The organism is Actinopolyspora alba (assembly GCF_900112765.1).
Taxonomy (GTDB): domain Bacteria; phylum Actinomycetota; class Actinomycetes; order Mycobacteriales; family Pseudonocardiaceae; genus Actinopolyspora; species Actinopolyspora alba.
In genome coordinates this window covers 1-57,671 of sequence record NZ_FOMZ01000018.1, presented here as the reverse complement: position 1 = coordinate 57,671, position 57,671 = coordinate 1, and the positions used below count along the sequence as shown (strand labels likewise).

Sequence of the window (57,671 nt, the reverse complement as noted above, 5' to 3'; positions counted from 1 at the left end):
TGGATGGCTCTGAGGTCGGAATCCTCCAGGATCCTGGCCTTGCCGTTGACGTGCAGCCCGATCAGCTCGTCGACGAAATCGATCAGCAGGATACCGACGTGCGGGTTCTCGCTGATGTTTCCCAGACTCGCCATGACTCCGTTGCCCCGGTACTCGGGATAGGCCACGTGGCGGTCCCCCAGCACCTCGATGAATCCCTCGGGGCCTGCCCGGAGGCTGGAGTCGCACTCGCCGTGTCCGTCCGCGGTGGCGATGAAGGCCATGCTCATCGAGACGATGAACTCCTTCATCCGCTCGTTGAGGTGATCGAGCACCTGGTCGTTGTAGAACTTGTGGGCACGGCGCTCGGTCTCGTAGGCGCTCTGCAGCAGGTGCTCACCCGCCGAGCCGGGCATGGCGCTCCGCTCGTTCGGCGCGAAGGGATCCTCCGGCCGCCGCGACTCGGCCGTGTAGTCCGAAGTGGACTGAAAGGGGCGAACGGGACGCAGTTGGGGACGCGTCGGGCCGTCGTCGTAGCGGCTCCGCCCACCGGAGGACGACTCGGTGCGCGTCCGATCGGAGACGCTCGGTGACGAATCCGCGAGTTCGAGCTCCAACAGATCCGCCGTCGCCATGCCGGTGGGACGGCGGGATTCGGGGGAAGGTAACCAGTCCGCGATCACGCGCCTCACCGTGTCACGCCGCGATATGGATGCAAGTGGGTAAAAACTGATTGAACACGAGTGTGTGAGCTCTCATGACGATGAGTATTAAACAACCACTCGAAGGTGGCATCAAGGGTCACACAAGCCCAAAAAGGGGTTAGAGTTTCGGACAGTCGGGGGACATGTATACGGACACCAGGTATACGGACACCGTGCCGGACCGACACGGCCGCCTATGTGGAGAGAATCGCCCGAACCATGACAGCCAACGCCGCTTTACACCCCGAGCGCCCCGGCGGTTCAGCTGATCGCGAGCGCCCGACCGACGTGAACGACACGGTTCGGCTGATCCGGGACAGCTGGGCCGTGGTGGAACCGCAAGCCGAGGACGTGTCGCGGTTCTTCTACAGCATGCTGTTCAGCCTGGCTCCCGCCACCCGGGAACTGTTCCCGGTGAACATGGAGGTGCAGCGGAGCAGGCTGCTGCGTGCGCTGGTGCACGTGGTGCAGATGGTGGACCGGCCGGACGAGCTCACCCCGTTCCTGCAGCAGCTCGGCAGGGACCATCGCAAGTTCGGCGTCGTCGCCGAGCACTACGAGGCGGTGGGAACCGCGCTGCTGGCAGCGATCAAGAAGTACGCGGGCGACGCCTGGAACGATGCCGTGGAACGGGCGTGGGGCGAGGCCTACGCGGTGATGGCCACGACCATGACCGACGCGGCCTCCAAGGACGACGGTCCCGCCTGGTACAACGGCGAGGTTGTGCAGCACGAACGGCTGAGCTGGGACGTCGCCATGGTGCGCATCAGACCGGAACACCCCGTGCCGTATCAGCCGGGCCAGTACGTCAGCGTCGAGGTGCCGCAGCGCCCCAGGCTGTGGCGCTACCTGTCACCGGCCAACCCACCCTCCGATGACGGCACGATGGAGTTCCACGTACGTGCCGTGCCGACGGGTTGGGTGAGCCGCGCCATCGTGGGACACGCCCAGCTCGGCGACCAGTGGCGCATGGGCTCCCCGATGGGCAGGCTCGGCGTGGATCGTGACTCCGAGCGCGACGTGGTGATGCTCGCGGGCGGCACCGGGCTGGCACCGATGCGATCGATCATCCAGGACCTGGCGCAGTACGGCAACAACCCCGAGGTCCACCTGTTCTACGGGGGAAGAACCCGGGACGACCTGTACGAGCTGCGCAACCTGCGGCAGGTCACCATGAGCAACCCGTGGCTGAAGGTGATCCCGGTGCTGGAGAACGATCCCTCCGCTCAGGGAGCCGAGCACGGCACGCTCGCGGAGGCCGTGACCCGCTACGGCGCGTGGCAGGATCACGACGTACTGGTCAGCGGCTCGCCGGAAATGATCCGGAACACGGTCTCCGGCATGATGGTGGCGGGCACTCCGCTGGAACGGATCCACTACGATCCGTTCACTCTGGACTGAGCACTCGCGGAGCTCCCGAGAACGCGGCGGCGGATGATCCACCGATCCGTTGTCGGTGGTCGGTGCGAGAGTGCGCGCATGTCCGGAATCGAACAACAACGCGAGCACGTCCGCCACACCCTGACCGAACACGTGGGCACCACCGAGGCCGAACGCATCACGGCCAAGGCCGCCACCTCCGTCGCGCTCGGCACCGACAGCGAAGCGGGAGCACCACTGGGGGTCTCCCGCTTCGGCGGCGACGCACTACTACCACCGAACACCACGTGGCCGGAACACGAATCGAGACCACTCGAACTACTCGCCGTCCTCGACCTCACCGCCATCGCACCACTCAACCCCGAACTACCACTACCACACCACGGAGTGGTCAACCTGTTCTACATCGAGAACCTGCTGTCCGGGGACTCGGTGGCGGCGGGCGAATACGAGAGCTGTCGGGTCGTACTCGCCGACCCGGAAACGGCGGTACGGAGCGCTCCCCCCAGGAGCGTGCTGCGCCACCGCGAACGGGCGCTGTACGGAAAAACCGTCCTCACCATTCCCGATCCGTTCGAGGACGAGCGGGATGGCGGTGAAGTGAGCGAGAAATACGTTGACGCGTACGAGGAGATCCACGGTCCGGACAACCAGCAGGATCATTTGATCGGCGGTTGGCCGAGCCTGGTGCAGGGCTCCGTGTTCTCCCCTTCCGGCGAGGACCTTCTACTGGCCCAGCTGGATACCGACGACCGGATGGACTGGTGTTGGGGGGACATGGGCAGTCTGTACTTCACCATCGGCGAGCAGGAGCTGAAAGCGGGCGAGTTCAGCCGCACCGAGGTGTTCATGCAGTGCTCCTGACGGCCTCGCGGCTCGATGACCGTACCGAGGAGAGCCGCGAAACCGTCAGCCGGGAGGTCGTCGCCGGTCAGCGACGGCGCCGCTCCGGCTTCCAGACCACCAGCGCCGTCTCCTGCCGCACCGGCACCAGGTCACGCCGGTAGGAGGCGTGCACCCGCGCGGCCGCCTGCTCGGCGGCCGCGTAGGCAGCGGCGACCTCCTCGGAGAGTTCCTTGATCTTGTCGCGCAGCGCGTCGACCTGGTTCTCCAGCTCGATGATGCGCTTGATGCCCGCGAGGTTCACGCCCTCCTCCTGGGAGAGTCGCTGCACCTCGCGGAGCACCGCGATGTCACGCGCGGAGTAACGCCGACCACCCGCGGGGGTCCGGCCCGGCGAAACCAGACCGAGCCGGTCGTAGCTGCGCAGGGTCTGGGCGTGCAGCCCGGACAGCTCCGCTGCCACGGAGATCACGAAAACCGGGGTGTCCTCGGACGCACCTGGCGGGAATCCGGCCATGCCGCCGGATTCCGCTGGAGACTCACGCGCGGTCATTCCGCCCTCCGGACCAGCTCGTTCAGCTCGGCTCTGGGATCGTGCTGCTCCGTCGCCTCCGCGTAGGACCGCAACGCCTCGGCGGCCTTGCCGTCCAACTTGTTCGGAACGGCTACCTGCAACGTCACCAGCAGATCCCCGCTGCTGCCGTCCTTCCTGCCGATGCCCTTGCCGCGCACCCGGAGGGTACGGCCACTGTTGGTGCCCGCGGGCACCTTCACGGACACCTTGCTCTCCAGGGTCGGCACGGTCAACGTAGCGCCCAACGCCAGTTCGGGGAAGGTCACCGGCACGGTGATCGTGAGATCGTGTCCCGACCGGCCGAACACCTGGTGCGAATTGACGTGCACGACGACGTAGAGATCGCCCGAGTTGCCACCGTTGCGGCCGGGCTCGCCCTGATGTGCCAACCGGATTCGCTGCCCGTCGGAGACGCCCTGCGGGATCCGCACGGTCAACGTCCTGGTCCGGGTGCTGACACCCTCGCCGCGGCACTCCTGGCAGGGATTGTCGACGACCCTGCCACGACCACGGCAGTCCGGGCACGGCTCGCTGAACGCGAACGCGCCCTGATTGCGGGTGACCGCTCCCTGCCCCGAGCAGGTCGAGCACTTCCGCGGGCTGGTGCCCGGCCGGGCACCGGAACCGTGGCAGGTGGAGCACGTGGTGGGGCTGGAAAGGCGCAACGGAACGGTCGCGCCCTTCACCGCCTCGGTGAAGTCGATGCGGACCTCGGTCTCCACATCGGACCCTCTGCTCGCTCTGCTGGCCGTGCCGGCGCCACCTCTGCGGTTGCCGAACAGACCACCGAACAGATCGCCGATCCCGCCACCGGCCTGGCCACCGGGGCCACCGAACAGGTCACCGACGTCGAAACCGGGGCCACCCGCACCACCGGGCTGGCCACCGAAGCCGCCACCGAAACCGCCGAAGCCACCCTGGCCGCCGCCTCCGGAGGCGAACAGCCTGCGGGCCTCGTCGTACTGTTTGCGCTTCTCCGGATCGGAGAGCACGCCGTAGGCCTCGGAAACGGCCTTGAACTTGTTCTCGGCCTTGGTGTCACCCGGATTGGCGTCGGGATGGTTCTCCCTGGCCAGTTTCCGGTACGCCTTCTTGATGTCGTCGGCCGAAGCGTCGGAGGAGACGCCCAGTTCGGCGTAGAAATCCTTGTCCAGCCATTCCCTGGCACTCACCGGACGCCCCTCCTTCCGTCTCGATCCGTTGACGTGCGCCACGACGGTTCACCGAAAAGCGGTGAACCTCCTCGCGAGAACGCGGGTGCGAGCCCGTAACGGTTACTGAACACGGCGGTTCCTAAGCAGTCTCGTGAATCAGCCTTGTTCGGATGTCTCGCCCTGCGATTCCGGCTCGGCACCGTTCCCGTCGGGCTCGTAGTCGGTGACTCCGACCATCGCCGGGCGCAGCACCCGCTCACCGAAGCGGTAACCACGGCGCAGCACCGTCGTCACCGTGGGCCCGGAGACCTCGGAGGAGGTCTCGTGCTGGACCGCCTCGTGCACGCTCGGGTCGAACTCGTCGCCCTCCTGGCCGAAGCCCTCCAGCCCGGCGTCGGCCAGCGCGGCGTTGAGCTTGTCCGCGACGGCCTTGAACGGGCCGGTGAGATCGCCGTGCGACTCGGCGCGCTCGAGATCGTCCAGCACGGTGAGCAGGGACTCCGCCACGGACGCCTTCGCGTTGTTGATCACCGAGTCCCGGTCGCGCTCGACGCGCTTGCGGTAGTTGGCGTACTCGGCCTGCACACGCTTGACGTCCGCGGTGAGTTCCTCCACCTGCCGACGCAGCTCGGTCTCCGCGTCCGAGGTGGGCGCCTCGGCCTCCGCCGCGGTCTCCACCGCGTCGGCCTCGGCCGCCACCTTGGCCAGCTCGTCGTCCAACGATCCGGACATGCTGTCGGTCACCTCACCGGCATCCGACTGGTTGTCGTCCGAGGACCGGAGATCACCCGTTTCCGGGTCGATCCTGCGCCGGTCCCGCACCACGACGGGCTCCTGCTCGCCTTCGTCCTGTGCGCCGGAGGCCTGCTGCGGCCCCCGGTCCTGTTCTGGCTTGTTCGGAGTCACTTCTTCTTCTCGTCCTCGTCGTCGACGACCTCGGCGTCCACCACGTCCTCAGCGCCGGAGGACTCGGAGGAGCCCGCGGCCTGTCCGGCCTCGTCACCGGCGGCCCCGGCGGCGGCGCTCGCGTCGCCCTCGCTGTAGAGGGCCTGACCCAGCGACTGCGACTCGGTGGCCAGCTTCTCCACCGCCGACTTGATGGCGTCGGAGTCCTCGCCCTTCAGCGCCTCGTTGACCTCGTCGATGGCACCGCGGACCTTCTGCTTGGTCTCGTCGGGCAGCTTCTCGTCGTTGTCGGAGAGGACCTTCTCGGTCTGGTGGACCATCGACTCCGCCTGGTTGCGGGTCTCGGCCTCCTCGCGCTTCTTCTTGTCCTCCTCGGCGTGGGCCTCGGCGTCCTTGACCATCTGGTCGATGTCCTCCTTCGGCAGCGCGGAGCCGCCGGTGATGGTCATCGACTGTTCCTTGCCGGTGCCCTGGTCCTTGGCGTTGACGTGCACGATGCCGTTGGCGTCGATGTCGAAGGTGACCTCGATCTGCGGCACGCCACGCGGCGCGGGCGGCAGGCCGGTCAGCTCGAACATGCCGAGCTTCTTGTTCTCCGCGGCCATCTCGCGCTCGCCCTGGAAGACCTGGATCTGCACCGAGGGCTGGTTGTCATCGGCGGTGGTGAAGGTCTCCGAGCGCTTCGTCGGGATGGTGGTGTTGCGCTCGATCAGCTTGGTCATGATGCCGCCCTTGGTCTCGATGCCCAGGGACAGCGGGGTGACGTCGAGCAGCAGCACGTCCTTGACGTCGCCACGCAGCACACCGGCCTGCAGCCCGGCGCCGACCGCGACGACCTCGTCCGGGTTGACGCCCTTGTTCGGCTCCTGGCCGCCGGTCAGCTCCTTGACCAGGTTGGTGACGGCGGGCATGCGGGTGGAACCACCCACCAGCACCACGTGGTCGATGTCGCCGACCTTGATGCCCGCGTCACGCAGCACGGACTCGAACGGCTTGCGCGTGCGCTCCAGCAGGTCCGAGGTGATCCGCTCGAACTCGGCCCTGGTCAGGGTCTCGTCGAGGAACAGCGGGTTCTTGTCCGCGTCGACGGTGATGTAGGGCAGGTTGATGTTGCTCTGCGCGGAGCTGGACAGCTCGATCTTGGCCTTCTCGGCGGCTTCCTTGATCCGCTGCAGCGCCATCTTGTCCTTGGTCAGGTCGATGCCGTTGGCGCTCTTGAACTTCTCGACCAGCCACTCGACGATGCGCTCGTCCCAGTCGTCACCGCCCAGGTGGTTGTCACCACTGGTGGCGCGGACCTCGACCACGCCCTCGCCGATCTCGAGCAGGGACACGTCGAAGGTGCCGCCACCGAGGTCGAAGACCAGGATGCGCTGTTCCTTCTCGCCCTTGTCCAGACCGTAGGCCAGCGCGGCCGCGGTCGGCTCGTTGACGATGCGGAGCACGTCCAGTCCGGCGATCTGGCCCGCTTCCTTGGTGGCCTGCCGCTGGGCGTCCTCGAAGTACGCCGGAACGGTGATGACCGCCTCGGTGACGTCCTCGCCGAGGTAAGCCTCGGCGTCCCGCTTGAGCTTCATCAGCACACGCGCGCTGATCTCCTGCGGGGTGTACTCCTTGTCATCGATGGTGGTCTTCCAGTCGGTGCCCATGTGACGCTTGACCGACCGGATGGTGCGGTCGACGTTGGTCACCGCCTGGTTCTTGGCGGGCTGCCCCGTGAGCACCTCGCCGTTCTTCGCGAACGCGACGACCGAAGGCGTCGTGCGCGCACCCTCGGAGTTGGCGATGACCGTGGACTCACCGCCCTCCAGGACGGAAACGACGGAGTTTGTCGTCCCGAGGTCGATACCGACCGCTCGCCCCATTGAAGTCTCCTCCAGCGTATTGGTTCTCTGCTTAGGACTTATAACTCCTGAGCCCTACTGACTCAAGTAGTACTCGAACCGAATCCGATCCGTCAAACCGGCTTTGAGTCGTAGCGGCTCAAGGTTCCTGCCCGGACAACGCGTGACCAGCCACGAGTGTTCCCGATGACCCCGTCGCGAAGGGTGTGATTCGTGTCGCCGGGGCGGCTCTCGTGGCGGCCCCGCATCCGGGGCGGCAGGAACACCGGGCGCGCTCCCGCGTTTCCGACGAGTCGACGAGCCGGCGCCGGACGGGCCGACGGGCACTCGCCTGCCCGCGGCGTCGAGGGGACCGCACCGGACCGGCCGCGTCCGGGGAATTCCCGGCTACCGGGGCGGGCAATCGCTTCCCGGGAGCACGCGGTCGGCCCCCGAGAACACGCGGGCGCTCCGGGAAGAACGAGCGCCCCCAGGAAGAAACAGTCCCTCCGGCAAGGAGCGAGTGGGGTTACGGCGAGTCGGCTCGCTCAGGAGCTCTCGACCTCGATGGAGCCGCTGCCCGTGGACAACCGCAGCGAGCGCTCGGCGTCGGCGTCCCGGGGCACCTCGATGTCGGTGGAACCGCTGCCGGTGTCGGCACGGACGCTGTAGCCGTTCGCGGGGACGGTGAGCTCGATGCTCCCGGAGCCGGTGTCGGCACGCACCGAACGCGGATCGGACAGCTCCAGCGAGATCCCGCCCGAGCTGGTCCGCGTCGTGACGTCGGCGGAGTCGATGCCCTCCCCCTCTATCCGGCCGCTGCCGGTCGAGACGTTGAGCGGGCCGCCGATGTCGGTGAGCTCGATACCACCGGAGCCGGTCTCGGCACGCACCTTCCCGTCGATGCCGCGCAGCTCCAGCGCCCCCGAACCCACGCGCACGTCGGTGGCGGACATCCCGGTGACCTCCAGCGAACCGGAACCGAGTCCGCCGGTCACCGGAACGCGTCGGGGCAGCGTCACCTCGTACTCGACGTCACAGCCCCAGCCGCAATCGGTGTCGAGCACGAGCCTGCCGTCCTCGACCCGGTAGTTCGTCTCGGAGCTCCGCCCCCAGCCGCCCCACCAGCCGTCGCGTTCCTCGCGGACCCTCGGTTCGGCACCGGCCTCGTAGCTGATCTCCACCGCGTCCGGGCCCGAACGCAGCTCCACGGCCGACACCCCGGAGGGCGAACCGGTCCGGGTGTCCGAAGGCCCTCCCCAGGCGAGCACGGCTCCACCCAGCAGGACCAGCACGGCGCCACCCACCGCGAGTCCCGTGCGCATCGTCATCACTCCGATCTCGAGAGATTGGATCTCAGGGGGCTTGCCCGGTCACCCGACGAGGTCAAGTTACCGCCGACGGCGGCGGCACGGTATCGGTGATTTACCCGGAACGGTCCCGGAGACTCCGAAAGTGCGAATCCGGGGCACCCACCCGTCCGAGCCCGGAGCGATTCCGGACTCGGACGGACAGCGGAGCCCGTGGGGCGGGGTGCGCCGGAACCCCGTTCGAGAGGCAACCATTAGAATCGTTCCCGGAGGCCATACGCCGTATTGAGGATGCCTGATGTTGCGCGTCGCCGTCCCGAACAAGGGATCGCTGCACGGTCCGACCACCCAGCTACTCGAGGAGGCGGGCTACCGGCTTCATCGCGAGCATCGCGCCCTGTTCGCCGAGGACAGGGGCAACAACGTGCGATTCATCTTCTGGCGGGCCAGCGACATCGCGCGCAACGTGGGCGCCGGGGTGCTCGACGTCGGTATCACCGGGCAGGACCTGCTGGCGGGCGCGGGCACGGCGGAGAGCACCACCGAACTGCTGCGGCTCGGCTTCGGCAGCTCCCGGTTCTACTTCGCGGTCGCCAACGACGGTCCGATCACCTCGGTTCCCGAGCTGGACGGTAAGCGGGTGGCCACCTCGTTCCCGAAACTCGCCGAACAGGCGGCGGCACGGCACGGCATCCGCATCGAGCCGGTCGAACTGGACGGTGCCGTGGAGACCGCCGTGGAGCTCGGGCTGGCCGAGGCGATCGCCGACGTGGTCGAGACGGGCTCCTCGCTGCGCGCTGCGGGGCTGACCACCCTCGGCGAACCGATCCTGCGCTCGCAGGCCGTGCTCGTTCGCGGCGCGGGTGCCTCCCTCGGTGAGGAGCGCGAGCACGCCGTCGAGGTGCTGGGGCAGCGGCTGCGGGGTGTGCTCGACGCCCGTTCCTACGTGGTGATGGACTACAACTGTCCGGATTCGGCACTGGAGACGGCGACGGCGATCACGCCGGGCAAGGAGTCTCCCACCATCTCCAGTCTCACCGAGCCCGGCTGGGTAGCGGTACGGGCGATGGTGCCCAGGGCGGACGTGCAGGACGTGATGGACAAGCTCGCCGAGGTGGGGGCCACCGAGATCCTGGTGACGCGGCTGGAAGCCTGCAGGCTCTGAGCCGACTTCGTCGACTCGGTTCGCGGGGTTTCGCCGCCGTGGCGGGCCTCCTCGGTTCTCATCCAGGGGCGTCCTCCGTTGAGTGGTGACAGTGACCGTCAACGCTCGGAGACCAGGTGGGCCAGCACCGGGCGGAACTCCTCGGGACCGGGCGGTTCCTCGGCGATCAGGGCCTGCATCAGCAGCCCGTCGATGGCGGCGGGCAGCGCGCGTACCGCGCCGGTGTCGCTCGTTCCGGTGTCGTGCACGTATCCGGTGGCCACCTCGATCCAGCGGCGGGCGGCCGGGCGCAGCGCGGGCCTGCGCGCGGCGAGCAGGTAGAGCTCGTACTCGGCCAGTGTCCGGCCGCGCTGCTCCCGGACCATGCGGGAGAGCATCTCGGCGGTGGCGGTGACCCACCCTTCGGGGTCGTCGACCACTTGTTCGGCGAGTTCGCGCAGCTCGGCGATCATCGTCTCGCAGCTCTCCAGCAGGGCCGCGATCAGCACCCCGTCGATGCTCTCGAAGTAGTAGACGACCGAAGCCGGCGGCACGGCCGCCTCCCGCGCGATGTTGCGGTGGCTGACTCCCGCGATGCCGTCCCGTTCGATCACGCGCAGGGTGGCGTCGATGATGGCCCTGCGTCTGCGTTCCCCCTTGGCGCGACGCCCGTCGGAGTGCTCGGTCGGATTGCCGTCGTGGGTCAATGCGCGCCTCCCGCCTCCAGCGCGACCACACCACCGATGATCAGCAGGATCCCCGCGATCTGGGTCAGGGTCATGGTCTCGTTCAGGAACAACGCACCGATCAGCACCACGAGTGCCACTCCCGCTGCCGACCAGATGGCGTAGGCGACCCCGACGGGGATGCCCATCTTGAGCACGTTCGCCAGCGCCACGAACGCGGAGCCGTACCCGAGCACCACCAGCACCAGGGGAAGCGGCCTGCTCAGCCCGTCGACGAACCGCAGCGATATGGTGCCGATCACTTCCGACAGGATCGCCGCCACCAACACGATGTAGGCCAACTGACCTCCGAACTCCAGTACGGATCGTCGCGGCTACCGCGAACCGTCCGAAATTTGAACGACTGTACTACTTCTTTAATGTACCGCCGCCGATCCGGAGTGTCGATGTGTCCGCTCAGCGCTGCCGACCACCGCGCTCGTCCTCGCCGGAGCCGAAGATCATCGAGGACAGCAGGATCACGGCCCAGATGCCCATCGGGAAGATCGGCCAGAAGAAGTTGGGGCCACCGGACGCGATCGAGGTGATCAGCCAGATACCGACGAGCACGAAGGAGGTCCCCGCCCAGTCCCGCCACTCGGCGCTCCGGCTCCGCGGCCGCCCGCGTTTCCGCTCGACCGGTCGCTCGCCCTCCTCCTCGGCTTCCGGGGCTGCCGAGCGCGTCTGTCGGGCGGGTTCGGAGGGGATCGGAAGATCCCGCGTCAGCGGTTCCAGCTCGGCGCGGGTCACCGCGGCGTATGCCTGCCCGACCCGTTCGTCGAACTCGGATATGTCGAGCCTGCCCTCGTTCATCGCGAGGCGCAGCCGCTCGGCGACCGCCTCCCGCTCGGCGTCCGAGGCGCGCACTTCCCGTTCGTTCGGGCCGCTCGCATCCGGGCCACTCGCTGCTGGGCCGGACATCACGCCTCCCGACTGGCCGTTCCCGAGGTCTCACCACGCGGCGCGATGTTCACGCCCCGGCGCGGTATCCGAAAAGGATACCGAAGTACCGGTCACGCCGGGACCGTTTCACCACAACGGCGACACCGGACCGCACCGCGATGGTTCCGACTGGATCGATCAAAGTCGGCTTCAGGCCACGAGAGTGGCGAAAATCGCACCCGCCATGACCTCGATCCATCCGGGCTCGACAACGCCGTCGCGCCGCCCCCGCGGCCTCGATCGGCACGCCCCCGAGGAGCGGCAAAGAATCAGACATACCCGCGCTGCGCAGCGCGAACAGCACAGCGTAGCGTTCTGTTACGCTTCCCCGGATTCCGCGCTGACGGCAGGCGGACGACCCCACGCCCGGCTAGTCTTTCGTGTCGCCGTCTCGCACAATCACCGACTGTTCCCACCACGAGCGACGCCCCTATGGTTACCGGCGAGTAATAGAGGCTAAGCTCAGCGTCCAAACCCGCGAACAGGAGGCCACGAGCATGGTAGCCCTGCAGCTCGTCCTGGGCCTGATCTGTCTTGCCGTGACCGCGGTCGCGGTGGTCATGGTGGTCAGGACCGTTCGACGGATGGTGCGATCCATCCGGCTCGGACAACCGGATCCGAACCGCAAGGGGCCGTTCGGCACCCGATTCTCCAACATGCTCAAGGAAGTCCTCGGGCACACCAGGATGCTCAAGTGGAGCCACGTGGGAGTGGCCCACTGGTTCGTCATGCTGGGCTTCGGCGGACTCAGCCTGAGCGTGCTGGTCGCCTACGGCGAAGTCTTCCACGCCCCGTTCGAGATCCCGTGGCTGGGATCGTTCGGCCCCTGGAACCTGATCGTCGAGATCCTGGGCGTGACCACCATCCTCGGCGGCATCTGGCTCAGCGCCATACGCCAGCTCAACCACCCGCGCCGCGCGGGCAGGGTCTCCCGGTTCGCGGGCTCCAACTTCTGGCAGGCCTACTTCGTCGAAGCCGTGGTGGTGCTGGAAGGCGTGGGCATCATGGGCCTGCGCTCGTTCAAGGTCTCCTCCGACCTGTTCCACGCCCCGGTGTGGTCGGCACCGGTGAGCTTCGCGCTGGGCAGCATACTGCCCGCCAGCGCGTTCGCGGTCTCGCTGTTCGCCGCGTTCAAGATCCTCTCGGCGATGATCTGGGTCATCGTCATCGCCTCGAACATCACCATGGGCGTGGCCTGGCACCGGTTCACCGCGTTCTTCAACATCTACTTCAAGCGCGATCCCGAGCGCACCGCGCTGGGCGCGCTGAAGCCGATGATGAGCAACGGCGCCCCGATCGACTTCGAGGAGGCCGAACCGGACAGCGACACCTTCGGTGCCGGTCAGGTGGAGGACTTTTCCTGGAAGGGCTGGCTGGACTTCACCACCTGCACCGAGTGCGGGCGTTGCCAGTCGCAGTGCCCGGCTTGGAACACGGCCAAGCCGCTGTCGCCGAAGATGCTGATCACCAGCCTGCGCGACCACGCCTACGCCAAGGCGCCCTACCTGCTGGAGGGCGGCAAGAAGAACCCCATGACCGGTGAGGAGGCAGGCATCACCGGTGACGACGCGGACGAGCGACTGGGCAAGATCGACGCCCTCGCGCTGGCCGAGTCGGAGAAACCGCTGGTGGGCGGCCCCGAGGAAGCCGGGATCATCGACCCCGAGGTGCTGTGGGCCTGCACCAGCTGCGGCGCCTGCGTCGAGCAGTGCCCGGTGGACATCGAGCACGTCGACCACATCGTCGACATGCGGCGTTACCAGGTGATGATCGAGTCGAACTTCCCCACCGAGCTGGGCGGGATGTTCAAGAACCTGGAGAACAAGGGCAACCCGTGGGGCCAGAACAACAAGGACCGGCTGGCCTGGGCCAAGGACCTCGACTTCGAGGTCCCGGTCTTCGACGGTGAACTCGAAGAGGACGTCGAGTACCTGTTCTGGGTCGGTTGCGCGGGCGCGTTCGAGGACCGCGCGAAGAAGACCACGCAGGCGGTCGCCGAACTACTGCACATCGCGGGCGTGAAGTACACCGTGCTCGGCCCGGACGAGGGCTGCACCGGTGACCCGGCGCGCCGCGCGGGCAACGAGTTCCTGTTCCAGACGCTGGCCGAGCAGAACGTGGAAACGCTGAACTCGGTGTTCGAGAACCGCGAGCCCGGCAAGCGCAAGATCGTCGCGACCTGCGCGCACTGCTTCAACAGCCTGGCCAACGAGTACGGCCAGCTGGGCGGCAACTACGAGGTGGTGCACCACACGCAGCTGCTCAACCGGCTGGTGCGGGAGAAGCGGCTGGTCCCGGTGGCCCCGGTCACCGAGGACGTCACCTACCACGACCCGTGCTACATCGGCAGGCACAACAAGGTCTACGAACCGCCGCGTGACCTGGTCAACGCCTCGGGCGCCTCGTTCCGCGAGATGCCCCGCCACGCCGACCGCGCGATGTGCTGCGGCGCGGGCGGCGCCCGGATGTGGATGGAGGAGCGCACCGGCAAGCGGATCAACCTCGACCGGGTGGACGAGGCACTGGGCACCGCGTCGTCGAAGGTCGCCACCGGCTGCCCGTTCTGCAAGGTCATGCTCACCGACGGGATGACCACGCGGCAGAACGAGCAGGTGGCCTCGGAGAACGTCGAGGTCGTCGACGTGGCGCAGCTGCTGCTGCAGTCGGTCAAGCGCGGCACCGACGGTGACGGTTCCGGCGGTGACGGGGCCCAGGACTCGGACGGCGTCGCGGCGAGCGCCGAGTCCAGCGGCTGACCGAGGCCGTAGTCCCCTCACGGGGTGGCGTTCCCCGCGCGGGCCCGAGTTCCCGGCCACCCGAGTTCCCGGCCAGAGGCTTTCGTTCGACGAACGGGGCCGGATTCCCATTCGGGAGTCCGGCCCCGCTTTGTGCCCGGCTCCGCTTCCTCTCCGGTCCCGTACCGCGCGGCCCCTGTGCCGTCCGACACCGTTCGGCGGAGCAGCACCGCCCCTCCCCACGTACATTTCGCGAGAAATCGACGCCGCCCCGAGGTCGGCCGAACCACTCCGCACCACCCGCGCGGCGATTTCGCGAGAAATCGACAGCTCGGTCACTCCGGAACGGCGGTGAGCACCAGCGGGGTGTCGACGCCCTGGCAGGCACTGAGATCCGCCAGGAAACCACCGAGCCAGCCCAGGGCGTCCAGCGACCACTCGGCGAGGGTGCCGTGGAAGGTCGTCCGGTGCAGCGACGGCCCGTTCCAGAGGTGATCCCCGAACGGAGGCCGCAAGGCCAACGGCTCGTGACCCTCAGGTGAGTGCGTCCGACACACGAACACTTCCTGGTTCTGTCGGTTGATCCGCTCCCGGATCCCGGACACGGCCTCGGGCAGGTAGGGCTCCTGCCCGCTGTCCAGCGTGACCCGCACCGGAAGACCGGTTCGCGGAGCACCGCTCAGGAACCAGTCGGCGGTGAACAGCGAGGGCGGCATCCGGGAAGCGGCTGGATCGAGACATTGAACTGGCAGCAGCAGCTGTACCGCTCGCAGCCGCAGCGTCCCGATCCGTGCCACCGCGTCACCGACGCAGCGCAGGAAGGGCTGCACAGGTATCGGTCGTTCTTCGGTCAGCGGTCGCACCCCCACCTGGACCCACGCGGCCAGCGGCACCTCGGGGTCGGAGAGCGGGTGCTCGAGTCCGGCATCGTTCATGCCCCACAGGCCCGTGGCTCCGACCTGTCTCACATCCGTGAGCTGCCCGGTGGCGGTCTTCCGGGCACTCGTACCGACATCGTCCAGCCACCCCATGGCTTTTGACCTGGCGTGGAACAAGGCGTAGAGATCCTGCTCCGCGTCGGGCTCCCGCCAAGGGTGCGGTTCGAGCTCGCCGTACAGCGCGACGAACACGGTTCCCACCGGACCGCGGCTGTCGGGTGCCACTCCGGGACTCGGTTCTTCACCGCTGTCAGTCAATCGGCTCCCTCAGTCATGGACTCGACAGTCCACATCGGCCTGCTTGGTGGAGACCCCGGGATTGTCGACTTCCCAGTTCACGTCGACGTCAACGTGAGCACGCCACGAGGTTCTCGCGAAGGAGTCGCAGCGTTCGCGGACGTTGAGCCACCTGCTACTACTACGACCTGGTTTCTGGTTATCGTTGGTGTTGCACGCCTTCCGTCGCCACGTGTGATCGGTATACCACTCGTAAAGACACGCGGTGACCGTTGCCCTGTCGTTGTCGCAGTCGCCCTGGTACCACCACGCGTGAGCTGATACATCGGAACGGTTCCCCGAAACGTGCGGATTGTCGGAGTCGGCCACTGGATTACACCCGGCAGGCGTCTCGGCGGGAGCGCCATCCCCGGCCGCGAGCGTTTCGGCCTTCGCACCGGATCTCGGCGAACTCGCCCCGACATCGCGTGGTGCGACGGCGGGCACGGCCTCGGGATCGATCGCCTGCTGGAGCTTCGTTTTGATGACCTTCGGAGGAAGGTCGGGCTCGTCGGTGCTGTTCGCCGTCGAACCGGGCACCGGAGCCGCATCCGGTGTCCGCTCGACGGTTGGTGACGGTACGGCCGCCATCGCCGGAGACGTGAGCAAACCGGTGAGAGCGACCGTCGAGACCAGTACGGTGCTCCACCGCCGAGGCGCAGTGGACACGCCGGATGTTCGCCGCGGGAGTGGACGTCGTTCGTGGTGCATGTTCGATCCTCCGAAACACGAATCGCCGGGAAGGACAGCACACGGTTGGAATCTCGTCGCCGGTCGGGAAACTCCGCCCGTTCGACAGAGCTGCTCCAGATTGCCGTGCGAAACAGCACCACCGCTATTCACTGATCGTGTAAGAAGAACGCCGAATCGTATGCTGGCGGCGCCGACGAAAAACAGTCTCGCTGTCGCCTCGGGAGCCACTTACGAGCATCGGACGCACCGGTCGCGCGGCCCGGCGTGCCGCACATTTCGCGAGAAATCGACCACGAGCACCGGAGGTGTCGGTAGCGTCTCCCATGGTGGCGCCGGGTGACCGCTCCCCGAGGCGGTTCCAGCGGTCCGGATCACGACGCGGTGGACCGGACACCGGATCCGTGCCGGAGACCCTGTGGGACCCCGAGCTCGCGGCGGCCGTGCGGGAGCACGGGGTGGCCGTCCCCGAGGAGCGGGTGGCCGAGACGTTGCTGGACGAGCTGGCGGGAAAAGCCGCGTCGCTGCCGCCCTCCCCGATGGGGTGAAAGATCGTCGCGATACCCCACACCGTCGACCGCTCGCGGCAGGCTCGAGGTATGAGTACCGTGGTGGCCGAAGGGGTGATACCTGTGGCCGCACCTGCCCGCGACACCGGCGCGTTCGACCCACTCGTCGAGCTGCGCGGCGTGTGGACCCCCGATCTCGCCGACCGGTACCTGCCGATTCCCGGAATGCCACCGGTGAAGTACGAGTGCCAGGACGGACACCTGATCGTGAGCCCCTACGAAGGTTCGGCCAACACATACGCCGCTTACCGAATGCTTACCCTCATGGAACCCCCGGCCAGAGAATTGGGGTGCCGAGTTTACCCGACGCTGAACGTTCAGCTGGGCATCAATCGCTGGATCCAGCCCGATTTCGCGGTTCTGAACGAACCCGCGCGGGGACGGATATGGATACCTGGCACTCGGGCGCTACTCGTCGGCGAGTGCGTCTCGCCGTCCAGCCGCGTGGCCGACCGGATCGACAAACCCGCCATGTGCGCCGAGGCGGGCATCGAGTACTTCATGCGGGTGGAGGTCTCCTACACCAAGAACCACGCCGAGATCACACTGCTCCGGCTCGGTGACCACGGCGACTACGAGGTGCACGCCAAGGCGCTGGCAGGCGACACCCTCGAGACGCGGGAGCCGTTCCCGCTCCGGTTCGATCCCGCCGAACTACTGGAGGACTGAGGCGGCGACCGAAAGAACCCGTCGTCACGAACCCGTCGCCGCTGCGGTTCTCAGCGCAGTGGTTCAAAACGCAGTGATTCTCAGCGCAGGCTGGCGAGGAAGGACGCCCAGGCGCGCTGATCGAAGGCGAGCACCGCGCCGTCCGGCATCTTGGAGTCCCGCACCGCCACGGCTGGCCCCGCGAAGGCGACCTCGACGCAAGCATTGTTGCTTCCACCGCCGCTGCGGCTGCTCTTGCGCCACGTCACAGCTGCGGGTTCCGGGAAGGCAACCTCCACACAAGCGTCGTTGCTTCCGCCACCGCTGCGGCTGCTCTTCCGCCACCGCACCGCGGAGAGGTCCAACGCGTACATAGCGCCCCGCTTCGGCAATCGCGTCACTGGAGTTCGGCAGCGGCCCGTTCGATCAACCTCATCGACTGTTCGGCAGGCAAGGCTTGGGCGAACAGCCGCTCGAATACCACCCTAGCCTGTTGGACCTCCCTGGCCTTCTCCACGTGGACCGACCCCACGGGGTGGGAGACGAACAGTACGTCGTTGTCTTCGGGCTCCGGGAAATCCAGAACGATGAACGCACCTTCCAGACCCAGATGCCAGCCGGTTGACTTGGGCAGTATCCGCAGTTCCACCCGATCCAGCTGAACCACTTCGAGCAGATGGCGAAGTTGATCGCGCATCACCTGTGGGCCGCCAATCGCGCGTTCCAGCGCGGCCTGGTCCACCAGCGCGTTCAGTTCCAGCGGATGCTCGGGATCGGTCAACCGATGCTGCCTGATCAGCCGCACTGAAACATCATTTTCCACGCTCTGCGAACCCGACGAGAAGCTGTCCGACTCGAAGATCGCCCGCATGTACTCCTCGGTCTGCAGCAGTCCGGGGATGTACATCAACGAGAGCTCCTGGACAGCACACGCCTCGGTCTCCAGGTCCACGTAGCCGCGATCCTCCACGCCGTAGGCCCGCCACCAGCCGCGTTCCCTGGCGGCTCTGGCCAGGTCCAGCAATTCGGGGTCCCGGATGTCGTAGAGGTCCATCATGGATCTGGCCTCGTGCACCGAGGTGATCACATCGCCGTTCTCCTTGCGGCTCAGCGCGCTGGTGGACATGTCCAGCTCGCAGGCCGCGTGCTCCTGAGTCAGCCCGGCCCGCTCCCGCAGATACCGGATCCTGCGTGCGAGCCTGCGGCGCCGAAACGTGGGGCTGGTGCGAACCACCGCAAAAGACCTCCCCGACAACGGTCGTGACCCACACCATGATCCCAGCGGGAATCCGTGATCGGGATTCCCGCATCCGGTGATCCCGATGCACGGCCTCCCGGTGGGCGATTCCCGTTCGGACAGTGGTCGATGAAACGGCTGACTCTCGAGGAGGTTCACGTGATCCCGAACGTTTTCGGCCTCGCCCGGCAGGACGACACCGGTACGCCCGACCCGGATTCGGTGCTGCTGTGGGGAATGGAAACCGCCGAGGGCGCGATCCTGTACTGGCAGGAGGGCGGTCGCAGCCAGTTCGCGGTGTTCGAGAACGCCGATCGCGCGGCCGAACGGTTCGGCCCGCTGTTCGACCTGGTGCTCTACCGGCCGTGACTACCACCCCACCGCCCGACGATTTCGCGAGAAATCGACACCCGGGCCGCACAGCGTCGTCGGCGACCGAGCTCAGGCGTCCCGGTCCACCGCCGCCGTGTGCCGCAGGATCGCCTCGGCCAGCGGTTCGAGCACCGCGCCGCTGAGCGCGTGCCCCATGCCGGGAACGGTGATCCGGTGGCTGCCCGCGATCACCGTCTCCAGGTGCTCGGCGTGCGGTGGTGGGTTGACCGGATCCTCCGGAGCCTCCACGACCAGGGTGGGGGTCGTGACCGAAGCCAATTCCGCCGCACGGTCGAGGCCTCCGACCTCGGCCCGGGCGTGTGCGGTGTCGGCGAGGTGGGTTCCGGCGTGTTCGGCCAGCCGCTGTTCGAGGGCTCGGAACTCCTCGGGGTCGAACGGCAGGACGTCACCGTTGAGCATCCGCCAGTGCTCGACGCGCCAGGCGAGCTCCTCGGCCGGTTCGCGTTCCTCGCCCATTCGTTCCCACAGACTCAGGATTCGGGGGTCGGGGCCGGGCAGCTCGCCGGATTCGGACGCTACTCCGCCGAGCGCGGAGGTCGCGAACACGGTCGCGCTGCGCAGCCGCTCCGGGTGGTCTAGCAGCAACAACTGGGCCAGGACGCCGCCCAGCGACATGCCCACCACGTGTGCGCTGTCGATATCGAGAGCGTCGAGCACCGCCACCGCGTCCTCCGCCAGATCCGCGATCGCGTACGGAGCGGCGTCGAAGGCCCGCGACGATCTCCCGGTGTCGCGGTGGTCGTAGCGGATCACCCGGTACCGGGTCGCCAACGATTCCACGAACGACTCGGGCCAGGCCATGCCGCTGTAGTTCGCCCCCATGATCAGCAGCAGCGGCGGGGCATCCGCGTCACCCCGCTCCTCCATCCAGAGCTCGTAGTCCGGGCCGACCGTCACCGTGTGCCGCACGGTCGAAAACCTACGGAGCTGCGTCGGGGCTGTCCACTGAATTTCCACGTCTTGCCGGGGATTCGGGGGCGAACGGCGACGATGAAATCACGGGCCATGAGGCGAAGCGGTAGAGAACGGACGAACACGCGGGGCTGAGCCGCGTCGCGGAGTCCACCCGCGGATACGAAGCGAGGGGCGTCGTGCGGCACGACGCCCCTCCCGGTGATGCACCGAAGCGGACAGCCCCTACCGGAGCGAGGGCCGGCGGGAGATCCCGCCGGCCGAGTACTCCGTAGGTCGAGCGGCTGACCTCGATCAGCTGGTGCCCATCTCCTCCAGGGAACGCCCCTTCGTCTCCTTGAGGTAGCGCACCACGAAGAACAGCGAGATCAGCGCGAACGCCGCGTAGATGAAGTAGGTGACCGGCAGGTTCCAGGCCTGCATGCTCGGGAAGGTCACCGTGACCACCCAGTTGGCGATCCAGTTGGTCGCCGTGCCGAGGGCCAGCGCGGCGGCGCGGATGCGCGACGGGAACATCTCGCCGAGCAGCACCCACATCACGACACCCCAGGATGCCGCGAAGAAGAACACGAAGGCACTCGCCGAAACCAGCGCGAGGGCACCCCACTCGAAGGGCAGCGTGGTCTCGCCGTCGACGACGTTGGCGTAGCTGAACGCCCAGCCGGTCAGCGCGAGCGCGATGGTCATGCCCAGGGAGCCGACGACCAGCAGCGGCTTGCGGCCGATCTTGTCGACCAGCGCGATCGCGACGATCGTACCGATGATGTTCACGATGGAGGTGAACAGACTCAGCAGCAGCGAGTTGCTCTCCTCGACGCCCACGGACTGCCACAGCGTGGAGGAGTAGTAGAAGATCACGTTGATGCCGACGAACTGCTGCAGCGCGGCGATCGCCATACCCACCCAGACGATGGGCAGCACGCCGAACTTGCCGCGCAGGTCGCTGAGCCTGGTCTTGCGCTCGCCACCGAGCGCGTTCCGGATCTCCTCGATCTTGGTGTCCGCGTCCTCGGACTCGATGCGCTGCAACACCCCACGAGCCTGGTCGATCCTGCCCGCGCGGACGAGGAATCGCGGGGATTCCGGGATGACCGAGGCGAGCACGAGATAGATCAACGCGGGAACGGCCTCGACGGCCAGCATCCACTGCCAGGTGTCCAGCGGGCCGAGCTGAGCCGAGGCACTGCCGCCCGCCGAGGCGGCGAGCGCGTAGTTGACCAGCTGGGAAACCGCGATACCCAGCACGATCGCGAGTTGTTGTAGCGAACCGAGCCTGCCGCGATACGCGGCGGGCGCGACCTCCGCGATGTACGCGGGGCCGATCATCGAGGCGATACCGACGGCGACACCGCCGACTATTCGCCACCAGGCGAGGTCCCAGACCGTGAAGGGCAGCGCCGAACCGATGGCGCTGATGATGAACAACACGGCCGCCACCTGCATCACCCTGGTGCGCCCGATCCGGTCGGCTATGCCACCGGCTATGGCCGCACCGAGTGCCGATCCGAGCAGCGCCGCGGCGACGGTGACACCGGTCAGTGCCGCGCCAACGCCGAAGTTCTCCTGGATGGCTCCCACCGCACCGTTGATGACCGAGGTGTCATAGCCGAACAGGAAGCCTCCCAGGGCTGCCGCCCCGGCAATCATCACCACGTGCGCAAGGTGATCGGTGGAACGACCTCTCGTCTGATCTACCGACATCGAAGTACTCCTGTGCCCCCGATCGCCGATGTGCCATGTCGCACATCGCTCGTTAACGACGGGTTACGCGACAACGTAAGTCACATTCGGCCCGCTTGACTTCCACGATTCAGCGTGACGCTCGCCACTGTGACGGGTTCAGATGCGCACCGTTTCTGAATCGAAGCGAGCTGCGTCTGACCTGGTAACGAAAGGGTCTCGATCGGGATCAGCGGCTGGTGTCGGCCCTGCCGAAGTTGAGATGCGCGCGCGAGGGCGTGGGGCCGCGCTGGTTCTGGTACCGGGAACCGGCCGCCTTGCTGCCGTAGGGGTGTTCGGCCGGGCTGGAGAGGCGGAACAGGCAGAGCTGGCCGATCTTCATACCCGGCCAGAGGGTGATGGGCAGGTTCGCGACGTTGGACAGCTCCAGCGTGATGTGCCCGCTGAAGCCGGGGTCGATGAACCCGGCGGTGGAGTGGGTGAGCAGGCCGAGCCTGCCCAGGGAGGACTTGCCCTCCAGGCGGCCAGCCAGGTCGTCGGGGAGGCGGACCGTCTCGTAGGTGGAGCCGAGCACGAACTCGCCCGGGTGGAGGACGAACGCGTCGTCGTCGGAGTGCTCGACCAGCGAGGTCAGGTCGTCCTGCTGTCGCGAGGGGTCGATGTGGGTGTACTTGGAATTGTCGAAGACCCGGAAGAACCGGTCCAGCCGGACGTCGATGCTCGACGGCTGGATCAGCGAGTCGTCGAACGGGTCGAGTTCGAGGCGGCCCTCGTCGAGCTCTTTACGCAGGTCGCGGTCACTGAGCAACACGGAAACAGCGTATCGGGTGGGCGGGTGAACATCGCCGTTGGCCGCCGTGCTAGGCTTGATTACGTCGCATTGAGGGCGATGCGGGTGTAGTTCAATGGCAGAACATCAGCTTCCCAAGCTGAGAACGCGGGTTCGATCCCCGTCACCCGCTCCAACAGAGTTTTAGCAGCGCAGAAGGGGCGCTCCCGATCGTTCGGGAGCGCCCCTTCTGTATCGCGTGGACCGTCGCGGGCCACGCACGGGCCATTAACCGTCCGAGTCGTCGTCCTCGTTTTCCTCATCGGGTTCCGGCTCTGAACGACCTTCGCGGTACTCGCGACCACGCCGCTATCTCCTGTTTCCGGCGAGCATCACCACAACATGCTCTGCGCCGCCGCGTGAACCACGAACAATCAGTCACCCTCTTAGGCCGTGTCTCATGTGGTGCTGTTGTGGGTGACATGATCGTGGTTGAGGTGGATCGGTTGTCGTAGCGGTTGGTGCCGGATCAGCTGTGGGAGTTCGTCCGTTGATTCCGGGGTTTGGGCAACGTCCGCAGGGTGGCGGGACGGCTCCGACGGATGATCGGACGGTGTTGACCGCGATCGTTGATCCGTGCTGACCAGCGGATGTGCATAGCGAGACCTACCGCCGTCGTTCGGTGTCATGGTGCCCACGGGGCACCGTCGGTTTCAGCAATGGACCCAGGCCGGACTGTGGCGTCGACTGCACCAAGCGATGTTGGACGAGCTCGGTTCCCGGGGTGAGACCGAGTGGGCTCGCGGTGGTCGATGCGGCCACGGTGCGCGCCAAAAGGGGGATCGATAACTGGGCCCAGCCCTGTGGACCGAGGCAAGTCCGGCTCAAAATCCATCTGCTGACCGACCGCAACGAACTGTCGTTGGCCGTCGGCGTCTGGGCCGCCAACACGTACGACAGTCACGGGCTCATCCCTCTCGTGCTGGCCATCCCCGCCAACGGTCCCGTCGCAGACCTCGCCGATTTCGCCCGGCCAAGCTGCACGCCGACAAAGCCACGGCTACCGCACATTACGCAGATGGCTCCGCGATCTAGGAATCACTCCCCGCATCGCCCGTCGCGACCTCGACACCAGCGACACACTCGGCCACCACCGATGAGTCGTCGAGCGCAGCTTCTCCTGATTATCCGGCTACCGTCGTCTCACCACCCGATACGACCGCACAGCCACTCACTTCGCTCTCTTTCTCACTCTCACCGCAGCACTGACCTGCTACAAACACACCACATGCGACGCCCTTTTAGCCGAGTTCTCAAGGTTGACCTTACCTGAAATATCTTCATATACACACTCTGTGTGTGCACTCAGCTGATACTATCGGAGTTCGCGGACTCAACCGCAAGACTAGTAATAGGTCCTTCCTTCGATTGTAGTTCTAACCAACACTCAACTTCTAGCGTCCGCACTACAGGTGAGAGACCATCAGAATAACTCTTAAACTCAGCTGCGATTTGCACTAATGCTAAGCACTCGTCGCCCATCTCGTATGATTTCTTTGTTTTCGTGAAATTAACTGACTCAAGGCTCCATGATGCGGCATCTGAAACCGACGAATCATCGAATTCATCAACATTCACCGTCCCTCTATGCTGCAGTAGATCCAACCTAAGAACCCCTTCAAGGATCGCCTCCCTAACATCTTCTAGCGCATCTACGCTAGGCCTATAATCAAACGGGGAAGCTATACTTTCGAGCAAGCTTTCTATGCCCGTGAAGTAATGAAAATAGCTTGGACGCTCTAGATCCTTTAAAAGTTCTGTATCGATAGACTTCTTATCCGGGCCAGCAAAATCATTTACGTTCGATGATACAAAGTATGTTTCGTCACCATGAGAATTCGCATTGTGGCGCGCGACTATTAGCCAGATAGCTGCGTCACGAGCTCCCTTTCCCTTGTGAGCAGGCGGTTTCCGGAATATTTCCCTCCATAAAGCTGTTACCGCGATATCTGACGAAAGGGGAAGCACCCTGAATTTCGCTTCAAGCTCTCGCCGCCATTCATTGGCGGCATCGACAGCGTCCGGCACATACATCGGTTCCAAATCAAAATACTTGCTGGCTTCGATAGATGCCTGACGAATCTTACTGATAGCAGCATCAGCCAATTCTTCCCTCTTTGCCGTGCTTTCATCCACCACGACCTCAGGCAAGCAGACTTCCATCCCTTTCGCCGAAGCGATACGCAATAGAGCCGAAGTGAGAGCCCCCATGAGAGGATTCTTCTGAGGAAGAACACACGTATCAAGTATTATCATTGGCATCGCCCAGCCAGTCGAGTCGATTCTCAATCTGCTCTGCTATTTCAATGAACGATTCGTAGGTGTCGCGCGCACGGGTGAATTGTGCGCCACGGGCCTCAGATCCACTTAGTTCAAATACTGCACGATGGGTGCGCTGAGCAATTGGAATCAAACTCGAAAGATTCTTCACCTCGCCAATCTTGCTCGGATCTCCAGGAACACGAATACCAGCGTCAGCCAATTTTCCCTTGATTCCACTGTCATACTCACCCGGAATTCTTTCAATCCATCGCCTATACGCAGCCGCAGGCGCTTCTCGGTAGACCGCAAATTGTTGACTAATATAGCCTAAAGGCGACGGTTGACCAGCCGGCAAATCGTAAGGGAACTGCAATTTCCTTTTCTTGACCAAGTCGAGCGCTGTCTCCCATTCTTGAACCCAACGCGAAGAGCTCTTTCCTACGCTAGGTAGAGCCGTAAGGGAAAACAGATCCGGAGCAAGCGGAACAACAAAACCATCTGAGGAAAGGATCGTTATACGATTGAGCGCACCGACGTTCGGACCGAGATCTACAAAAGCATAATCAGCATTAACCTGATCGCCCGCATCGTGAATCAAACGGTGGATAGTTGTCGAGACCTGGAAGCCGCGCATGTTTCCTGCGAGTGCTTCCGTCCACCCCTGAGGGCAGATCTCTTCAAATTCACTAATGTTGATGTCGCCCGGCAGTATCCAAGCATTGTCGCGAATCTGGTAGGGCGACGGACTTGCGAAGCTACCCGTCCCATGAATTACCGGAAGGAGGCAGTTATAAACTGACTGTTCTTCCTCTAGTATCTTCTCAATCTGAGTGGAAGGTATGGCCGCGCTTGTCAAGTTCGCTTGAGCATCGAGATCGACAAATATAACACGCTTCCCCAGTGAGGCCAGCGCGATACCAATATTGAATAGCAGCGTCGTTTTTCCAACGCCACCCTTGTGGTTAAAGAATGGTACAACTCTCACGTTTCCCCCGTCGGCTGAAGATCGAGCACGCAATCATCATACATCGCTGAAATGGCTGGCACTATAGTTGAGGGGACTTTTAAGAAGGACGGACATAAGAGGTTAGCCAGTCGTATCGTCCGAACCTCCAGAGGTGTCGTCCTCGTCGGGTTCCAGTTCTGAACGGCCTTCGCGGTACTCGGTGACCATCCCGCTGACGCGATCGGCGATCTGCCGGTCCGCCTCGCTCGTGGCCCGCTGGTAGATCAGCGCCGCCCGCATGTCGTCGTGGCCCATGCGAGCCATCAGCTCCTTGGTCGAGGCGCCCGAGCGAGCGGCGAAGTGGTTACCGGTGTGCCGGAGATCGTGGAAGTGCAGCCCCGGCACACCGAGCTTGTCCACTGTGGCTCGCCAGTTCACGAGCTGGTTGAAGTTGCCCCGCCGCAGCGCGGCCCCTCGCGGACCGGTGAACACCAGCGAGTCCGGGCTCTGTCCGACGTAGGCCTCCAGGTGCCTCAACACTTCCGCTCGGATCGCCTCCGGAACCGTCACGGTGCGAGCGCCCGCGCGGGACTTCGGCGGTCCGACCGTGAGCCCCTCGCCCCGCACCTCCGTGTGCGTCACCGACACCCGCACCCAACTGGCGTCCTCGGCGATGTCCTTGCGACGCAGCGCCGAGACCTCACCCCACCGCAGCGTGCAGAACGCCGCCAGCAGCACCAGCGCCCGGAACCGATCGTACGACATCCGGTTCGCCAGGTCGAAGACCTGCGCCACGGTGAGCACCGGCCGTTCGGCGGCGTTCTCCTGATCGGCGCCCCGGATGCGGCAGGGATTGCGCGAGAGGATCCGGTCCTCCTCGACCACCGTGTTCAGCACCGACCGCAGCAGCCGGTACGATTTGGCGACCATCGTTGCCGAAACTCCGCCCGAGAGCCGATCGGCCCGCCAGCTCCTGACCATCGTCGTCAAGGCGCGCCGCCTGCGGCGACACGCACTCCGGTACAGCTTGACATGGCGCTTGCGCGTACGGCTTGGCGGCCGTTCCCGCCAGCACCCCGGAGACGACGGGAGACGGCGCACTGAGCCATAGCCACGTCATGCGTCGTGCTGTGCCGCAACTGTAAATATCGGACTCGCAGGTGAGCCGTTGACCACATGTTCACCCAAAATATTTATTCTACTTGTCCAAAACCTTGCCTAACCACGAGGATCAACTGCTCGAAGCATCCGCACTATACTCTCAAGATGATTTAGTTCTTCTGGATTCAATGGATCAGGATTGAAATGCATAAGGTCGTTTCGTATCAAACGCACCCTACGCAGTCGATCCATGAACAGTTCATGATCTAAGGGCCAATCTAGATATTCCCAGTTTTCGAACACGGCAAGCAAACGCTCATAATTACCGAGAGTCATATCCGCAGCGGAGGTCATCTTGTTTTTGAGATGCTTTGGCACAAATTCTTTCAAAGTATCACTGGAAAACACTTCGTCAACGCGACGACGGAGTCTGCGCTCAACCTCTTCAACCAGAAGGAAAGGTTGCGCAAGATTCCGAAACTGGCTTGTCAGGTCAGCTGCCGTGACAATACCAGTAATTTTCTTATCGGAATCGCACACAAAAACATACCCACTTCGATAAATTTCGTCGACTTGACTCAGCAGGTCTTCGTTATGTGCAACTTCTCGAGCGTTCTCCATTACCTGTTCTACAAGCGTAGCGGAGCGAGATATTTTAGCTTTTCCGATAGACTCCCAGCTTACAGCTCCATGCAGTTTTCCTTTATCATCGATAACTGCAACCTGTGAATAATTGTCAGCAATCATGGCTGTCATTGCCATGGAAAGACTGTCTTTCGGATAAACCGCAGCAACACCTTTGTTTGCAGGTTCAAGCATCCCGATTCTCCAAGTTATCGCCGGAAAATCCGACGCATCTCGTACATCCTGCGGAACCTGGTCTCGTGTTTCGTTTTCTGCTTCGCCGGGCTCCTGCCCTACGGGCAGTATTTCAATTTCGTTGTCTATCCATTCCTCAGTAAACGGGGGGCGCGTAGTCAACCCAGATTCAATAAGATCGGACTCGATTTGATCAACATTCAACGAGCTACGCCGTGCAAATCCCCACACTTTCAACAACTCACGAACCGTAAGAAGGAAAGGTTCTTTCTGGTCGCTTTTATCAACTTTTTCGACAAGCTCGCGAAGGGTCCTTACACCTTGCTGGGGCATCTCTTCTTGCGTTGGACCAGGATCAATGCCATGATCAGCTATGTACGCGATTCTTCGAGCAGCTCCGTATCGCTGCAGACGACACACTGTCATAAGAGATCCCATGCTATCCAACAAGTCTTGCTGGATAGCGGTCCTCGAAATTTCAGTTCTTATCCACTTCACTGCCCTTAGATGACGAAAACCCGGCTCCCTTTCTGCGTCATAGTAATATGAACCGTATATTTTTCCGATCGCCACTTTAGAACTGGTTTTCATAGGCAAGACCACAAGATCTCCGATTTCTATTTCGGAGAGTATCCGCCATAGCTGTCCCGTCCAGTTTGAAACAGTACCTTTGCTCTGCTCCGGGTAACTCTCTCGCAGTTTCTCTCGAAGTTGTTCCTTTGTAGCACAGTGCGATATATCGTCTACTTCATCCCACCCAGCTATAAGAATCCCTTCACGGAGAGCAGATTCTTCGCGTTCACCATCGCGCCCTCCACGAACCAACCAAGCGGCTGCAAAATCGTGTTCATTAGCCTCCCCAGCGGGCCGCATAACTTAGTCCCCTCATCGCTGATCGTTTCCGATCGATACCGTACCGGCATATATCAACTCTATGGGCAGTTCGGCCGAAAATTCACGGCTGCCGAGAGAGTGGGACACACTTGCCGTTAGAGACGGCTATTCGCGTCCACTGGCGATCGGGCTCGAGTCATCTTGCGCCGCAGGACATCAGCCATGCGCAAGCGTGGGTGTCGGATTCATGAGCTGAGAAAGCGGACTCGATCCCATCATCCAATCAGCTGTCGAGACCCCACACTGAGTGACAGGGGCAGTGCGAGTAGGGAGCTGCAGGCGCCGCGTCCCTTCGAGCCGAGCACGGCTCAGCCGTAGTCGGCGAACAGGAGTCCGTTCGCGCCGTCGACCGTCATGAAGCCGCCGTAGGGGACGATCCACTGTGGTCTGGTGTGTCCGAAGGGCGGGCCGACCACGACGACCGCGTCCGGGTTGTAGGCGTGCACCACGGAAATCGCGGTGTCGCGCTGCTTCGCTCGGTTCTCCCGCCGCTGCTCGGCCGTGGGACGCACGGTGAAGTTCGAGGTCGGCGGTCGGGCGACGACTACCGCATCAACCGCACGCAGAATCCCGCGTTCCCCGAGGGAACGAAGGATCCAGCCGAACTCCCGTGCGGGGATCAATTCCTCCGATGTCTCCAAAAGCAGCACACCCCCGTCGAGTACGGCCGGATCAACCGGAAAACGACCGGCGGTGAGCAGCCACTGCAGCACCTCGACACACCCACCCCACGTCCTGCCGGTGCGGGATTCGGCAGGACCGGCCCAGGTCCAGGGCTCGGTGGCCTCGCGTTCGCCGAATTCGCCGAGCGCGCGGGGATCGTTCCAGTCGTGCCCGATGTCCTCGGACTCGCCCGGCTCGGTGAGCTCGATTCGTTCACCGGTGAGCAGCGCGGCCCGCAGGGACCGCTCGTGGACCGGATCGACGTGCGGCCCCGGCCCCAGCTGAACCTGGGTCGAACCGCCGTAGTAGCCGGGCACCCCGAGCGTCCAGAGCCGATTCAGCAGGTTCGTGTTGTCGCTGTACCCGAGGAAGGGTTTGGGATCGTTGGCGACGAGTTCGGCGTCCAGGTGCGACACGACCGTGATCTGGTCCTCCCCACCACTCGTGGTCAGCACCGCTCGGATCTCCGGGTCGGCGAAGGCAGCGTTGAGGTCCGCCGCGCGTTCGCGCGCGGTGGCGTCGAGCTTCCGAGTGGTCGGAAACTCGACGGGCGCGAGACCCGTGATGTCCCGCAGCCGTCGCAACGCCTGCTCGTGCACGGCGGAACCTACTGCGGGAGCCGCGAAGGACGGCGACAGCACAGCGATCCTGTCGCCGGGCATGGCCTTCGGGGGCTGGACGAACTCCATGTGACCAACTCTAGGAGTACTGTCACCTCGTTTCCGCCGGAGGTGACTCGGGTACGCATCAGGACGAGTCGATCAGCCTGACTGAGTACGCTTTCCTTACCGATGCAGCCGTACTGTCACCGGTCCACGAGGTAGCCAGGAGGTCATCAGCGGACAAGTCACCGAGATCGGCTGATCGTTCGCGGCAGTTGTCGGCCGGGTTCCGTCCGGAGAAACCATCCTGCGGATACGAAAATCAGGGTACCGACGAAGGTGATCAGGTAGGCGTTCCCGTAAACCACCTCGAATCCGTGCCAAGGCGGAAACGTACTGATACCGAGGACAGGGAAGTGGCTGTCGAGCCCCAGGATGATGTGCACCGGCCACGCGAAAGTCAGCACTCCCAGTACAGCGCACACCGATTTCGGCGCGTACAGCAATGCCAGAATCGTGAGAGGACCGAGCCATACCCAGTGGTGGCTCCACGAGAACGGCGACACAGCGGTCATGGTGAGCCCGCACAAGGTCAACCCGAGCAGAACCTCGCCTCGGTTGTGTACCGCTGTCGCCAAGGCCAGACCGACGACGACTGCGATACCGGCCAGACCGAGCCACAACAGCACCCGAAGATCCCCACCTCCCAGAATTCGAGCTACCGCACCGTTGATCGACAGGTTTCCCTGCCCGGCGGTGGCACCGAACCTGGAGTTGTCGGCGAAAACTCCCGACCAGTAACGCAACGAATCTTGCGGGGCGACCAGAAACCCAAGCCCGATCGTCGCCGCCGTCGCTCCTGCCGCACGAGCGGCCATGCCGAATCGCCGCGTGCACACCAGGTACACGATGAACAGTCCGGGCGTGAGTTTGATCCCCGTCGCGATACCAACGGAAACTCCAGCACTCCGGTGCTCACCGACAAGATCGAAGAGAATAATGGCCAACAACAACAGATTGATCTGACCGAGCCACATCGTCCACGTCAGCGGCTCCACCAAGAACACCAATGCGACGACGGCAACCGTCGCTCGACGACGTTCGCGAATGCTCGCGGCATTCGCGTGTCTTAGGAACTCGCGAACCACTGTGACGAGCAGGATCATGTGCGCTGGTATGACGAGGGCGCGGCACAGCCACGTCGGCACAAACGCCAGCGGAGTGAAGACTATCGCCGCGAATGGCGGGTAGGTGAACGGATACGCCCCGGTGAGCGCGGGCAGATCGGATTCGTACAGCGGTTCACCGTTGAGCAGGGCGGCGCCACCAGCTCGATACACGGTCACGTCGAGGAAATCCCCCAACACCGGGGTCCCGGTCAGCATCCACTGCAGCAACGTGGGAGCGGCGAACACGGTGAACGCGACTGTCACCACCGCAGGCATATGGCTCGAGAGCCACGAGACGCGGTTGGTTCCCGTTGGTGCTTCTTCCGTGTTCACGAACTTCAAGTCATACACTTTCGCCGCGTGGATGCCGATTACTCAACACGAGCATCCCAATTATGCCACATCCCGACGGGAAAAATTTTGAGCAATCCCGGACAGCGCCGAGAACTACGGGGATCATTATCCGGAATCCGCTATGGTATAAATAATTCGACCACCAGATGGAGAAATTTTTGCTTTTCCGGTCTGTATTAGATCTCGAGAGGACCCTGTCGAGACAAAACCGCCAAGCTGCAAGCCAATAAAGACTGCGACGACACGCTGTTACGGTGGCTTTGGCAGCGAGAAATCACACTCCGCATAGCCCGTACCGAGATCGAATCCCACCACACGCTCGGCCACCACCGATGGATCATCGAACGCAGCCTGGCCTTACTCTCAGAATACCGCCCCCCCTGACCCAACGCTACGAAAGCACAGTCAACCATTGCGCCGCCTTTCCCCCTCTCGCCGCCGCCCCTAACCTGCTACGAAAACACCTCGCATGAGACACTCTCTTGACAGCACTCAATTGGCGAGCGTCCGCATCGCGGCCTCGGCGAACCGGCGTGCCGTGGTGCAGGTCGACGGATCCTCATCACTGTAGGACTGCTCAACCCTGACCCGCAGCGACTGCCCACCGGCCACATCCACGTAGATCCAGCACTTGTGATCCGGATCCGGACGCTTGCTGTCGAACCACACCTTGACCGCACGAAAACCCTGAATCCGGGAAACCTCCTCGGACCTCACATCCTCATCAGAGGGATCAATCCACCGATCGACCCCTTGGTTCGTTATCGTGCTGACGTAGATGGTATTCCCGGCGGTGATACCGTAGAAGCAGGTATTCCCTTCCGCATCCATCGTCCCGGGAACGGAATCGAGTTTCTGCGATTCCTGTCCTATCCGCATCCCTTGCAGCGATTCGCTGTTGATCAGATCGCACGGCCTCACGTCACTCACCGACAACTCCCTCGGCCGATCCGACGAACCACACGCCGAGACCACCCCCAACCCCACCAACAACACGGCAGCAACACGCAACGCCCGCCCGATCATCCGTAATACCTCAGCTTCAACTCGGTCGTCCTCGCCTGGTAATCCCACACCAACCGGGTAGCCGCCTCGGCCACCCGCGGCGAACTCACGTACCGAACTCAAGCCGCGAGCGTCCGCATCGCGGCCTCGGCGAACCGGCGTGCCGTGGTGCAAGTCGAGGGATCCTCATCACTGTAGGACTGCTCAACCCTGACCTCCAGCGACTGACCAGCGGCCACATCCACGTAGATCCTGCACTTGTGATCCGGATCCGGACGCTTGCTGTCGAACCACACCTTGACCGCACGAAAACCCTGAATCCGGGAAACCTCCTCGGACCTCGTATCCTCATCAGAGGGATCGATCCACCGATCGATCCCTTGGTTCGTTATCGTGTTGACGTATATCCTGTTCCCGATCTTGATACTGTAGAAACAGGTGTTTCCTTCCGCGTCTATACCGGGAGCAAAGCCAAGTTTCTGCGATTCCTGACCTATCCGCATCCCTTGCACCGATTCGCTGTTGATCAGATCGCACGGCCTCACGTCACTCACCGACAACTCCCTCGGCCGATCCGACGAACCACACGCCGAGACCAACCCCAACCCCACCAACAGCACGGCAGCAACACGCAACGCCCGCCCGATCATCCGTAATACCTCAGCTTCAACTCGGTCGTCCTCGCCTGGTAATCCCGCACCAACCGAGTTGCCCCCTCGCTGACCCGCTCGGCGAACTCATCCTCACGTAGTTCGCGCAGGCTACCGCGTTTGATCCGCGCGGTGAACTCGTCCATGCCCACCGCAGACAACGCGAAGCGGCCGTCGCTCGACTCGCCGTAGGACTCCACCGCGCGACACTCCGCCTGGAAGTCTGAGTCGTGCTGATCACGCGGCTCGGTGTCCAGGTTGGCCTCGCTGATCGCGTCCTGATACTGCCGCTGCCACCCGGCGTAGAGCAGCCGCGCCATACTCGCCAAGGCCCGCTCCAGGGCGCGCTCGTCGGCGAACTCGTACACGCTCTCGCCGAACGAGAGCGAGAACTCGGTGCGGTTGCGCAACTCGGCGTGAATGTCCATTCCCGGCGCACTCGCCCGCACCCGGATGTTGTCCAGCCGCTCGGCCAGCTCACCCACTGCTCTCAGTCCTCCTAGTCGTGCCCGCCGACGCCCTTGCCGCTGGTGAGCACACTGCCCGACATGCCCGCGAGCTTCGGCCGCGCCGAGACGAACGGGGAATCCGCCTTGTTCTGCTGATCGACCGCACCGGCGTAATCGTTCAACGCCTTGGTGATCTCGCCCTGTTCCTTGCGGATACCTTTGGTGAGCTCGTCGATCCCCTCCTTCATGGAGTTGATGACCTGTTCTGCCGAACCACCGTTCTTCTTCACCGCTTTCAAACCCTTCTGCGCCGCACCCCCCACCGCCGAGGCGGCGCCCACCGCCGCGAAGGCCACTGAAGCGCCGCCGGTGAACGGAATGGCTCCGATCGCTGCCACCGCGCTGAGCACCGACAGCGTGAACTCGAAGTCACTCTTGCCGCAGCTGGCCACGTTGTCCAGCGCATCAATAGTGCTGTCCGCTATGCCTTCGATGTCATCTCGCGTTCTCCTCCAAAGCTCTTGATCCGCTTCGACCGCACCTTTCATGATCCCCAGCACCAGGAACTGGTTGCTCGCGACGGCGGGGAACGGGTCGAGGAAGTTGGCCTTGAAAGCGTGGGCGGCCATGCCGCTCCAGTCGTTCAGGTCGTCGGCCGCCGTCTCGATCGACCGCAGGTCGTTGTTCGCACCGATGGACTCCCCGGTGATCGGATCCCGCATGTGCGCACCGTTCGACAGACAGCTCATGGCACCGTGCAGCTGATCGATGATCCCCTGGTAGTTCCCCGGATCCGGAATTCGGGTGAACGGCTCGAACAGGGGTGTCGCACAGCCCTGGTACTTCTCCTTGATCCTGCCGTAGTCGGGCCTGCCACCGTACTGGGCCAACTGGCGGTATTCCGCGTCGACGGCGCCTTCCTCGATCTCCTGCGCCTTGGACATCAGCTTGTCGAAACTCACGAGTTCCCCTCCGGCTTCGGGGTGCCCTGCTGCTGCATCAGCCGATCCAGCTCGTCCGAGACGCCCTGATCGGCCTCCGCGTACATCCGCACCGTCTCGTGCAGCGCGTCCGCGGTCTCGTCCAGGCTGGTTCTGGTCGACTTCAGCACGCCGGTGATCGCGCCGTGCAGCTGGCCGTACGCCTGGGCCATCGAGCCGCCCGGGCCGTGGAACTGCTCCGGCACGCCGGACAAGCCGTTCACCGCGCCCTGCGCGTCCTCGCAATGGCCGAGTGCCTTGTCGTAGACCCCGGACACCGTGGGCAGGTGGTCCTTGGCGACCTTGTCCAAGCGGTACAGGTCTACGGCGAACCCCGAGCCGCTTCCCGTCATGTTCGCTCCTCCTATCGGCTGCGGCCAGGGCAAGCTATCAGCCGAGCGGTGGCTGCCAGGGCCGATCGCGGAACTCAACCCAAAACCGGCTCTTTCAGCGGGATCCGGCAGTACACAGCGAAACGTGCCGGGAGCTCACATCGGACACCAGCCGTACTGTCGAGCGGCTCGGCCGGGGGCCACAGCCACGCCGATCCGTGCGAATCAAAGCGCGAACGCTGGACTTCCACAACGCTCGAAGTCCTAGGTTGCGGAGAGTGCGAACTTCCAAGACGACTCCGCCGCACGTGGGCAGGGACGAGCTGGGGCGGCAGGGCTTCGGGGCGATGGCTGCGCGACGCGGCGGCCGAGGACCCCGATCGCGATCCGGTGGCCGTGATCGATGCGGCACTCGACGCAGGGATCACCCTGGTGGACACCGCTGATGCCTACGAGAACGAGGAACTGGTCGGCCAGGCGATCCGGCACCGTCGTGACGAGGTGGTGCTGGCGAGCAAGTTCGGACTGGTGTGGGACGACGGAATCGCGGGCGGCTTCGACGTGCGGGCCGATCCCGAGTACGTGCGGCAGGCGAGCGAGGCGAGCCTGCGGCGGCTCGGCGTCGAGACGATCGACCTGTACTACCTGCACCACCGCAGCGACCGGGTTCCGATCGAGGAGACCGTCGGGGCGATCACCGAGCTGGTCGAGCAGGGGAAGGTGCGCGCCCTCGGACTGTCCAATATGACTCCAGAGGAGCTGCGTCGGGCGCACGCGGTGCATCCCGTCGCGGCATTGCAGGAGCAGTGGTCGCTGGCCAACCGCGACCTCGAACGGCGACTGCTTCCCACCGCCGCCGAGCTCGGGATTCCGGTGGTGGCCCACTCACCCACCGGTCACGGGCTGCTGCACCGGAAAGGGGAGGCCGCCGAACCGGGGCTCGAGGACACACGCGCCGCCCTGGACGAGATCGCCGAGGAGCACGGCGCCACGGCCGGGCAGGTGGCGCTGGCTTGGGTGCACCACCGGCAGCGGGTGCACGACGTGCCGGTCGTGCCACTCCCCGGAACGACCAGCGTCAGCCACCTCCGCACGAACACGGCGGCGGACCTGGACCTCTCCGGGGAGGAACTGCGGCGGCTGGATGACCCGCCCCGGCCCGGCGATTTCGCGAGAAATTGACAGCACGGTGGCGCGACGACCGACCGTCGCGCTTCACGACCCACGACATCCGACGAAAGGGCGGAATTGTCGAAATCACCGAACAGCGGAATCACCGTATCCACGGCAGAGGTCGACGCGGCGGAAAGCGTGGTTCTGCTTCGCGAGTACTTCGCGGAGATGACCGCCCGCTACATCGGTAGGCAGCCCACCGACTCCGAGATCGAATCCTCGATGGCCGAGGATCCGAGCACCGACCTGTCCGGCGATACCGGACGCTTCCTCGTCGCGCGCGTGAACGGACGCCCGGTGGGCTGTGTCGGTCTCCGGCACTACGACGAGCACACCGGCGAACTCACCAGGATGTTCGTGGTCGAACCGAGCAGGAGACAAGGCCTGGGCGCGTCGCTGCTGCGCGCCGCCGAACGAGCCGCCGTGGAGCTGGGCATGGGGGCGATCCGGCTCGACACTCGCGGCGACCTGGTGGAGGCCCGGAAACTCTACGCGGACAACGGATACGAGGAGATCGAACCGTACTCCGACGCGCTGTACGCGGACCACTGGTTCGAGAAACGGCTGTGCGGCATGAACAGCTCTCAGGCGTCCCGGAAAATACCGCGCACCGCGTATTGACAGCCGCCCTCGCCAGGAGCGGAAACTGTGGGTCAGTAGTCCGCCACGAAGGCTGGTGAGGCGATCATGACTACTTCCACCATTCAGAACTGGCATCTCAAGGGCGTGTGGTTCGACGCGTGCAAGTGCGCGATCCCCTGCCCCTGCTCGTTCGCCCAACCTCCCACCTACGGCGATTGCAGCGGCATCCTGCTCGGCACGTCAGTGAGGGCAATTTCGGCGACACCGCGCTGGACGGGCTCAACGTCACGATGCTCGGCTCCTTCACCGGCAATCCCTGGACGGGAACCCACACCGATCCGTACGCCGCCGTGTTCATCGACGAGCGCGGCGACGAGGACCAGCGGCAGGCCCTGCAGCTGATCTTCGGCGGCGAGGCGGGCGGCTGGCCCGCCGAGTTCGGCGCGATGTTCGGCCCGGAGATCCTCGGCATGGAGTTCTCCCCCATCGAGGCCTCGTTCGAGGAGGACTTCGCCCGGTGGAGCGTGCGCGTACCCGGCAGGGCCGAAGCGGAAGTGGAGGCGCTGACCGGACCCACTACGGCCGAGGGGAGCAGGGTGGAGGTCCACAACCTGCCCGGGGCGGAGGTCGGACCCGGCCAGCCACCCGCTGTCTGGGGCAGGGCCGTCAGTGACCACGCCGACTCCTTCGGATTCCAGTGGGACCGGTCCGGTTACTCCAGCAAGCTCATCCCCTTCGAGTGGTCGGGACCGGACGCGAAGTGACGAGCGGGGCCGGGTCTCGTGGTTCTTCGGGACCGGGTTGGTTCTCCGGAACGGAACTCCTGCTGGCGGTCGTGCTGCTCGTCTTCACCGCACTGGCGTGGCTGCTTACCCACAGCCTGGCCGCACCCGGTATGCGGCTGGGCATCCTGACCGGGACGCGGCCGATGGCATCGTCCGGTTTCGAATGGACCCGGTTCGGATTCTTCCTGCTCACTTGGCTGATCATGATGACGGCGATGATGCTGCCCGGCATCACGCCGTTCACCATCGGCATGAGCAGACTGCTCCGGGTTCGCCGGGCGGGCACCGGCAGCGTGACCATCCTGGTCCTCGGTTACCTGCTCGCCTGGCTGCTCACGGGTTTGGCGGCCTATACGTGCCTGCGTGTCTTCGACGCACTGGCCATGGCGGGCAGCGCCACGGCGGCCCGTTCGGGAGCCGCCGTGCTGGTGCTCGCCGGGCTGTTCCAGTTCACCCCGCTGAAGCAGTGGTGCCTAGTGCACTGCCGGTCACCGATGGCGTTGCTGATGCGGCACGGGCAGCGGGCGGTCCGCAGCAGACGCGGCGCGCTGCTGGTGGGTTGCGGGCACGGTGCCTACTGCATCGGCTGCTGCTGGGCACTGATGGTCGTGCTGCTGGCCGCGGGCATGATGAGCCTCGTCTGGATGGCCGGTGTCACCGCCGTGATCACCGTCGAGAAGGTGCTGCCGTACGGCAGGCAGGCCAGTTACGCGATCGGTGCGCTCCTGATCGGCGTCGGTCTCGTCCTGCTGGTCCTGCCCGGGCTGGTCGGCACGGTCGCGTAGCTCGCCGGTACTCGGCGCTCAGTCGTTCCGCCGTTCCCGGAGCTCGATCCGCTCCGCCAGATAACCGGTGACCGTCCAGGCGAGATCCCGGTCGGCGCCTTCCCGAGCGGGGGACGGGGTGGGCGCGAAATCGGGTTCTTGGCCGAACAACGAGGAAACCTCCGGCCGAGGTGGCGGCCTCGTCACCAACCACTCCACTGATCGGGTCAGTTCGTCGGACAAGTACCACCGGTCACCGGACAAACGTACGCGTCGTACGGCTCGGTGCGACTGTCGAACAACGAACGGTGGCTCTCCCACTCGTAGCGGCACCACCGGGCCGCACAGAGCACAGTGACGTGAGAGGCACCGGCCTCCTTGAGGGTGACCGCAGCGGACTGTGCTTTCGCTCCCGAGGTCCAGGTGTCATCGACCAGCAGGACGTGCTTGCCCGCCACACGATCACGGTAATGCTCGGGAACGGCGAAACGGTCATCGCGCACCGTAGTTGGCCCGACTCGATTCCCGGTCCCAGATCCAGGGTCAGCCGTTTGTTGGCATCGTTGTGGAACGCGACCTGCCGTGCGAGCCGAGCCACCGGATGTCCACGGCCTGGATTGTTCGCCGAGGGTACGAACGTCACCGCCTGCCACGCGCGGCCGGGCGAAACGGCGATGCACGATGCGTGGATGGTGGTGGCAGTCATGATCATCAGGCAGAGGTCTTCGACGCTTTTCTCCGCGACCGGAGTACGTTTGTAGCTCACAACGGTATGAGCCGACTGATGGATCCCCTGGGGACGATTTCCGCACACGTAGGTCAGTGGCAGAACTTGATCAGCGAGCTGGTCACCGAACTCGGCGCGATGTGACGAACAGACCCCACAACGTGCCGAATCCGACGAGAAAACCGGACCTGTACACACCGAACACGTCTCACCGCTGTGCCGAACCGTGTTGCGGAAAAAACCACCGACTCGGTCGAGCAGAGCGTTTCGGAGTGTCTCGTGCAGCTGCGAACCATTCATGACACGGGAGCGGCAAGCAGTCTTTCCACCTGCTGTTTTCCGGAAGCGATCTGCTCCACGGCGCTGACGGCGGATCGAGGGCTGTCGACCACGAACACCCCGGGTTGTCCGCGCAGCGAGGCTCCCCAAGCGGTTCCCCTCACCACTGGATCCAGCAGAATCACGGGCCGTCCGTGCTCCACGGCCGTACGTGCCTGGATACGAGCGCCGCTGTGCTCACCGGCCTCCACGACTATCGTCGCGATTCCGTACGCACTCATCGTGACGTTACGCATGGGAAAGGTGTGCTTGGCCGGTGGTGAATCGGGCCAGAACTGGGACAGCACCATGCCCTCACGGGCGATCCGCTCCTGCAATTCGCGATTCGCCGCTGGATAGACCCGTCGGATACCGTTGCCGATCACTGCGACGGTCCGACCGCCGTTCTCGAGAGCCGTGTTGTGTGCGGCGGTGTCGATCCCCGACGCCAACCCGGAAAGCACGGTGAACCCGGCCTCGACCAACCTGACCGATATGTCGACGGCGGTGTCCCGCGCGGCGGGTGAGGCCTCACGAGAACCGACCACGGAGACCGCGTTCTCGCGGGGAACGCGCGTGCCACGCACGAACACGAACGGCGGGAACTGGTTCACGTCCCTGAGCTGCTGCGGGTACTCGTCGTCCCGGAAAGTGATGAAGTCGAACTCGGCGGAGCGCCAGGCGGCTATGTCTTCCTTAGCGGATTCGATCTCTGGTTCCGTATCATGGAACACTTCGGCATCCGCGTCGAACAGGGAGGGGACTCCGAAGCGCTCCCAAACTGCGCAGGCACTTCCCGCATCGACCACCTCGGAGGTAATCCGGGACCACGTCATGCTCTCCGGACGAGCACGAAGCAGAGCGAGCAACGCGGCCCGTTCGTCGTCATCCCAGGAACTCATACTCGACACCATACGGCTGTTCGGGCTACCACGTCCGGCCCAGGGGGTAGCGGGAACAGTTGGGATCTCGCCTGCTCGCATACGGTCTACCACCCCCGCGACTGCCTCGAAGGCTGCTTCGCTTGGACAATCCCCTCAAGTTGAGGCCAGAATATCGAACAAGGGTTCGACTCACCAGGACAACGGCGAAACTCGCACCGGAATCACCCTGTTCAGTGAGGTCGGCTTCGCTGCCGTCCCCTCAACTACCTCAGCGAGACTGAACGGCACTGCTCCCCGCACATCCGGGCGTTCCTCTCGAACGAACGAGAAACGTGGGCAACTCCTCACCGCACCCAGCGGCGGAAGCCCGCCTCGGCGTCGAGTACCTGACCCGTGATCGTAGTGGCCCGCTCGTCGAGCAGCAGCTCGACCACGCCCGCGGCCTCCTCGGGGGTGTTCCAGCGCCCGCGCGGCAGCGCCCGGCCGACCGAGGCGGTCAGCTCCTCGGTGGCCCAACCGGTGTCGGTCGGCCCCGGATTGACGCAGTTCACCGTGATGCCGCGCTCGACGAGCGCGTCCGAGAGGGTGGGGGTCAGCTGGTGCAGCGTGCCCTTGGTGGCCGCGTAGGGGATTTCGCCGCTCATCGGCGCCAGGTGCTGGCCGGAGGTGAAGAGCACGACCCGGCCCTCGTGCCGACCTTCCTCGTGTCCGTCTTCCCGGTATCGCCGCGCGAACTCCCGAACCAGCAACAGGCTCGCCCGAACGTTGACCGCCCAGCACAGGTCCAGCTCGGTCGCGGACAGCGCGTCGAGGTCGAAATCGGAACTGCGGGCGTGCGCCAGCACCAGGGTGTCCACGGAACCGAACCGCTCGGTGGCCTGCCGCAGCAGCTCGGCCGGGGACTCGGGCTCGGCGAGATCCAGCTCCGCGTGGGAGAACGTCTCGCCGGTGCCGCCCAGCTCGGCGCGGAAATCCGGCGCTGCGGTCTCGGCCCCGCCGCTCAGCCCCAGCTCCGCGTCGTGCGGCGACCACCCCTGGGCGCAGACCCGCACGTCGGCGGAGAGCAGCCGCCGCGCGATCGCGAAGCCGATGCTCTGCCGCCGACTGACACCGGTGACCACCGCCGTACGTCCCGCCAACCCCATGCGGTGAGCCTCGCGAGGTACGGACGTGGCGTCAACTCGATTTCCGGTGCGGCGTCGATTTCCCGCGAAATCCACGGCCGCCCGCGCCCCCAGCCACCCACGGCGCAGCCCCCGCCCCGGCGTAAATTTCTCGCGAAATCGCCGGGCCGGGAGGGCAGTCGCGGCTGCCGTTCAGCGCTGGTCCGGCCCCAGCGGCAATGGATCGATCGGCTGGTCGTTCGGGGTCATGTCGATGCCGAAGTCCCTGGCGAAGACCATGCGGGTGTCGCTGATCATCCCTTCGACGTTCTCGTCGAGATCGAACACCCGCGCGCCGCGCAGCCGGTGCTCATCCTCCCCGCCGAGCCCGTACGGACCGAATCCGGTTCCGGAGGAGTAGCCCAGCAGCACTCCGTAGTAGTCGCCCACGTAGGAGTTCACGTGATCGTGGCCGCAGAACACGCCGCGCACGTCACCGCGCTGCTGGATCGCCGTGAACACACCGCTGTTGAACGGCCCCGGACACTCGGCCTCGTTGCGCTCGCCGACGATTCCGTGCTTCTCGACGGCCCGTTCGTGATCGGCGTCGGAACGACCGTCCACACTGGAGAACCACATGAAGCGGTGCTCCCAGAGGGGGATGTGCATCCACATCAGGCCGGGAACCTTTCCGCCCGACCTGCGTTCGAGGTGCCGTGAGGTCTCCGAGTACCACTGGATCTGGTCCGGATGCACCCAGCCCCAGTCCGGATAACCCTGGAAGTCCTGACCGGCGATCGACTCGGGCGCGTAGCGACCGGAGTCCAGCAGCCACAGCGCGAACACCGGCCTGCCGCCGCGCGACCCGCTCACCGGCAGCACCATGTCGCCGGTACCGGTGACGTCGCGCGGGCCGCGTTCGTTCCGGTTGTGCCGGTAGGTCATGTAGAAGTCGAGCATGTCCTCCTCGGACATGCCGGACTGTCGCTCGGAGTCCTCGTCGTGGTTGCCGAAGGTGATCGCCCAGGGAGTCCCGCGTGACTCCATCGGGGTGACCACGTTGTTGATGGCCTGCTTGACCTGCAGCGCACTGTCACAGCCCCCGGTTATGACATCGCCGTTGATCAACGCGAAGTCCGGCTTCTCGGAGTCGAGCGTGCGCTCCATCAACTCGATGGTGCGCCGGTCGGTGCGTTCGTCGTCCTGCGTGTCGTTGAACTGCACGATCCGGAACGTGCCGTCCGAGCGGAACCGCAGTTTCGGTTCCGGTGCCTCGAAACCGCGCCGGGGTTCCGCACCCGCCATCGCCGGTGAGGCCACGGCGGCAGCGGTTCCCGCCCCTGTGGCCCGCAACAACGCACGTCGCCCGACAGTGCTCGTTTCCTCGCTCATGCCCGTCCCCGTAGTCCGGTTTCACCTCGACCCGGTCGAACCTAGGCGTGCGGGATGACCCCTCGATGGGAAACGCGGAAACGCCGGGTGAAAACCGCGTGCCCACCACGGCGTCGATTTCTCGCGAGATCTACGACCGACTGCGAGCCCCGCCCCGGCGTAAATTTCTCGCGAAATCGCCGAGCCGGAGCGGGGTCTCCAGGAGCCGCGGGCGCGGGTGGGCGCCGAGAGGCAGGGTCAGTTCCGGTCTCCCTCGTGAATGACCTCGTCCTCCTCACCCGCCACGACGGAGGAGATGTTGTGCTGGCTCGTGTTCCCCTCGGTCAGATAGTCGGAGTGTCCGGTGGTGGCCGCTCCCTCTTCCGAGTCCTCCCCCGAGAGGTGGGTGGCGCCGTCCAATTCACCGCCCCGCTCCGAGGTGAACATGCTGCCGGCGTCGTCGACGTAGTCCTGTTCCGCCTTGACCGTGTACACCGAGTCCTCGGGGACCTCGAGGTTGGAGACGTCGCTGGTGGCCGGGCCCGGTGAACCGAACAGCACGGCGTTGTCCACGCCGATTCCCTCGTGCTCCAGCGCGCGCCCGGTGGTCACCGCGCCGTAGGAGTGCCCCAGGGCGGTGAGTTCGGGGTCCTCGACACGGGAGGCGTTGATCCCCTCGTAGAAGTGCCGCAGGTCGTCGCCGGTCTGCTCGGCCAGATCGTTGCTGTTCTCCTCCAACAGTCCCGGATGCTTGTCATAGCCGATCCAGGTGACGGTGGCGACCTTCTCGCCGGACGCGTTCTCCGCGTCCGACCGAAGATCCTGCATGCGATCGTCCTTTTCAGCCAGGCTGTCATGGACAGTGGTGTTCATGCCCGGAGTGAGCACGGCGACCTTGTCGGCGGTGTCCACATTGCCATCGGAAACGGCCGCTTGAGCCTGTTCGGCTGAGGTGTCGAACATCAGCAGCTGCTTGTCGTCGCCCTCCTGCAGCGTTTTCCGAATGGACTCGATCGACTTCAGCTTTTCCCGCGCCTCCAGCACTTCCGGGCTGGGAGCCCTACCGGTTTGCTCGTTGATGATGTCCTGCAGCCGCTTCTCTTCCCGGTCCAACAACGTCCGGTTCGCCTCGTCCCGCACCGTGGCGGGAATCCCGTTGCGGTTGCCGACCCACTCGGGATGGTTCTGGAGAACCGACTGCCGTTCGTCGGAGGACAGCGAGCTCCACCACGCCGCGTTGGCACCGGGATCCCCCTTCTCCGGCGGCTTCGTGACCGACAGTCCCCCCGCCTCGGCCCCCTGCTGGGCCGCGTTCGCCAGCGACCCGTCCCCGTCGATCTCGTCCTTGCTCGCGTCGCGGAGCACCTTCGCCAACTGGTCGTCGATGCTTTTCGCCCTGCGTTCGAGTTCGCCGACCCGATCGGCCAACTCGGCTTTCAGGGTCTCGCGCTCGGCCTCGGGCATGTCGGTCTCTTCACCGGTCTCGGTGATGGAACCGTCGTCGCCGACCGAGAATCCCTTGGCCCTGGCCAGATCCTCGGTCTCGGTGAGCGAGTTCCGCAGCGAGGTGACCGCGTCGGCGGCGTCGATCGTCGCGGCGCGCACCGCGGCGACCTCGGCGGTCAGGTCGCGCCCGGCCTCGGCGATCTTGTCGTGCGTACCGCGTGCCGCATCAGCCGCCTGACCCTGCCAGCTGGACGGAGGCTTACAGCCGTCGAGGTCGTCGTCGAGCTCGGTGAGCTTGTCGCGGTGGATTCGTATGGTGCCAGCGGCGTCCTCGAGAGACTCCGGTCTCCACTTCCGGATCGTGCCGATGGTGATGCCCGAACTCATCACAGACCTCCGAACTCGGAAAACTCGATGCCATCGAAGTTGGCCTCGTTGGCCTCCTCCTCGTCGCGGTACTGCTTGAGCGATGAGTGGAGCCCCTGGGCGTATCCGTCGATCGACGAGGCCCACTGGTTGATCTCGTCGTCCCAGTCCTGGGTGAGTTTCTCGGCCGCCTCGGCCGAGTCCGAACCGGACAGCGCGTCGACGATCTTCTCCGTTCCGCTGCCCAGCGGAATCGCCGAAGCCTGCTGTGCGGCGTCGTCGGCCTTGTTCGCCGCCTGTCGCAGTTCGGCCTCGTCTACCCGCATCTCTCCCATGCGCCCTCCTCCCGATCGACCAGTGTGACGTCGGGGACGGCGTCCCGGTTCCCGAAAACCCCACGATGTTCGAAGAATCCACGATCCGTGCGGCGGAGCCGACCAGAGCCGTCTTCGACCGGGCGTCCTCGTCGGCTGGGCATCGATTTCTCGCGAAACCGCCGGTCGGGTGCGGCGGCATGCCCCGGGATCCGTCGATTTCTCGCGAAATCGTCGGGCGAGGAGGAGGCTCTTCGGAGTGGTCGATCCGCGGGAGACCGGGCTCGGCTCCGTTCGGAGCAGCCATCAGGATCCGTCGGTCGTAACCGAATCCCGCGAACATCGGCACTCGGGAATTCACTCTTGCCATGATCCGACCATCGGCACCTAGCCTTCGAATAGGTATAGACCAAATCGGAGGGTGGTTATGTCAGGCATGGATCGCCGTCGTTTCCTCGCGGGTTCCGCGGTTGTGAGTGGCGGAACCGCTGTGGGTGCCCTCACCGGCACGAGCGCCGCCGAACCCGGACCGGAAGCCGGCCAGGAACGAGGTCACGACCGGGTGCGGGTGCACGTGAACAACGTCGGCCACGACCCCGGATCGCCCAAGACCGCCGTGCTCGCGGCCGGGGATCGAGCACCCATCGCCTGGTGCTTCCTGGTCGACAACGAGACCGGCGAGGTCGCGGCCCGCCGCGGGCCGCATCACGTCGGCCGGGTCCGGGACTGGGGCGAGACCCACTACTGGACGGTCGACTTCTCGGAGTTCACGGCCGAGGGCGAGTACGTGCTGCGCGTCGGCGCCGGTAACCACACGCGCGGCGAATCCGTGCCGTTCCGGATCGAACGCTTCGCGCTGGAGCGGGACACGCTCTCCGACGTGGTGCACTGGTTCAAGTCGGCGCGCTGCTCGGGCCGGTTCGACCGGGCCGACCACTCGCTGCCCGTCGGCGAGGACGGATCGGGAGACATCGACGCCCACGGAGGCTGGTACGACGCGACCGGCGACTTCGGCAAGCACTTCACCCAGCTCTCGCGGCACAGCTACTTCAACACGCTGTCTATCCCGCTGACGGCCTGGGTGCTGTTCAAGGCCCACGAACAGCTCACCGCACGGGACGACGAGGAGTTCACCCAGCTGCGCACCTGGTTGTGCGACGAGGGACTGTACGGCGCCGACTACCTGAACCGGGTGAAGCGTCCCGAGGGCACCTTCTGCCACTCGGTGATGCAGCCCGGACCGCCCAAGGATCCGGCGCTGCGGTTCTTGAAGACCGTCGAGCGCGACGGCGAGCGGGTGGTGCGGCAGGTCAACCACCGGGAGGGCGCGGGGGCCGCCATCGCGGCCCTGGCACTGGCGAGCACCTTCGACGACTCCGGGGAGTACGCCTCCGCCGAGTACCTGCGCACCGCCGAAGCGGCCTTCGAGTACCTGCGTGAGCACAACGTCGAGCTGACCAACGACGGCGTGGAGAACATCCAGGACGACTACAACGCGCTGATCGCCGCGGTCGAACTCCACCGGGCCACCGGGAAGAACGCCTACCGCGAGGCAGCAGACGAGCGCGCGGACAACCTGCTCGGTCGATTGAGCACCTGGCACTCCTATCAGGACTACTGGCGCGCCGACGACGGTGACCGCCCCTACTTCCACCCCTCCGACGCGGGACTGCCGGTGACGAGCCTGCTGAGCTATCTCGACATCGCCGACTCCGCGCGAACCGCGCGGGTGCTGGAAGTGGTGCGCCGCTCGCTGTCCTTCGAGATGTCGATCACCGCCGAGGTCACCAACCCGTACGGCTACGCGCGCAACCTGGTGCAGGACGGCACGGGCGACCGGCACAGCTCGTTCTTCTTCCCGCACGACGTCACCCCGCGTCCGGGCGACGAGTGGTGGCAGGGCGAGAACGCGCGGATCGCCTCGCTGGCCACCGCCGCCCGGCTGGCCGCGAAACGGTTCGACGGCGAGTTCGCCGGGCGGCTGCGGCGCTACGCGACCGACCAGCTCGACTGGATCCTGGGACGCAACCCGTTCGGGGTGTGCATGCTGGGCGGCAGCGGCCGCAACAACCCGCGCTACATGTGGAAGGGTTCCTGGCAGTTCCTCAACACGGCGGGCGGGATCGTCAACGGCATCACCGGGGAGAACGCCGACGGCAGCGGGATCAGCTGGAATCGGGGTTATGCCGAGACCGGCAAGGACTGGGACTGGCGGTGGACCGAGCAGTGGCTGCCGCACACCACCTGGTATCTGTTCGCGGTCAGCGTCGGATGAGAGCTTCACCCGCTTCGTAGCTGGTCGGGTAGCCGTCACGTGAGTCGGCGCCTTGGGAGCGTTGGGCCGGCTCTCGAGTAGCGACCTACGCCGCGGTGCCGATCGCGAGGGTCGTGGGAGTGCGGCGCCGCGAGCACCGTAGCCGCGTCAATTTCTCGCGAAATCGCCGCCGCCCCGGTGGGGGTCACCCGCGCGCGGGTTCGGCCGTATCGGTGTCCGGGGTCTCGCTGCCGCTGGGCCTGCGGGACCAGAACGAGGCCACCGCCGCCCCGGAGAGGTTGTGCCAGACGGAGAACAGCGCGGCGGGCAGCGCAGCCAGGGGGGTGAAGTGCGCGGTGGCCAGGCTCGCGGCCAGTCCGGAGTTCTGCATCCCGACCTCGACGCCGATGGCGCGACGGGACGCCTCGTCCAGCCCGGCCAGCCTGGCAGCGCCGTAGCCGAGCAGCAGCCCGAAGGCGTTGTGCAGCACCACCGCCAACAGCAGCAGCGCGCCCACCGAGGCGAGCGTGCTCGCGTTGGCGCCGACCACGGCCGCCACCACGACGACGATGCCGAGCACCGAGACCAGCGGCAGCAGCGGCAGCACCCGCTCGACCAGCCCGGGCAGCGCCGCGCGGATCGCGATGCCGAGCACCACCGGAATCAGCACGACCTTGACGATCGACCAGAACAGTCCGAGGAAGTCCACCGGCAGGCTGGAACCAGCCAGCCACAGCACCAGCAGCGGGGTGAGCAACGGAGCCAGCAGCGTGGACACCGAGGTCATGGTCACCGAGAGCGCGACGTGCCCCCTGGAGAGGTAGACGACCACATTGGACGCCGTGCCGCCCGGGGTGGAGCCCACCAGGACCATGCCCGCCAGCAGCGCGGCGGAGAACCCGAACGCACTGCCGATGGCCCAACCGGCCAGCGGCATCACCAGGTACTGCGCCACCAGCCCGATCAGCACCGCCCACGGCCTGCGCAGCACCAGCGAGAAGTCCCGGGCGCGCAGCGTGAGCCCCATGCCGAACATGATCAAGCCGAGCAGCGGGGTGATGGCGGGGGAGAGCGTGCTGGTGGCGCCGGGAAGCAGCATTCCCACGACGCCGCCCAGCAGCACCAGCAACGCGAACCAGCTGCCGACGAAATCCGCGGCGCGACGCAGCACACCCATGTCGCCGAAACCTCCCACCGTGAAAGCGCGCCACGGCCGGGCACCGTTCGTCGGGCTCGACCGAGAAATCCACGACTTTCCTAGCAGGGCGGGTGACCGGTGTAAACGCCGATCCCGATGCGCGGAAAGCGATGAGGCTCACCCCGTGGAAAACTGCCCGATCCGCCACGGCGCGGAATTCGATTCGTGCTCACCCGGTGACCGAACGAGTGGAAATGTCCTTCTTTCGGGGCTGGTGCGGATGCCGACGCGGGGGATCGGCGGCATGCTGATCTCGTCGCAACGGTTTCGAGAGGAATTCGGTCGAGGAAGAGATGAGCACACCGGCCCGCAACTCGCCCTTCGTCGGGCTGCACTGGGGCACCATCGTGGCGTTGGGGATACTGGGACTGATCCAACCGGCGCTGGGCCTCCTCCGGGTCTACGAGACGCTGGGCAGGCCCTGGAGCCCGATAGTGGTCACCGTGCTCATCGCGGCGGTCTGGGTGGCCGTCGTGGTGCTGCGCAGGACAACGCGTCCGGTGCTGACGCTGACCATCGTCGGCACGCTGTACGGGGTGCTGACGATCGCGCTCAACTGGATCGTGCGAATCGTCTTCTACGGCGATGCCGCGCCGCTGCCCGGCCCCGCGATCGCCAGCATCGTGCTGGCCAACCTGCTGGGCGGCGCGTTGCTGGGGCTGCTGGCGCTGGTGATCCTGCGAATCATGAGCAGGCAGGGTCGCTGATCGCGCGGGGACGCTCCTCGGAGCTTTCCGGGCGGATCGTCGGGGCACTTCGACGGCGCCTCTCGTTGCTGCTTCCCCTGAACGCCCCGAGCACTGCCGACCAGCGGGTCTCCCTTCCGGTCCCGCGTGGACCCGTAAGGCTGTGAGCCCCCCTCGATCACGGGAAGCGCCGCTGACGGCACACTTCTCCCGTGATCGAGGGGAAAGGTGAGACAGCTTTGGTTCCGCTGCCGGGATTCGTTCATCCCCGCACGGGAAACGGCGGGGTTGATCTCGCCGGAACGATTCAACCGACAGCCGGATTTTCCGTATACCGGAATTGTGACTTCGGAGCTCACCCCGCGAGCCGGATTAAGGGCCCGCCGGTCCGGGGGTTACGCGCAGCGCGGCGATGATGGGCCGATAATGCGCGAGCATGAGTGCCAGGGCTTACCAAGTACGGGGCCGGGTCCGCCTAGAGCCCGCATTGCCTGGACACGCGGACTTCACCCGCTCTGACCGGGCACAAACGGCTGTGAACCGTCTCCAGGACACATCCGACCCGTGACCTGCCTGGATCGGCCACGGCGGAGAGCGTATTCCGTGCTACACTCGGCACTGTTATTTCAAATCTTGGCGGATTGAATATAACACGGTTGACCTCCGGTTATCACCGGGGGTCTTCTCGTATCACACGTTCCGTGCACGGTGAGGCGGGCGAACGAAAACGCCCGACCGGAGCGTTCCGGCCGAGCGTCAGGAGCGACTCACGACCGCCGGGAATCGACGATCGTGTGTGCCGCCCCTCGAATTCGTCGTTTCGCGTGGCGTGTTCGTCGTTCGCCGCTGTCAGACGAAACGGCCGCTCTTGAGGGCGTCGAGAAATGCCGACCGCCGTGTACCGATGCCGGTGAAGTGTCCGGCGGCGCGACGAACGAATCGCGTGCGCGGCTACGTCACCGGCTGACTCGCTCTGCCTCGATCGCCCGCTCGATGCCACGGAGCAGCCGCTGTCGCTCCTTGTCGGGGGCGTAGCCGCCCTTCGTGTGGTTGCGGGCGAACTCCTCGACGAACTCCGTCGGCTCGTCGCCGACCAGCTCGCGGATCGGCGTTCCGTCCGACGCGGCCCGCTCGAACAGCTCGGCGAGATCCTCGAACTCCGAGATCGCGCTCTCGTCGTCAACGGGAACGAAATGCATCAGGTACCGCTCGATCGCCTCGACCGCCGTGCGGTAGTCCTCGGGAAGCCGTTTGATGCGCGCCTTGTACTGCCGGTAACGCCGCTTGTCGCCGATCAACTTCGAGACAATCATGATCATCTGCCCCCTTCGCGGAGCTGTTCGAGACGTTCGGAGAGGAATCGCCAGGCAGTCCAGAATTCTTCGAGGTATTCCCTGCCCTGATCGTTGAGGGAATACACCTTGCGCGGCGGGCCCTTCTCCGAGGGAACCTTCGCCACGTCGACGAGGCCGCGCTTCTCGACCCTGACGAGCAGCGCGTAGACGGTGCCCTCCGCGATGTCGGAGAACCCCTGGTCCCGCAACCACGCGGTGATCTCGTAGCCGTACGCGGGTCGACCGGCCAGGATCGCGAGGACGACGCCTTCCAGCGTGCCCTTGAGCATCTCCGTCGTCTGCTTGCCCACGGCAACGCCCCTCCGTCTACTCAGTATTACTGACTACTGGTAGATAGTAACACTGAATAGCGGAGTGGCAATCCCCCGTGACGAGGGAAAACCGGGCCGGACATGAATCGAGTCCCCTCCCGAGAACGGGAGGGGACTCGATGAGTCCGGGATCCGGCTTCGCGATGAGCGGGTCGGTGCTCTCCGGCGCGACAGCGCGGCCGGAGAAAGCGCGACCGGAGAATCAGCCCTGCTTGACCGCACCCATTCCGTTGGTGGGCAGCACCGGGTAGGCCACCCGCACCCCGGCCTGGTCGAAGCTGTGCTTGAGCCGGGCACGCAGCGCGCGGCCGAGCGCCCACTGCTCGCCGGGCTTGACCTTGACGATGATCCGCACGGTCACCGAACCGTTGCCGATGCCGATGACCCCGCTGAGGTCGGGCTTCTCCAGGATCTTGGAGCGGAAGTCGCTGTTGGCGGCGAAGTCCTCGATGGTCGACTCGATCACGCGCTCCGCGTGGGCGATGTCGACGCTGTAGTCCAGCGGGAGCTCGATGACCGCGTTGGCCCAGTCCTGGTTCATGTTGCAGACCCGCATGATCTCGCCGTTGCGCACGTACCACAGCCCGCCGTTGAGATCCCGGATCTTGGTGATGCGCAGCGTCACGGCCTCGACGGTGCCGACGGCGTCGCCCGCGTCGATCACGTCACCGACGCCGTACTGGTCCTCGACCATCATGAACACGCCGGACAGGAAGTCCTTCACCAGGCTCTGCGCGCCGAAACCGATGGCGAGCCCGAGCACACCCGCGCTGGCCAGGATCGGCGCGAGGTTGATGCCGAACTCGCCGAGGATCATCACGAAGGCCACGCCGAACACGATCGTCGTTGCCACGCTGCGCAGCACCGAACCGATGGTCTGGGCGCGCTGCTGCTGCCGCTCGCCCGCGTTGTCGGTCTCGGCGCCGTTGCGCCCGACGAGATTCCCCGCTCTGGCGGTGGCCTGGTTGATCCGCTGGTGCGAGCTCACCATCCGCCGCACGCCCTGGGTGATCACCCGTCCCAGCACTGCACGCAGCACCACCGCGACGAGCAGGATGATGACGACGTTGACGAATCCGGAGAACAGCGCTCCGGAATTGTCGTTGAACCAGTTCACCACCGGATCGGTCACGCTCGCCGCGGGCGCGGCGGCGAAACGCGTCGTGGCATTCGCGGCGATCAGCAACGAAACGACCTTTCTCGCGTGTGCGACAACTGTGACGGCTCGTGCGACTCACCCGAACAGCGGAGCGCGGCAGCTGAACAGCGGAGCGCATCCTGAGCCGTTTTCACGATAAAGCGGCGTTCATCCTGCCAAGGACATCACGAAATGGCAAAACACCGGTATCGCCGCACCGAAAACCGGATTCACCAGGCGAAAAGTGAACATCCACCGAAGTCGTGCGGGTATCAGAGCTGCGCGAACAACGCGACGGTTCCCAGCCCGAGCCCCGCTGCCGCCACACCGCCGAGAACCGTCCCCGAGACGTACCGGACGGCGTGCGAACGCGCGCCGGAGGCGTAGAGCCGGACGGCGTCCTGCCCGAACGTGCTGAACGTGGTCAACGCGCCGCACAGCCCCACCACCAGCAGGGTGCGCAGCCCGGAGGAACCGAAGCCGTCGAACAAGGCAGCGCCGCCCGCCAACAGCGCGATCAGGAACGAGCCCACCACGTTGACCGTGAACGTGCCCCAGGGAAAGGCGGAACCGTGGCCGCGCCGCACACCCCGGTCGATCCCGTAGCGCAGCACCGCGCCCGCCGCGCCGCCGAGCGCCACCAGCAGCAGGGTCATCACGACTCCGTTCCAGGGGTGGTCTCGGGGGCGGTGTCATGGGCGTTGTCGGGGGAGGCGCCGGGGCCGCTGCGCCGCGAACGCGCGACGACCATCCTGGCCAGCATCGCGCCGCAGATCACCGCGGGCAGCGCCAGCAGCACCGTCAGCAGCAGGTACAGCGCGGCGTAGAACGGCTGTCCGGTGGCCAGCAGGCCGCCCGCGTCGGCCAGATAGCTGGAGAAGGTGGTGAAACCGCCCAGCACCCCGACTCCGAAGAACGGCCGCAGCAGGTGGTGCGGCTCGGCCGCTTCGAGGAACACGGTGAAGACACCGATGACAAGACAGCCCAGCACGTTGACGGTCAAAGTGGGCCAGACGGCACCGCCGTCGGCGTGCGGCAGCGCGAGCGAGACGCCGTAGCGCAGCGACGATCCCAGCGCACCGCCGAGGGCGACGGCGGCGAGCACCCGCGACCGGTGCGGGACCAGGGCGTTGGGCAACACGGACTCCCTACCCGGAGGTTCTCGAACGGGTAGGGACCGTCGGCGAAGCGAACCTCGCGGTTGGTTCCGGCGGGCCCCACCACCGGGATCCGCTCGCGCGGAACACTGGCAGTGTAGCGAACCGGAGCGCGAGAACACCTCGGGAAGCGACGTGACACACACCGGAGGGCCGACGAACAACGGGACAACCGGGCTCACTCACGAGGGGGTGCCCACTCATGACGGGGCGCTCGCTCGAGAAGCCGTGCTCGCTCAGGACCGCGTGGGCTCGGCCGCGAAGCCCGAACGACGGCGGCGGTAGGCCAGCACGGCGATCACCAGCAGGCAGAGCAGCACGGCGGTGGTGGGCAACCCGCCCTCGATGCCGAAGGCACCGCCGTTGAGCAAGGCACTGCCGCCCTCGGCGGGGCGCGTGTCGGCGAGCGTGGCCGTGAGGTTCATGCCGGAGACCTCTACGCCGTAGACGTTGCCCTGGCACCAGTTCCACACCGTGTGGAAGGCGCACACACCCCACAGGCCGCCCTCCGCCAGCGCCCAGAACGCCAGCACGAACGAGATCAGCAGCAGGTTCAGCAGCGGCAGCGGACCGAAACCGGTGTTGAGGCCGTGCAGCAGGGTGAACACCACGGCCTGGGCAACCAGCGCGGCCGTGAGCCCCCACTTCCGCCAGGTGACCTGCATCAGGTAGCCGCGGGTGAGGATCTCCTCCGTGCTGGCCTGCACCACGAAGCCCAGCAGCGTCAGCACGAGCACACCGACGATCGCGTAGCCCGCCCCCGAGCTCTCGAGCACCAGCTGGTTCGCCGCGACGTTGCCCAGCACGAGCACGCTGATCACCAGCAGGGCCACCCCCGCACCCAGTGACGCGGAACGAACCGGATTCCGGGCGGGCAGGAACCCCACGCTGCCGAACGGCCTGCCCTCCTTGAGCGGCAACCACAGCACCAGCCCCAGCACGGAACCGATGAATCCGCAGGTCAGGGCCACCTGAGAGGCGAGGCCGAGGCGCATGCTGGTCAGGACGGACAGATCACCGGTGAGCACCACCGCCATCGCGAAGGCGATGGCGCTGACGATCTGCCCGAGCACGAAACAGCCGAGCACCACCAGGATCCCGACCACCGCGCCGGTCGGGCGGCGCGCACGCAGTATTCCCCGGAGCAGCGGGGATGCGGGGCGGGTTGCTCCGTCTACGGCTTCGGAAGTGTCCACTGTGCCTCAACCTGGATCGGGAACGCGGTGACGACATTGTCCCGTGAGGCGGCGAAGGACGGGAAAGTGCCGTGCCCACGTGCCGAACCGCTAAACCCACCGTTCGCACACCCGCACTGCTGGAGGACGTGATCACGGATACCGACCGAAGAAAATACCCCCGGCGCGTGCTGAGCACTGGCTGACCGGGGGCTACGGCCGACGGGATAGAGCTCGACCGAAGTGGATGCACCGGCCCGGACGAGTTCCGGACGACTGGTCCACCGTGAGTCGAACACGCGGCAGCGCCGAGCACGAAGGACGGGTCAACACGCCTCCAGCACTCGGTCCCCGTACTCGGTGCACCAGAGGTCGATCAGCTCTTCGAACAGGCGGACTCCCCGCGCCAGCGATTCGACGACTTCGAGCAGGGCTTCCCGATCGAGCGTGCCGGTGTCGAGCGCTTCGACGAGCCGCCGCGCGGAGTCGTCGAGCGTGCCCAGGGCCTCGCCCCAGATCTCGGCCCGCCGACTGTCGGGGGGTTCGGGAAACTCGCGGGCCTCGGTCACGGCCTCGGCCAGCCGGACGGCACTCCCGCGTACCTCGCGCACCTCGGCGTTCGACCTGATGCCGTCCCCGAGCTCGACCGTCGCCGAGCTCACCGCTCGGAGGTGTCGCGAACCCCCATGCCGGAGCCAGACACGCCCGGGGGCGGTGCCGCTCTCCGACTCGGGGGGCTCCGATGCGGTGCGCTCCGCCGCGGCGACCGGTACCGACGACTCCTCGCCGGTCTCGGACGAACTGTTCGGCAGGGCCAGCACGACGATCGAGGACGCGGCGACGAGCACGGCCACGATCCGCCCCGCTCGCCCGGGCTCGCTCGTCCCCGCACCGACCGGTGTCCGGACGATCTCCGGACCACGGCTCCCGCTCCACCTCCGCGCCCCTCGGCGGACGGTGCTGCCGAGCAGGTATCCCACGAGGGCCGCGACGGTTCCCTCCACCGTGACGACGCCGAGCACCGTAGCGGCGTACTCGCCGCTCGTCGTTCCCGGGCATCGGGTCGCCGTCGCGTGCAGCGGCGGCACGCACGCACCGAGGCGAGCGAACACCCACATCATGCCGCTGACGATCAGCCCCGTGGTCGCGGCGACGAACAACGCGTGGGCGAGCCCCGCCCTCCGGAACAGCACGGCGGCGACGACAGCGGCCACGGTGAACTGCACGGCCACCGCTCCCGCGAACTCCCACGCGGACAGCACCGCCCGGAACGCGTCGGTGCTCCGCTCCGACAGCGGGACGGTGCCGCGCATGGCCGCCTTGACCGCCAGATCGAAGACCAGCCACGCGGCGGCGCCGAGCAGCCCGACCGACAGCGCGAACCGGATCCGCGTGCGGTGCGCCAGCAGCAGCTGCACCGCCCACAGCAGCACCAGTCCCGTGCACAGCGCGAGGTTCCGGGCGCCGAACCCCAGCACCACGGGATTCCACGTCACCGAGAGCAGCGCACGATCCAGATCGGTCCACGCCGCCTCGGCGGCGAAACCGGTGATCGAAGCACCGAGCCGACCGAACACGGACGGCGTCAGGCGCAGGCTCTCGAAGAAAGCCCACAGCCTCAACCAGGACCAGCCGAGCAGCGACACGGCAGTACCGATGGCGGACCAACCGAGAACTCGGACCCACGCGAGCCGGTTGCGGTGCAGCAGGAGCGAACACCGGTGCACCCACCGGGACAACAGCACGAGCTGGACGGCGAGCAAGCCACCCGCGAGGAGGACGACGACTCCCGGAAGCGGATCGCGGAGGGTGGACAGCGAGAGTCGTTCCCCCAGCAGCGCACCGACGACCACACCGACACCGATTCCGGCCGGGTAACCCCGTGCCCTGCCTCCAGCCCTGGCGACTGCCGCCCCGCGCACCGCCGCGAAGCCCACGAGCAGCGCGACGGAGACTCCCCACACCGCGCTCAGCGACCGGAGAACATCGAGCGGTGCACCAGCGGTGACGATGGGCATGGCGAACTGGACGAAGCCGAGCTGCAACACGATGCCCGCGGCGAAGTGCTCACCGAATCCGGGACGGAACAGCGCGGTCGGCTCGGGGAGGGCGGCGACGCGGCTCGAAGGAGTCGGATGCCTGCGCAGCCAAACGGGCGGCCACCGGGTCACCGTGCCCGGCAGGGCGGGTAGGCACAGGCTCGGGTCCGCCGAGCCCAGCCAGGCCGACACCCGCGCGTCCGCGTGGTGCTCCCGGCTCCGCAGCAGGGCGTCGCGGAACAGGTGGACCAGCAGCACCAGACCGGCGACGCGCCAGGAGATCCCGAGCGAACTCCGAAACGCACCGTCCTGCCAGGACACCCACAGCAGGCCCACCGCCAGCGGCGCCAGAGCCGTGATCAGGAACGATCGCCACACCGCCAGGGCGAAGTAGGTGATCGGCACGTCCCGGTCGCGCACGTGCGCCAACTCGTGCAGCACCACGGCCCGGAACGACGCGGGATCGTTCCGGAACAACGTCAGCAGTCCCGCATCGAGCCGGACGTAGCGCCTGCGCCCGTGGCCGAAGGCGAGCCCTCCCGCACGCGGGTTGAACGGATCGACCAGGAAGACCGGCGCGCGGGGTAGTCCCGTCTCGACCACGAGGCTTTCCAGGTACGTGGTCAGCTCCGGAGCATCGGAGGAGCGCAGTTCTACCAGCCGCTGCCGCCGGATGCGCCACCACGGTTGCAGCCGGTAGAGCAGCACCGCGACCGTGAACATCCCCAGCAGCGCGAGAGCCGTCCACAACAGACGGTCATGCATCCGTTCGGCCAGACATCCGGCGAGATCGTCGTAGCGCTGTTCGGCATCGGGCCGTGGCAGGGGGAGCTGCCACGGGTAGTACCCCGAACGCACCTGGCACCGTTCGAACTCGCGAAACCAGGCGGCGAGGCCGGAAGGCAGCATCACCCAGTAAATCGTCGCCGCTGTCCCGAAGGCCAGGGCGATCAGCGAACCGAAGTGGACCGTGGTGCCGCTCGGAGCCCGCAAGCCCGCCACGGAAGGTCGCGCGTTCCGATTCGTACTCGTTACCACCGGGGTCTTCCGATCGGGTTCATACCCCGCGGCGGGGACTCCATCAGTCGTCCCGATCGAGGGAATCCACGATGGCGCCGACGAGCAATTGAACCCGGTCCTCGGCCAAGCCGAGCGCTCTGGCGCGGGCCTCGGCGACTTCGCGCACCCGCTCCCGCTGCTCGTCGGTCAGCGGTCCCGCCGTCAACGATTCCGCCGTCGCCGGTTCCGTCTCGGAATCGTCGTCGCTTTCCACTTCGACACGACGGCGGAAGCGGGCGCGGAGCCGGGACAGCACCCGGTCACCGCCGCGCACCACGGCGTCCCCGGCCCTGTCGGCCAGCTGGTCGTAGACGGCGGCGGCCACCGCCAGAGCCGCCGGTGACAGCAGCGCCACCACGGTGTCGATCCCGGACCCCAGCGCCTCGTCACCGCGCCGCCGAACCACCGTCGCCCGGTCCGGATCGCGCAGGAACTCCTCGCTCGCGGCCTCGAAAAAGGGCAGCTCCTCGGGAGCCAACGATTCGACGACGCGGCGCGCCGTGGTCACGGTGAACTCCCGCCGCTCGTCTTCTCCCACCAGTCAACCCCCAGCAACGTTCAGCCCGAGAACCGATTCTCGTCGACCTCGACTCGCGCTGTCACTCGGCCGTTCGGATTACGTGTGCTGGGGGAGAGCAGCGCGATTGGCGGAAGAACCGCTGGTGAAACCACCGGCTCGGCGAACGAGTCACCCGTCGGCGCGCTCGGCGTTGGCCAGGATCGCGTCGTGCACGAACCGGGCACCACCGGTACCCACCTCGCGCTCGTAGGTGGCCGTGAAGCGCTCGTCGGCCAGATACATCTCGGCCAACGAACGCTGCATCCCGTAGGAGCACTCGTAGAACCAGC

The 57,671-nt window shown here is 65.7% G+C and carries 55 protein-coding genes, 1 tRNA gene and 2 pseudogenes (1 of these 58 running past the window's edge); 15 read left to right on the top strand and 43 right to left on the bottom strand.

Going from position 1 to position 57,671, the window contains the following annotated elements:
• Positions 1-662: the 5' portion of a pyridoxamine 5'-phosphate oxidase family protein gene (locus BM150_RS22065; protein WP_245755676.1), read on the bottom strand. 226 nt of this gene lie to the left of the window's left edge; the window shows 662 of its 888 coding nt (coding positions 1-662); the start codon lies at positions 660-662; its stop codon lies beyond the left edge, outside the window.
• 240 nt (positions 663-902) lie between these two features.
• Here BM150_RS22065 and BM150_RS22060 point away from each other — a divergent pair, with 240 nt between their 5' ends.
• Both BM150_RS22060 and BM150_RS22055 read left to right on the top strand, forming a co-directional pair.
• Entirely contained in the window at positions 903-2,084 is a 1,182-nt protein-coding gene (locus BM150_RS22060) for a globin domain-containing protein (protein ID WP_092929655.1), read from the top strand.
• 78 nt (positions 2,085-2,162) lie between these two features.
• On the top strand, positions 2,163-2,927 hold the full coding sequence (locus tag BM150_RS22055; protein ID WP_175496973.1) for a YwqG family protein: 765 nt from the start codon (positions 2,163-2,165) through the stop codon (positions 2,925-2,927).
• A 67-nt stretch (positions 2,928-2,994) separates the two neighbouring features.
• Here BM150_RS22055 and BM150_RS22050 read toward each other — a convergent pair whose 3' ends face one another.
• The 5 genes from BM150_RS22050 to BM150_RS22030 form a co-directional block, all read right to left on the bottom strand.
• Entirely contained in the window at positions 2,995-3,459 is a 465-nt protein-coding gene (locus tag BM150_RS22050; RefSeq protein WP_092929651.1) for a heat shock protein transcriptional repressor HspR, read from the bottom strand.
• Complete coding sequence (dnaJ, locus tag BM150_RS22045; RefSeq protein WP_092929733.1) at positions 3,456-4,652, bottom strand: molecular chaperone DnaJ; 1,197 nt, start codon at positions 4,650-4,652, stop codon at positions 3,456-3,458. Before dnaJ ends, BM150_RS22050 begins: the two co-directional genes overlap by 4 nt.
• A 138-nt stretch (positions 4,653-4,790) precedes the next feature.
• Positions 4,791-5,456, bottom strand: a complete 666-nt coding sequence (grpE, locus tag BM150_RS22040) for a nucleotide exchange factor GrpE (protein WP_092929731.1) — start codon at positions 5,454-5,456, stop codon at positions 4,791-4,793.
• 80 nt (positions 5,457-5,536) lie between these two features.
• Positions 5,537-7,405 (bottom strand): molecular chaperone DnaK, encoded by a 1,869-nt coding sequence (dnaK, locus tag BM150_RS22035; protein WP_092929649.1) that lies wholly within the window; start codon positions 7,403-7,405, stop codon positions 5,537-5,539.
• Positions 7,406-7,911: 506 nt separating this feature from the next.
• Positions 7,912-8,694, bottom strand: a complete 783-nt coding sequence (locus BM150_RS22030) for a DUF4097 family beta strand repeat-containing protein (protein WP_217641844.1) — start codon at positions 8,692-8,694, stop codon at positions 7,912-7,914.
• A gap of 277 nt (positions 8,695-8,971) precedes the next feature.
• Here BM150_RS22030 and hisG point away from each other — a divergent pair, with 277 nt between their 5' ends.
• Complete coding sequence (gene hisG, locus BM150_RS22025; RefSeq protein ID WP_092929647.1) at positions 8,972-9,838, top strand: ATP phosphoribosyltransferase; 867 nt, start codon at positions 8,972-8,974, stop codon at positions 9,836-9,838.
• A gap of 98 nt (positions 9,839-9,936) precedes the next feature.
• On the opposite strand, the gene BM150_RS22020 is transcribed toward hisG, so the two are convergent.
• The 3 genes from BM150_RS22020 to BM150_RS22010 all read right to left on the bottom strand — a co-directional run bounded on the left by BM150_RS22020 (position 9,937) and on the right by BM150_RS22010 (position 11,463).
• On the bottom strand, positions 9,937-10,524 hold the full coding sequence (locus BM150_RS22020; RefSeq protein WP_092929645.1) for a TetR/AcrR family transcriptional regulator: 588 nt from the start codon (positions 10,522-10,524) through the stop codon (positions 9,937-9,939).
• The gene (locus BM150_RS22015; protein WP_092929643.1) at positions 10,521-10,844 is read right to left on the bottom strand and encodes a DMT family transporter; all 324 of its coding nucleotides are present in this window, start codon (positions 10,842-10,844) and stop codon (positions 10,521-10,523) included. The genes BM150_RS22020 and BM150_RS22015 overlap by 4 nt, the downstream gene beginning before the upstream one ends.
• A gap of 115 nt (positions 10,845-10,959) precedes the next feature.
• A complete protein-coding gene (locus BM150_RS22010) occupies positions 10,960-11,463 on the bottom strand; it encodes a DUF1707 domain-containing protein (RefSeq protein WP_092929641.1) in 504 nt (167 codons plus the stop codon).
• A 518-nt stretch (positions 11,464-11,981) separates the two neighbouring features.
• Here BM150_RS22010 and BM150_RS22005 point away from each other — a divergent pair.
• On the top strand, positions 11,982-14,240 hold the full coding sequence (locus BM150_RS22005; RefSeq protein ID WP_092929639.1) for a (Fe-S)-binding protein: 2,259 nt from the start codon (positions 11,982-11,984) through the stop codon (positions 14,238-14,240).
• A gap of 314 nt (positions 14,241-14,554) precedes the next feature.
• Here the strand turns inward: BM150_RS22005 and BM150_RS22000 are convergent, their stop codons facing one another.
• Complete coding sequence (locus tag BM150_RS22000) at positions 14,555-15,415, bottom strand: hypothetical protein (RefSeq protein ID WP_245755674.1); 861 nt, start codon at positions 15,413-15,415, stop codon at positions 14,555-14,557.
• A gap of 9 nt (positions 15,416-15,424) precedes the next feature.
• The gene (locus BM150_RS24590) at positions 15,425-16,024 is read right to left on the bottom strand and encodes a hypothetical protein (RefSeq protein WP_217641842.1); all 600 of its coding nucleotides are present in this window, start codon (positions 16,022-16,024) and stop codon (positions 15,425-15,427) included.
• 425 nt (positions 16,025-16,449) lie between these two features.
• On the opposite strand from BM150_RS24590, the gene BM150_RS24980 reads away from it, so the two are divergent.
• Positions 16,450-16,671, top strand: a complete 222-nt coding sequence (locus BM150_RS24980) for a DUF2399 domain-containing protein (RefSeq protein WP_092929635.1) — start codon at positions 16,450-16,452, stop codon at positions 16,669-16,671.
• Between the two features lie 51 nt (positions 16,672-16,722).
• Positions 16,723-17,361, top strand: coding sequence for a Uma2 family endonuclease (locus tag BM150_RS21985; RefSeq protein WP_175496972.1), 639 nt, complete (start codon positions 16,723-16,725; stop codon positions 17,359-17,361).
• A gap of 80 nt (positions 17,362-17,441) precedes the next feature.
• On the opposite strand, the gene BM150_RS21980 is transcribed toward BM150_RS21985, so the two are convergent.
• Both BM150_RS21980 and BM150_RS21975 read right to left on the bottom strand, forming a co-directional pair.
• On the bottom strand, positions 17,442-17,741 hold the full coding sequence (locus BM150_RS21980) for a DUF397 domain-containing protein (RefSeq protein ID WP_342752606.1): 300 nt from the start codon (positions 17,739-17,741) through the stop codon (positions 17,442-17,444).
• On the bottom strand, positions 17,738-18,574 hold the full coding sequence (locus BM150_RS21975) for a helix-turn-helix domain-containing protein (protein ID WP_092929631.1): 837 nt from the start codon (positions 18,572-18,574) through the stop codon (positions 17,738-17,740). The genes BM150_RS21980 and BM150_RS21975 overlap by 4 nt, the downstream gene beginning before the upstream one ends.
• Before the next feature lie 162 nt (positions 18,575-18,736).
• Between BM150_RS21975 and BM150_RS21970 the strand changes: the two genes are divergently transcribed.
• Complete coding sequence (locus tag BM150_RS21970; RefSeq protein ID WP_092929723.1) at positions 18,737-18,946, top strand: hypothetical protein; 210 nt, start codon at positions 18,737-18,739, stop codon at positions 18,944-18,946.
• 72 nt (positions 18,947-19,018) lie between these two features.
• Here BM150_RS21970 and BM150_RS21965 read toward each other — a convergent pair whose 3' ends face one another.
• The 3 genes from BM150_RS21965 to dcd form a co-directional block, all read right to left on the bottom strand.
• The gene (locus BM150_RS21965; protein WP_092929630.1) at positions 19,019-19,879 is read right to left on the bottom strand and encodes an alpha/beta fold hydrolase; all 861 of its coding nucleotides are present in this window, start codon (positions 19,877-19,879) and stop codon (positions 19,019-19,021) included.
• Between the two features lie 297 nt (positions 19,880-20,176).
• Positions 20,177-21,583, bottom strand: a complete 1,407-nt coding sequence (locus BM150_RS21960) for a sugar porter family MFS transporter (RefSeq protein ID WP_092929628.1) — start codon at positions 21,581-21,583, stop codon at positions 20,177-20,179.
• A 208-nt stretch (positions 21,584-21,791) separates the two neighbouring features.
• Positions 21,792-22,373 (bottom strand): dCTP deaminase, encoded by a 582-nt coding sequence (gene dcd, locus BM150_RS21955; RefSeq protein ID WP_092929626.1) that lies wholly within the window; start codon positions 22,371-22,373, stop codon positions 21,792-21,794.
• 80 nt (positions 22,374-22,453) lie between these two features.
• On the opposite strand from dcd, the gene BM150_RS21950 reads away from it, so the two are divergent.
• Together BM150_RS21950 and BM150_RS25190 are read left to right on the top strand one after the other, a co-directional pair.
• Positions 22,454-22,527, top strand: a tRNA-Gly gene (locus BM150_RS21950).
• A 322-nt stretch (positions 22,528-22,849) separates the two neighbouring features.
• A pseudogene (locus BM150_RS25190) lies at positions 22,850-23,611 on the top strand (IS5 family transposase); the annotation flags it as partial.
• A gap of 85 nt (positions 23,612-23,696) precedes the next feature.
• On the opposite strand, the gene BM150_RS23895 reads toward BM150_RS25190, so the two are convergent.
• From BM150_RS23895 to BM150_RS21895, 11 genes are all read right to left on the bottom strand, one after another.
• Positions 23,697-24,602: a PIN domain-containing protein gene (locus BM150_RS23895; protein ID WP_245755673.1), complete on the bottom strand. Its 906-nt coding sequence runs from the start codon at positions 24,600-24,602 to the stop codon at positions 23,697-23,699.
• A gap of 31 nt (positions 24,603-24,633) precedes the next feature.
• Entirely contained in the window at positions 24,634-25,638 is a 1,005-nt protein-coding gene (locus BM150_RS21940) for a ParA family protein (RefSeq protein ID WP_175496970.1), read from the bottom strand.
• Between the two features lie 102 nt (positions 25,639-25,740).
• Positions 25,741-26,529: a tyrosine-type recombinase/integrase gene (locus tag BM150_RS21935; protein WP_217641839.1), complete on the bottom strand. Its 789-nt coding sequence runs from the start codon at positions 26,527-26,529 to the stop codon at positions 25,741-25,743.
• Between the two features lie 288 nt (positions 26,530-26,817).
• Positions 26,818-28,392: a CBS domain-containing anti-phage protein gene (locus BM150_RS21930; RefSeq protein ID WP_092929620.1), complete on the bottom strand. Its 1,575-nt coding sequence runs from the start codon at positions 28,390-28,392 to the stop codon at positions 26,818-26,820.
• A gap of 329 nt (positions 28,393-28,721) precedes the next feature.
• Positions 28,722-29,765: a S66 family peptidase gene (locus BM150_RS21925; protein WP_092929618.1), complete on the bottom strand. Its 1,044-nt coding sequence runs from the start codon at positions 29,763-29,765 to the stop codon at positions 28,722-28,724.
• A gap of 158 nt (positions 29,766-29,923) precedes the next feature.
• A complete protein-coding gene (locus BM150_RS21920; RefSeq protein WP_175496969.1) occupies positions 29,924-31,111 on the bottom strand; it encodes a glycosyltransferase 87 family protein in 1,188 nt (395 codons plus the stop codon).
• Positions 31,112-31,693: 582 nt separating this feature from the next.
• Positions 31,694-32,380, bottom strand: a complete 687-nt coding sequence (locus BM150_RS21915; RefSeq protein WP_245755672.1) for a DUF3558 family protein — start codon at positions 32,378-32,380, stop codon at positions 31,694-31,696.
• The gene (locus BM150_RS21910) at positions 32,326-32,760 is read right to left on the bottom strand and encodes a DUF3558 family protein (protein ID WP_245755671.1); all 435 of its coding nucleotides are present in this window, start codon (positions 32,758-32,760) and stop codon (positions 32,326-32,328) included. The genes BM150_RS21915 and BM150_RS21910 overlap by 55 nt, the downstream gene beginning before the upstream one ends.
• Positions 32,761-32,852: 92 nt before the next feature.
• Entirely contained in the window at positions 32,853-33,341 is a 489-nt protein-coding gene (locus BM150_RS21905) for a hypothetical protein (RefSeq protein ID WP_092929610.1), read from the bottom strand.
• Positions 33,342-33,355: 14 nt separating this feature from the next.
• Entirely contained in the window at positions 33,356-34,267 is a 912-nt protein-coding gene (locus BM150_RS21900; RefSeq protein WP_092929609.1) for a hypothetical protein, read from the bottom strand.
• Positions 34,264-34,638 (bottom strand): hypothetical protein, encoded by a 375-nt coding sequence (locus BM150_RS21895; protein ID WP_092929607.1) that lies wholly within the window; start codon positions 34,636-34,638, stop codon positions 34,264-34,266. The genes BM150_RS21900 and BM150_RS21895 overlap by 4 nt, the downstream gene beginning before the upstream one ends.
• Before the next feature lie 375 nt (positions 34,639-35,013).
• Between BM150_RS21895 and BM150_RS25185 the strand changes: the two genes are divergently transcribed.
• The 4 genes and pseudogenes from BM150_RS25185 to BM150_RS21875 all read left to right on the top strand — a co-directional run bounded on the left by BM150_RS25185 (position 35,014) and on the right by BM150_RS21875 (position 37,942).
• Positions 35,014-35,799, top strand: a complete 786-nt coding sequence (locus tag BM150_RS25185; RefSeq protein WP_217641837.1) for an aldo/keto reductase — start codon at positions 35,014-35,016, stop codon at positions 35,797-35,799.
• Positions 35,800-35,865: 66 nt separating this feature from the next.
• Positions 35,866-36,411, top strand: coding sequence for a GNAT family N-acetyltransferase (locus BM150_RS21885; RefSeq protein WP_217641836.1), 546 nt, complete (start codon positions 35,866-35,868; stop codon positions 36,409-36,411).
• 66 nt (positions 36,412-36,477) lie between these two features.
• Positions 36,478-37,136, top strand: a pseudogene (locus BM150_RS21880) (DUF1326 domain-containing protein).
• On the top strand, positions 37,133-37,942 hold the full coding sequence (locus tag BM150_RS21875) for a DUF2182 domain-containing protein (RefSeq protein WP_217641833.1): 810 nt from the start codon (positions 37,133-37,135) through the stop codon (positions 37,940-37,942). The pseudogene BM150_RS21880 and the gene BM150_RS21875 overlap by 4 nt, the downstream one beginning before the upstream one ends.
• 18 nt (positions 37,943-37,960) lie before the next feature.
• Here BM150_RS21875 and BM150_RS24310 read toward each other — a convergent pair whose 3' ends face one another.
• The 6 genes from BM150_RS24310 to BM150_RS21840 form a co-directional block, all read right to left on the bottom strand.
• On the bottom strand, positions 37,961-38,128 hold the full coding sequence (locus BM150_RS24310; RefSeq protein ID WP_175496968.1) for a hypothetical protein: 168 nt from the start codon (positions 38,126-38,128) through the stop codon (positions 37,961-37,963).
• Positions 38,129-38,944: 816 nt separating this feature from the next.
• Complete coding sequence (locus tag BM150_RS21860) at positions 38,945-39,868, bottom strand: DNA-processing protein DprA (protein WP_092929717.1); 924 nt, start codon at positions 39,866-39,868, stop codon at positions 38,945-38,947.
• Between the two features lie 326 nt (positions 39,869-40,194).
• Positions 40,195-40,995 (bottom strand): SDR family oxidoreductase, encoded by an 801-nt coding sequence (locus BM150_RS21855; RefSeq protein ID WP_092929601.1) that lies wholly within the window; start codon positions 40,993-40,995, stop codon positions 40,195-40,197.
• Positions 40,996-41,166: 171 nt separating this feature from the next.
• Positions 41,167-42,345 carry a metallophosphoesterase family protein gene (locus tag BM150_RS21850; RefSeq protein WP_092929599.1) on the bottom strand — a complete coding sequence of 393 codons (1,179 nt, stop codon included), beginning with the start codon at positions 42,343-42,345 and terminating at the stop codon, positions 41,167-41,169.
• Between the two features lie 237 nt (positions 42,346-42,582).
• Entirely contained in the window at positions 42,583-44,157 is a 1,575-nt protein-coding gene (locus tag BM150_RS21845) for an alpha/beta hydrolase (RefSeq protein WP_092929597.1), read from the bottom strand.
• Positions 44,157-44,471 carry a type VII secretion target gene (locus tag BM150_RS21840; RefSeq protein WP_092929595.1) on the bottom strand — a complete coding sequence of 105 codons (315 nt, stop codon included), beginning with the start codon at positions 44,469-44,471 and terminating at the stop codon, positions 44,157-44,159. Before BM150_RS21840 ends, BM150_RS21845 begins: the two co-directional genes overlap by 1 nt.
• Positions 44,472-44,877: 406 nt before the next feature.
• On the opposite strand from BM150_RS21840, the gene BM150_RS21835 reads away from it, so the two are divergent.
• Entirely contained in the window at positions 44,878-46,725 is a 1,848-nt protein-coding gene (locus BM150_RS21835) for a glycoside hydrolase family 9 protein (protein ID WP_092929593.1), read from the top strand.
• Positions 46,726-46,909: 184 nt separating this feature from the next.
• Here the strand turns inward: BM150_RS21835 and BM150_RS21830 are convergent, their stop codons facing one another.
• On the bottom strand, positions 46,910-47,881 hold the full coding sequence (locus BM150_RS21830; protein ID WP_092929715.1) for a bile acid:sodium symporter family protein: 972 nt from the start codon (positions 47,879-47,881) through the stop codon (positions 46,910-46,912).
• A 314-nt stretch (positions 47,882-48,195) separates the two neighbouring features.
• On the opposite strand from BM150_RS21830, the gene BM150_RS21825 reads away from it, so the two are divergent.
• Positions 48,196-48,609 (top strand): hypothetical protein, encoded by a 414-nt coding sequence (locus BM150_RS21825; protein ID WP_092929591.1) that lies wholly within the window; start codon positions 48,196-48,198, stop codon positions 48,607-48,609.
• Between the two features lie 935 nt (positions 48,610-49,544).
• Here the strand turns inward: BM150_RS21825 and BM150_RS21820 are convergent.
• The 9 genes from BM150_RS21820 to BM150_RS25180 form a co-directional block, all read right to left on the bottom strand.
• Positions 49,545-49,901: a DUF1048 domain-containing protein gene (locus BM150_RS21820; protein WP_217641831.1), complete on the bottom strand. Its 357-nt coding sequence runs from the start codon at positions 49,899-49,901 to the stop codon at positions 49,545-49,547.
• 2 nt (positions 49,902-49,903) lie between these two features.
• Complete coding sequence (locus tag BM150_RS21815) at positions 49,904-50,233, bottom strand: PadR family transcriptional regulator (protein ID WP_092929587.1); 330 nt, start codon at positions 50,231-50,233, stop codon at positions 49,904-49,906.
• 223 nt (positions 50,234-50,456) lie between these two features.
• On the bottom strand, positions 50,457-51,440 hold the full coding sequence (locus BM150_RS21810; RefSeq protein ID WP_092929585.1) for a mechanosensitive ion channel family protein: 984 nt from the start codon (positions 51,438-51,440) through the stop codon (positions 50,457-50,459).
• Between the two features lie 224 nt (positions 51,441-51,664).
• The gene (locus BM150_RS21805; RefSeq protein ID WP_092929583.1) at positions 51,665-52,048 is read right to left on the bottom strand and encodes a fluoride efflux transporter FluC; all 384 of its coding nucleotides are present in this window, start codon (positions 52,046-52,048) and stop codon (positions 51,665-51,667) included.
• Complete coding sequence (locus BM150_RS21800) at positions 52,048-52,533, bottom strand: fluoride efflux transporter FluC (RefSeq protein WP_425427439.1); 486 nt, start codon at positions 52,531-52,533, stop codon at positions 52,048-52,050. Before BM150_RS21800 ends, BM150_RS21805 begins: the two co-directional genes overlap by 1 nt.
• Before the next feature lie 252 nt (positions 52,534-52,785).
• On the bottom strand, positions 52,786-53,745 hold the full coding sequence (locus BM150_RS21795) for a CPBP family intramembrane glutamic endopeptidase (RefSeq protein WP_245755669.1): 960 nt from the start codon (positions 53,743-53,745) through the stop codon (positions 52,786-52,788).
• 305 nt (positions 53,746-54,050) lie between these two features.
• On the bottom strand, positions 54,051-56,756 hold the full coding sequence (locus tag BM150_RS21790; protein WP_092929581.1) for a M48 family metalloprotease: 2,706 nt from the start codon (positions 56,754-56,756) through the stop codon (positions 54,051-54,053).
• A gap of 88 nt (positions 56,757-56,844) precedes the next feature.
• Positions 56,845-57,360, bottom strand: coding sequence for a hypothetical protein (locus BM150_RS21785; protein ID WP_092929579.1), 516 nt, complete (start codon positions 57,358-57,360; stop codon positions 56,845-56,847).
• Between the two features lie 150 nt (positions 57,361-57,510).
• On the bottom strand, positions 57,511-57,671 hold a 161-nt coding region (locus tag BM150_RS25180), incomplete at its 5' end, for a TipAS antibiotic-recognition domain-containing protein (RefSeq protein ID WP_175496967.1).

Bases quoted from the DNA above. Each gene is read 5' to 3' on its own strand.
- BM150_RS22060 (WP_092929655.1), top strand. From the start codon at position 903: ATGACAGCCAACGCCGCTTTACACCCCGAGCGCCCCGGCGGTTCAGCT.
- BM150_RS22055 (WP_175496973.1), top strand. From the start codon at position 2,163: ATGTCCGGAATCGAACAACAACGCGAGCACGTCCGCCACACCCTGACC.
- BM150_RS22050 (WP_092929651.1), bottom strand. From the start codon at position 3,459: ATGACCGCGCGTGAGTCTCCAGCGGAATCCGGCGGCATGGCCGGATTC.
- dnaK (WP_092929649.1), bottom strand. From the start codon at position 7,405: ATGGGGCGAGCGGTCGGTATCGACCTCGGGACGACAAACTCCGTCGTT.
- BM150_RS22030 (WP_217641844.1), bottom strand. From the start codon at position 8,694: ATGACGATGCGCACGGGACTCGCGGTGGGTGGCGCCGTGCTGGTCCTG.
- hisG (WP_092929647.1), top strand. From the start codon at position 8,972: ATGTTGCGCGTCGCCGTCCCGAACAAGGGATCGCTGCACGGTCCGACC.
- BM150_RS22010 (WP_092929641.1), bottom strand. From the start codon at position 11,463: ATGTCCGGCCCAGCAGCGAGTGGCCCGGATGCGAGCGGCCCGAACGAA.
- BM150_RS22005 (WP_092929639.1), top strand. From the start codon at position 11,982: ATGGTAGCCCTGCAGCTCGTCCTGGGCCTGATCTGTCTTGCCGTGACC.
- BM150_RS24590 (WP_217641842.1), bottom strand. From the start codon at position 16,024: ATGGCGGCCGTACCGTCACCAACCGTCGAGCGGACACCGGATGCGGCT.
- BM150_RS24980 (WP_092929635.1), top strand. From the start codon at position 16,450: ATGGTGGCGCCGGGTGACCGCTCCCCGAGGCGGTTCCAGCGGTCCGGA.
- BM150_RS21985 (WP_175496972.1), top strand. From the start codon at position 16,723: ATGAGTACCGTGGTGGCCGAAGGGGTGATACCTGTGGCCGCACCTGCC.
- BM150_RS21960 (WP_092929628.1), bottom strand. From the start codon at position 21,583: ATGTCGGTAGATCAGACGAGAGGTCGTTCCACCGATCACCTTGCGCAC.
- BM150_RS23895 (WP_245755673.1), bottom strand. From the start codon at position 24,602: ATGGGGGCTCTCACTTCGGCTCTATTGCGTATCGCTTCGGCGAAAGGG.
- BM150_RS21935 (WP_217641839.1), bottom strand. From the start codon at position 26,529: ATGGTCGCCAAATCGTACCGGCTGCTGCGGTCGGTGCTGAACACGGTG.
- BM150_RS21930 (WP_092929620.1), bottom strand. From the start codon at position 28,392: ATGCGGCCCGCTGGGGAGGCTAATGAACACGATTTTGCAGCCGCTTGG.
- BM150_RS21925 (WP_092929618.1), bottom strand. From the start codon at position 29,765: ATGGAGTTCGTCCAGCCCCCGAAGGCCATGCCCGGCGACAGGATCGCT.
- BM150_RS21895 (WP_092929607.1), bottom strand. From the start codon at position 34,638: ATGACGGGAAGCGGCTCGGGGTTCGCCGTAGACCTGTACCGCTTGGAC.
- BM150_RS21860 (WP_092929717.1), bottom strand. From the start codon at position 39,868: ATGAGTTCCTGGGATGACGACGAACGGGCCGCGTTGCTCGCTCTGCTT.
- BM150_RS21855 (WP_092929601.1), bottom strand. From the start codon at position 40,995: ATGGGGTTGGCGGGACGTACGGCGGTGGTCACCGGTGTCAGTCGGCGG.
- BM150_RS21850 (WP_092929599.1), bottom strand. From the start codon at position 42,345: ATGAGCGAGGAAACGAGCACTGTCGGGCGACGTGCGTTGTTGCGGGCC.
- BM150_RS21845 (WP_092929597.1), bottom strand. From the start codon at position 44,157: ATGAGTTCGGGCATCACCATCGGCACGATCCGGAAGTGGAGACCGGAG.
- BM150_RS21840 (WP_092929595.1), bottom strand. From the start codon at position 44,471: ATGGGAGAGATGCGGGTAGACGAGGCCGAACTGCGACAGGCGGCGAAC.
- BM150_RS21835 (WP_092929593.1), top strand. From the start codon at position 44,878: ATGTCAGGCATGGATCGCCGTCGTTTCCTCGCGGGTTCCGCGGTTGTG.
- BM150_RS21830 (WP_092929715.1), bottom strand. From the start codon at position 47,881: ATGGGTGTGCTGCGTCGCGCCGCGGATTTCGTCGGCAGCTGGTTCGCG.
- BM150_RS21825 (WP_092929591.1), top strand. From the start codon at position 48,196: ATGAGCACACCGGCCCGCAACTCGCCCTTCGTCGGGCTGCACTGGGGC.
- BM150_RS21820 (WP_217641831.1), bottom strand. From the start codon at position 49,901: ATGATTGTCTCGAAGTTGATCGGCGACAAGCGGCGTTACCGGCAGTAC.
- BM150_RS21805 (WP_092929583.1), bottom strand. From the start codon at position 52,048: ATGACCCTGCTGCTGGTGGCGCTCGGCGGCGCGGCGGGCGCGGTGCTG.